This is a genomic window from Streptacidiphilus sp. MAP12-20 (genome assembly GCF_041262525.1).
Lineage (GTDB): Bacteria > Actinomycetota > Actinomycetes > Streptomycetales > Streptomycetaceae > Streptacidiphilus.
In genome coordinates this window covers 1-56,839 of the sequence record NZ_JBGCCK010000033.1, presented here as the reverse complement: position 1 = coordinate 56,839, position 56,839 = coordinate 1, and the positions used below count along the sequence as shown (strand labels likewise).

At 70.5% G+C, this 56,839-nt stretch carries 52 protein-coding genes and 1 pseudogene (1 of these 53 cut by a window edge); 31 read left to right on the top strand and 22 right to left on the bottom strand.

Going from position 1 to position 56,839, the window contains the following annotated elements:
• Positions 1-254: the end of a SpoIIE family protein phosphatase gene (locus ABIA32_RS31170; protein ID WP_370102797.1), read on the top strand. The gene continues 3,667 nt to the left of window position 1, outside the view; the window shows 254 of its 3,921 coding nt (coding positions 3,668-3,921); its start codon lies beyond the left edge, outside the window; it ends in the stop codon at positions 252-254.
• A gap of 24 nt (positions 255-278) precedes the next feature.
• Here the strand turns inward: ABIA32_RS31170 and ABIA32_RS31165 are convergent, their stop codons facing one another.
• Positions 279-647, bottom strand: coding sequence for a YbjQ family protein (locus ABIA32_RS31165; protein ID WP_370102795.1), 369 nt, complete (start codon positions 645-647; stop codon positions 279-281).
• Between the two features lie 290 nt (positions 648-937).
• A complete protein-coding gene (locus ABIA32_RS31160) occupies positions 938-1,234 on the bottom strand; it encodes a hypothetical protein (protein WP_370102794.1) in 297 nt (98 codons plus the stop codon).
• A gap of 876 nt (positions 1,235-2,110) precedes the next feature.
• On the opposite strand from ABIA32_RS31160, the gene ABIA32_RS31155 reads away from it, so the two are divergent.
• Both ABIA32_RS31155 and ABIA32_RS31150 read left to right on the top strand, forming a co-directional pair.
• A complete protein-coding gene (locus ABIA32_RS31155) occupies positions 2,111-2,647 on the top strand; it encodes an NUDIX hydrolase family protein (protein WP_370102792.1) in 537 nt (178 codons plus the stop codon).
• A 192-nt stretch (positions 2,648-2,839) separates the two neighbouring features.
• A complete protein-coding gene (locus tag ABIA32_RS31150; protein ID WP_370102791.1) occupies positions 2,840-3,376 on the top strand; it encodes a dihydrofolate reductase family protein in 537 nt (178 codons plus the stop codon).
• A gap of 103 nt (positions 3,377-3,479) precedes the next feature.
• Here the strand turns inward: ABIA32_RS31150 and ABIA32_RS31145 are convergent, their stop codons facing one another.
• From ABIA32_RS31145 to ABIA32_RS31115, 7 genes are all read right to left on the bottom strand, one after another.
• Positions 3,480-5,042 (bottom strand): carbohydrate binding domain-containing protein, encoded by a 1,563-nt coding sequence (locus ABIA32_RS31145; protein WP_370102789.1) that lies wholly within the window; start codon positions 5,040-5,042, stop codon positions 3,480-3,482.
• 248 nt (positions 5,043-5,290) lie between these two features.
• Positions 5,291-5,572: a LysR family transcriptional regulator gene (locus ABIA32_RS31140; RefSeq protein ID WP_370102787.1), complete on the bottom strand. Its 282-nt coding sequence runs from the start codon at positions 5,570-5,572 to the stop codon at positions 5,291-5,293.
• A 116-nt stretch (positions 5,573-5,688) separates the two neighbouring features.
• Positions 5,689-5,913 (bottom strand): lytic polysaccharide monooxygenase, encoded by a 225-nt coding sequence (locus tag ABIA32_RS31135; protein WP_370102785.1) that lies wholly within the window; start codon positions 5,911-5,913, stop codon positions 5,689-5,691.
• Positions 5,885-6,256: a lytic polysaccharide monooxygenase gene (locus tag ABIA32_RS31130; protein ID WP_370102783.1), complete on the bottom strand. Its 372-nt coding sequence runs from the start codon at positions 6,254-6,256 to the stop codon at positions 5,885-5,887. The genes ABIA32_RS31135 and ABIA32_RS31130 overlap by 29 nt, the downstream gene beginning before the upstream one ends.
• 243 nt (positions 6,257-6,499) lie before the next feature.
• The gene (locus ABIA32_RS31125; RefSeq protein WP_370102781.1) at positions 6,500-6,649 is read right to left on the bottom strand and encodes a hypothetical protein; all 150 of its coding nucleotides are present in this window, start codon (positions 6,647-6,649) and stop codon (positions 6,500-6,502) included.
• Positions 6,646-7,371, bottom strand: coding sequence for an alpha/beta fold hydrolase (locus ABIA32_RS31120; protein WP_370102779.1), 726 nt, complete (start codon positions 7,369-7,371; stop codon positions 6,646-6,648). Before ABIA32_RS31120 ends, ABIA32_RS31125 begins: the two co-directional genes overlap by 4 nt.
• A 232-nt stretch (positions 7,372-7,603) precedes the next feature.
• The gene (locus tag ABIA32_RS31115) at positions 7,604-7,747 is read right to left on the bottom strand and encodes a hypothetical protein (RefSeq protein WP_370102777.1); all 144 of its coding nucleotides are present in this window, start codon (positions 7,745-7,747) and stop codon (positions 7,604-7,606) included.
• A 201-nt stretch (positions 7,748-7,948) separates the two neighbouring features.
• Here ABIA32_RS31115 and ABIA32_RS31110 point away from each other — a divergent pair, with 201 nt between their 5' ends.
• The 3 genes from ABIA32_RS31110 to ABIA32_RS31100 all read left to right on the top strand — a co-directional run bounded on the left by ABIA32_RS31110 (position 7,949) and on the right by ABIA32_RS31100 (position 10,216).
• The gene (locus ABIA32_RS31110) at positions 7,949-9,196 is read left to right on the top strand and encodes a sensor histidine kinase (RefSeq protein ID WP_370102775.1); all 1,248 of its coding nucleotides are present in this window, start codon (positions 7,949-7,951) and stop codon (positions 9,194-9,196) included.
• Positions 9,184-9,834: a response regulator gene (locus ABIA32_RS31105; RefSeq protein ID WP_370102773.1), complete on the top strand. Its 651-nt coding sequence runs from the start codon at positions 9,184-9,186 to the stop codon at positions 9,832-9,834. Before ABIA32_RS31110 ends, ABIA32_RS31105 begins: the two co-directional genes overlap by 13 nt.
• A gap of 238 nt (positions 9,835-10,072) precedes the next feature.
• Positions 10,073-10,216 carry a hypothetical protein gene (locus ABIA32_RS31100; protein WP_370102771.1) on the top strand — a complete coding sequence of 48 codons (144 nt, stop codon included), beginning with the start codon at positions 10,073-10,075 and terminating at the stop codon, positions 10,214-10,216.
• Positions 10,217-10,258: 42 nt separating this feature from the next.
• Here ABIA32_RS31100 and ABIA32_RS31095 read toward each other — a convergent pair whose 3' ends face one another.
• Positions 10,259-10,927, bottom strand: coding sequence for a response regulator (locus ABIA32_RS31095; RefSeq protein ID WP_370102770.1), 669 nt, complete (start codon positions 10,925-10,927; stop codon positions 10,259-10,261).
• A gap of 180 nt (positions 10,928-11,107) precedes the next feature.
• Here ABIA32_RS31095 and ABIA32_RS31090 point away from each other — a divergent pair, with 180 nt between their 5' ends.
• A complete protein-coding gene (locus ABIA32_RS31090) occupies positions 11,108-12,340 on the top strand; it encodes a sensor histidine kinase (protein ID WP_370102768.1) in 1,233 nt (410 codons plus the stop codon).
• A 23-nt stretch (positions 12,341-12,363) separates the two neighbouring features.
• Positions 12,364-12,918, top strand: a complete 555-nt coding sequence (locus ABIA32_RS31085; protein ID WP_370102766.1) for a cation transporting ATPase C-terminal domain-containing protein — start codon at positions 12,364-12,366, stop codon at positions 12,916-12,918.
• A gap of 54 nt (positions 12,919-12,972) precedes the next feature.
• Here the strand turns inward: ABIA32_RS31085 and ABIA32_RS31080 are convergent, their stop codons facing one another.
• On the bottom strand, positions 12,973-14,247 hold the full coding sequence (locus tag ABIA32_RS31080; RefSeq protein WP_370102765.1) for an alpha-L-fucosidase: 1,275 nt from the start codon (positions 14,245-14,247) through the stop codon (positions 12,973-12,975).
• 145 nt (positions 14,248-14,392) lie between these two features.
• On the opposite strand from ABIA32_RS31080, the gene ABIA32_RS31075 reads away from it, so the two are divergent.
• Positions 14,393-15,205, top strand: a complete 813-nt coding sequence (locus tag ABIA32_RS31075; RefSeq protein WP_370102764.1) for a helix-turn-helix domain-containing protein — start codon at positions 14,393-14,395, stop codon at positions 15,203-15,205.
• A 383-nt stretch (positions 15,206-15,588) separates the two neighbouring features.
• On the top strand, positions 15,589-17,151 hold the full coding sequence (locus ABIA32_RS31070; protein WP_370102763.1) for an alpha-galactosidase: 1,563 nt from the start codon (positions 15,589-15,591) through the stop codon (positions 17,149-17,151).
• Positions 17,152-17,428: 277 nt separating this feature from the next.
• On the opposite strand, the gene ABIA32_RS31065 is transcribed toward ABIA32_RS31070, so the two are convergent.
• The 3 genes from ABIA32_RS31065 to ABIA32_RS31055 all read right to left on the bottom strand — a co-directional run bounded on the left by ABIA32_RS31065 (position 17,429) and on the right by ABIA32_RS31055 (position 25,356).
• Positions 17,429-17,845 carry an ATP-binding protein gene (locus ABIA32_RS31065; protein ID WP_370102761.1) on the bottom strand — a complete coding sequence of 139 codons (417 nt, stop codon included), beginning with the start codon at positions 17,843-17,845 and terminating at the stop codon, positions 17,429-17,431.
• Positions 17,846-18,026: 181 nt separating this feature from the next.
• Positions 18,027-20,132, bottom strand: coding sequence for a SpoIIE family protein phosphatase (locus tag ABIA32_RS31060; RefSeq protein ID WP_370102813.1), 2,106 nt, complete (start codon positions 20,130-20,132; stop codon positions 18,027-18,029).
• A 634-nt stretch (positions 20,133-20,766) separates the two neighbouring features.
• Positions 20,767-25,356: an HAD-IC family P-type ATPase gene (locus ABIA32_RS31055; protein WP_370102760.1), complete on the bottom strand. Its 4,590-nt coding sequence runs from the start codon at positions 25,354-25,356 to the stop codon at positions 20,767-20,769.
• A 93-nt stretch (positions 25,357-25,449) separates the two neighbouring features.
• On the opposite strand from ABIA32_RS31055, the gene ABIA32_RS31050 reads away from it, so the two are divergent.
• Positions 25,450-25,878, top strand: a complete 429-nt coding sequence (locus ABIA32_RS31050) for a hypothetical protein (RefSeq protein WP_370102759.1) — start codon at positions 25,450-25,452, stop codon at positions 25,876-25,878.
• A 597-nt stretch (positions 25,879-26,475) separates the two neighbouring features.
• Positions 26,476-26,700 carry a hypothetical protein gene (locus tag ABIA32_RS31045; protein ID WP_370102757.1) on the top strand — a complete coding sequence of 75 codons (225 nt, stop codon included), beginning with the start codon at positions 26,476-26,478 and terminating at the stop codon, positions 26,698-26,700.
• Between the two features lie 557 nt (positions 26,701-27,257).
• Here ABIA32_RS31045 and ABIA32_RS31040 read toward each other — a convergent pair.
• The 4 genes from ABIA32_RS31040 to ABIA32_RS31025 all read right to left on the bottom strand — a co-directional run bounded on the left by ABIA32_RS31040 (position 27,258) and on the right by ABIA32_RS31025 (position 34,219).
• The gene (locus tag ABIA32_RS31040) at positions 27,258-27,650 is read right to left on the bottom strand and encodes a hypothetical protein (RefSeq protein ID WP_370102756.1); all 393 of its coding nucleotides are present in this window, start codon (positions 27,648-27,650) and stop codon (positions 27,258-27,260) included.
• 495 nt (positions 27,651-28,145) lie between these two features.
• Entirely contained in the window at positions 28,146-30,425 is a 2,280-nt protein-coding gene (locus tag ABIA32_RS31035; RefSeq protein WP_370102754.1) for an alpha-L-fucosidase, read from the bottom strand.
• A gap of 33 nt (positions 30,426-30,458) precedes the next feature.
• Positions 30,459-32,804 (bottom strand): alpha-L-fucosidase, encoded by a 2,346-nt coding sequence (locus tag ABIA32_RS31030; protein ID WP_370102752.1) that lies wholly within the window; start codon positions 32,802-32,804, stop codon positions 30,459-30,461.
• A 203-nt stretch (positions 32,805-33,007) separates the two neighbouring features.
• Positions 33,008-34,219 (bottom strand): ROK family protein, encoded by a 1,212-nt coding sequence (locus ABIA32_RS31025; RefSeq protein ID WP_370102751.1) that lies wholly within the window; start codon positions 34,217-34,219, stop codon positions 33,008-33,010.
• 169 nt (positions 34,220-34,388) lie between these two features.
• On the opposite strand from ABIA32_RS31025, the gene ABIA32_RS31020 reads away from it, so the two are divergent.
• The 4 genes from ABIA32_RS31020 to ABIA32_RS31005 are packed head-to-tail and all read left to right on the top strand — an operon-like array spanning position 34,389 to position 38,903.
• Positions 34,389-35,753 (top strand): ABC transporter substrate-binding protein, encoded by a 1,365-nt coding sequence (locus ABIA32_RS31020; protein WP_370102750.1) that lies wholly within the window; start codon positions 34,389-34,391, stop codon positions 35,751-35,753.
• On the top strand, positions 35,750-36,736 hold the full coding sequence (locus ABIA32_RS31015; protein WP_370102748.1) for a carbohydrate ABC transporter permease: 987 nt from the start codon (positions 35,750-35,752) through the stop codon (positions 36,734-36,736). The genes ABIA32_RS31020 and ABIA32_RS31015 overlap by 4 nt, the downstream gene beginning before the upstream one ends.
• Positions 36,736-37,587, top strand: coding sequence for a carbohydrate ABC transporter permease (locus ABIA32_RS31010; RefSeq protein WP_370102746.1), 852 nt, complete (start codon positions 36,736-36,738; stop codon positions 37,585-37,587). Before ABIA32_RS31015 ends, ABIA32_RS31010 begins: the two co-directional genes overlap by 1 nt.
• Entirely contained in the window at positions 37,584-38,903 is a 1,320-nt protein-coding gene (locus tag ABIA32_RS31005) for an alpha-L-fucosidase (RefSeq protein ID WP_370102744.1), read from the top strand. The genes ABIA32_RS31010 and ABIA32_RS31005 overlap by 4 nt, the downstream gene beginning before the upstream one ends.
• 58 nt (positions 38,904-38,961) lie before the next feature.
• On the opposite strand, the gene ABIA32_RS31000 is transcribed toward ABIA32_RS31005, so the two are convergent.
• Positions 38,962-39,633, bottom strand: coding sequence for a FadR/GntR family transcriptional regulator (locus ABIA32_RS31000; protein WP_370102743.1), 672 nt, complete (start codon positions 39,631-39,633; stop codon positions 38,962-38,964).
• Positions 39,634-40,024: 391 nt separating this feature from the next.
• Between ABIA32_RS31000 and ABIA32_RS30995 the strand changes: the two genes are divergently transcribed.
• The 11 genes and pseudogenes from ABIA32_RS30995 (at position 40,025) to ABIA32_RS30945 (ending at position 48,996) form a co-directional block, all read left to right on the top strand.
• Positions 40,025-40,894: a fumarylacetoacetate hydrolase family protein gene (locus ABIA32_RS30995; protein WP_370102742.1), complete on the top strand. Its 870-nt coding sequence runs from the start codon at positions 40,025-40,027 to the stop codon at positions 40,892-40,894.
• Positions 40,895-40,923: 29 nt separating this feature from the next.
• Positions 40,924-42,264 (top strand): enolase C-terminal domain-like protein, encoded by a 1,341-nt coding sequence (locus tag ABIA32_RS30990; RefSeq protein ID WP_370102739.1) that lies wholly within the window; start codon positions 40,924-40,926, stop codon positions 42,262-42,264.
• Positions 42,261-43,025: an SDR family NAD(P)-dependent oxidoreductase gene (locus ABIA32_RS30985; protein WP_370102737.1), complete on the top strand. Its 765-nt coding sequence runs from the start codon at positions 42,261-42,263 to the stop codon at positions 43,023-43,025. Before ABIA32_RS30990 ends, ABIA32_RS30985 begins: the two co-directional genes overlap by 4 nt.
• 14 nt (positions 43,026-43,039) lie before the next feature.
• Positions 43,040-44,047: an aldo/keto reductase gene (locus ABIA32_RS30980; protein WP_370102811.1), complete on the top strand. Its 1,008-nt coding sequence runs from the start codon at positions 43,040-43,042 to the stop codon at positions 44,045-44,047.
• A complete protein-coding gene (locus tag ABIA32_RS30975) occupies positions 44,047-44,787 on the top strand; it encodes a (Fe-S)-binding protein (RefSeq protein WP_370102735.1) in 741 nt (246 codons plus the stop codon). The genes ABIA32_RS30980 and ABIA32_RS30975 overlap by 1 nt, the downstream gene beginning before the upstream one ends.
• The gene (locus ABIA32_RS30970) at positions 44,784-46,250 is read left to right on the top strand and encodes a lactate utilization protein B (protein ID WP_370102733.1); all 1,467 of its coding nucleotides are present in this window, start codon (positions 44,784-44,786) and stop codon (positions 46,248-46,250) included. The genes ABIA32_RS30975 and ABIA32_RS30970 overlap by 4 nt, the downstream gene beginning before the upstream one ends.
• Positions 46,247-46,894 carry a lactate utilization protein C gene (locus ABIA32_RS30965; protein ID WP_370102731.1) on the top strand — a complete coding sequence of 216 codons (648 nt, stop codon included), beginning with the start codon at positions 46,247-46,249 and terminating at the stop codon, positions 46,892-46,894. The genes ABIA32_RS30970 and ABIA32_RS30965 overlap by 4 nt, the downstream gene beginning before the upstream one ends.
• On the top strand, positions 46,891-47,202 hold the full coding sequence (locus ABIA32_RS30960; RefSeq protein WP_370102729.1) for an L-rhamnose mutarotase: 312 nt from the start codon (positions 46,891-46,893) through the stop codon (positions 47,200-47,202). Before ABIA32_RS30965 ends, ABIA32_RS30960 begins: the two co-directional genes overlap by 4 nt.
• On the top strand, positions 47,199-48,059 hold the full coding sequence (locus ABIA32_RS30955) for an amidohydrolase (protein ID WP_370102727.1): 861 nt from the start codon (positions 47,199-47,201) through the stop codon (positions 48,057-48,059). The genes ABIA32_RS30960 and ABIA32_RS30955 overlap by 4 nt, the downstream gene beginning before the upstream one ends.
• 126 nt (positions 48,060-48,185) lie before the next feature.
• Positions 48,186-48,503: pseudogene (locus tag ABIA32_RS30950) on the top strand (Ig-like domain-containing protein); the annotation flags it as partial.
• 10 nt (positions 48,504-48,513) lie between these two features.
• Entirely contained in the window at positions 48,514-48,996 is a 483-nt protein-coding gene (locus ABIA32_RS30945) for a L,D-transpeptidase (protein ID WP_370102809.1), read from the top strand.
• A gap of 150 nt (positions 48,997-49,146) precedes the next feature.
• On the opposite strand, the gene ABIA32_RS30940 is transcribed toward ABIA32_RS30945, so the two are convergent.
• From ABIA32_RS30940 to ABIA32_RS30930, 3 genes are all read right to left on the bottom strand, one after another.
• Complete coding sequence (locus ABIA32_RS30940) at positions 49,147-50,673, bottom strand: FAD-binding oxidoreductase (RefSeq protein WP_370102725.1); 1,527 nt, start codon at positions 50,671-50,673, stop codon at positions 49,147-49,149.
• A 345-nt stretch (positions 50,674-51,018) separates the two neighbouring features.
• Positions 51,019-52,215: a sensor histidine kinase gene (locus ABIA32_RS30935; RefSeq protein ID WP_370102723.1), complete on the bottom strand. Its 1,197-nt coding sequence runs from the start codon at positions 52,213-52,215 to the stop codon at positions 51,019-51,021.
• Positions 52,212-52,859: a LuxR C-terminal-related transcriptional regulator gene (locus ABIA32_RS30930; RefSeq protein WP_370102721.1), complete on the bottom strand. Its 648-nt coding sequence runs from the start codon at positions 52,857-52,859 to the stop codon at positions 52,212-52,214. Before ABIA32_RS30930 ends, ABIA32_RS30935 begins: the two co-directional genes overlap by 4 nt.
• A gap of 309 nt (positions 52,860-53,168) precedes the next feature.
• Between ABIA32_RS30930 and ABIA32_RS30925 the strand changes: the two genes are divergently transcribed.
• The 4 genes from ABIA32_RS30925 (at position 53,169) to ABIA32_RS30910 (ending at position 56,529) form a co-directional block, all read left to right on the top strand.
• On the top strand, positions 53,169-53,981 hold the full coding sequence (locus tag ABIA32_RS30925) for a CHAP domain-containing protein (RefSeq protein WP_370102719.1): 813 nt from the start codon (positions 53,169-53,171) through the stop codon (positions 53,979-53,981).
• 112 nt (positions 53,982-54,093) lie between these two features.
• Entirely contained in the window at positions 54,094-54,480 is a 387-nt protein-coding gene (locus tag ABIA32_RS30920) for a hypothetical protein (protein ID WP_370102717.1), read from the top strand.
• Between the two features lie 35 nt (positions 54,481-54,515).
• Positions 54,516-55,532: a hypothetical protein gene (locus tag ABIA32_RS30915; protein WP_370102715.1), complete on the top strand. Its 1,017-nt coding sequence runs from the start codon at positions 54,516-54,518 to the stop codon at positions 55,530-55,532.
• 214 nt (positions 55,533-55,746) lie between these two features.
• Complete coding sequence (locus tag ABIA32_RS30910) at positions 55,747-56,529, top strand: alpha/beta fold hydrolase (RefSeq protein ID WP_370102713.1); 783 nt, start codon at positions 55,747-55,749, stop codon at positions 56,527-56,529.
• The last annotated feature ends 310 nt before the right edge of the window (positions 56,530-56,839 follow it).

Genomic DNA, 56,839 nt, shown 5'->3' with positions numbered 1-56,839 from the left:
TGCTGCACTCGGAGAAGCCGACCCGACTCCGGTTGATCCGCGACCGCGTCCTCAGCGTCGCCGTCGAGGACACCGACGGCCACGCCCCCCGCCTGCGCCACGCCAAGGCCGACGACGAGGGCGGCCGCGGCATGCACCTGGTCAACGAGCTCTCCCACCGCTGGGGCAGCCGCGCGACCCCGGACGGCAAGGTGGTCTGGTTCGAGCTGGAACTCCCCGCCGGCGCACCGAGCCCGGGACCCGGCGCGCCATGACGTCCGCGCGCGCCCGAAGGCGCGTCAGCCGTTCGGGCTGATGACGGCGGCGGTCCCGTACGCGCAGATCTCGGTGCCGTTGCCGTCGGCCTCGGTGACGTCGAATCGCATCATGAGGATGGCGTTGCCGCCTCGCGCGCGGGCCTGCTCGATGAGGCGGTCCATGGCCTGATTGCGGCTCTCGACCAGGGTCTTCGTCAGCCCGCGCAGCTCGCCGCCGGCGAGAGACTTGAGGCCCGCGCCGATCTGGCTGCCGATGTTGCGGGACCGGACGGTGAGGCCGAAGACCTCGCCGATGATGCGGTCGACCTTGTAGCCGGGGACGTCGTTGGTGGTGACCACCAGGACATCGGGGGTGTGCTGTCCGCCGCCGTACTCGTCGATGTTCGCCATGCGACGCATTCTTCCTTGAACCTCATTTCTGCGGCAGCAGGCGGGGCCGTAGCCGGTGTTGCCAAGCCCGTGCCGGGCCAGAACGCGCGATGGCGCTGGGTCCGATGGGCGCTGCACTGCTGGCCGCGCTGGGCGGACCTGCTCCCACCAGCCAGTGGTGCAGGGGCCCAGGGATGGTGTTGAACCCACTGTCAGTAATAGGCTGCAAGCATCCGCGTTCGCCCTCGCCGTCTTCGCCCTGGTGGTGCGGCAGCTGTGGCGGGACCTGCGCGACGGCGCTGCGACGACAGTCAGGGCGTAGCCAGCACCACCCAGAGCACCACCAGCCCATTGACGGCAACAACCTCCCATCGCCTCCGCCACAACGCCCAGGCGACCACCAGCGCGGGAACGCCATAGAACCCAACCACGCTCGGGACGTTGACGGAGGCCGGAGTGTTGGTCGGCACGCTGCATTCGATGCAGGCATGAGAGAACACCAGGGCCAGCCCCGTTGCGACGCCCGCAGCCTCCAACAGCAGGGCGCCGAGCGACGTACAAGTCCGGTACACGAGTCCGTGCCTGCTCCTGTACGGCGGTTTTGCCATGGGCCCATGTTGTCGGAGCAGAGTTGCCTCGGTCAGTGTTCGAGTCAGCCACGATCCGATCTCAACTCAGCTGCTCGACGTCGCAGGAGACGGTCTCGCCCCGGCGAGCTCGCCGGGCGAGACATAGTGTGGAGAGGGGGCTCTCGCCGATCCGAGGAGGTCTTGCTCATGGGCGTTCGAACGCACATCATCGCCGAGGTACCCCATGGCCGAATGGCCGAGGCGGAACTCTACTTCCGCCACTTGGCGCCAGGCGAGACGCCCGCTCTCACCCATCGTCTGGGAACGGCCGTCACATTTCTGGAGGTGGTCCTCTCGGAGGACCGCGCGAAGGCAGTTGAGGCGACCCTAGGCAAGATCAACACACATGGGATCACGTTCACGGTATCCACGACTGCGTAGTGCCGAGAGACCGCCGCTTCGCCCGCGCGGGGCCTTCGCCCTGCGGGGCATTCTGCGCGGGTCTACGGTCTCTGTGGGGTGTGTGCCGGCTCGGGGGCGAGCGCGGGGGCGACAGTCCATGCGACGAACCGTGATCGGCGGCCTAGAACTCCGTGGGCGCACCCACGTCCGGGGCGGGAGGGACATCCGGCCCTGCGAAGCCAGCCATCCGAAGTGACGGCCTGGACGCGCGTAGTTGCGAATGGCCCCGAGCACCAGCTGAGCCGGCTGCGGCGGCTGGCCGCCGGGCACTGACGCCGTCCGCCGTGTCTTCGCAATCCGTCCGGCGAGCGTCACCGCACGTCGGGCCGCGGGGCCCGTTGAGGAGACTGTGCGGCCGGGGGGATTACGGGAGTCCAGGAACAGCACAGCCCGCGAGCCCGGCGGTGGCGTGGTGCGTGCGAGCCGGGCTGCCTCGGAAAGTAGGATCGCCCAATGTCTGACGTGACCGAAACCATGCCCGGATGGCTCGCTCCCGACGAGTTGGAGCTGTCGCGCGCTCGGATGCCGATTCTCTATGTCGAAGCTGTCCCGGTGCGGGTCGACGACAGCGGAGAAGTCACCCACGTAGGACTCCTGCTGCGGATAGGGCCGGACGGGACGGTCAGTCGCACCCTCGTCTCCGGCCGGGTCCTGCTCCACGAGCGGGTTCGCGACGCCCTGCTGCGTCATCTGGAGAAGGACCTCGGCCCGGTGGCGCTGCCTCAGGTCCCGGCTTCCCTTCAGCCCTTCACCGTCGCCGAGTACTTCCCGACGCACGGGGTCACGCCCTACCACGACCCTCGCCAGCACGCCGTGTCCCTCGCCTACGTGGTGCCGGTCACCGGTGACTGCCGCCCCCGGCAGGACGCGCTGGACCTGGTCTGGTTCACTCCGCAGGAGGCCTCGTCGCCCCTGGTGCAGCAGGAGATGCCGGGCGGGCACGGTGTCCTTCTGAAGCAGGCCCTCGCCCACGTCGGCTGCCTGTCCTAGGCGGCCGACTTTCCGTCAGGCCGGGCCGCCGCCGGTTCGGCGACCGGAACAGTTTTGCGGGTTGGGAAGCGATCTCCCGCCCTGCACCGTGGGCAGCGCCTGCCATCGGATCTCGAGCGGAACATACCGATGAGTTTCGGAGGATCGAGCCGTCACAGTAGACGACATCCCGCTCGACCGAAGGAGATCCGCATGCGCAAGGTGGTCTTGACCGAACTATTGTCCCTCGACGGCGTAGCCGAGGACCCGAGCACGTTCTTCTTCGACTGGGATGAAGTGGTGGACGCCCACGGTGCCGCGATCATCGCCACGCAGGACGCGGTCATTCTCGGCCGCCACAGCTATGACCAGTGGTCTGAGTTCTGGCCGGGCAGCGAGATCGAGCCGTTCGCCACGTTCATCAACGAGGTCCCGAAGTACGTCGCGACTTCCACACCACTGGAACGGCACTGGCACAATGCGACGGCGATCGAAGGCGGGCTGGCCCAGTTCGTGCAGGACCTCAAGAAGTCGGACGGCGGTGACATCGGCGTCCACGCCAGCATCTCGGTCGCCCAGGCACTGCTCGCAGCGGACGCCATCGACGAAGTACGGCTCACCGTCGCACCGGCGATCGCCGGCGGTGGACGACGGCTCTTGGACGGACTGCCGCCGATTCGCCTCGAATTGCTCCGAAGTGTGACGTCGCCCAGTGGCTACCTGCTGGCCGACTACCGCATCTCCCGGTGACTCGGCTCGCCCGGAGCGTGCCGGGCCGCGGCGAGGCTGAGCCTGGGGTGGGGCCGTCCGATGACGAGCGGCGGCCCCACCCAGCCTGGGTGAGTCGAGGGTGTCAACCGGTGTACGCGGACATCGCCTGACCGAAGGCGCCGGAGCTCTGCAGGATCGAGGAGCAGGTGGCGTCCGTGTAAGTCACGGCACCGGCGGAGCACTGCTTGTCGCGGGTGGCGGACCAGAAGGAGAGCCAGGCCAGGTGCTTGGTCTTCGCGAAGTTCACCAGGGTCGTGGCGTTGGCGACGGTGAAGGTCTCACTTGTGTCGTCGTTGAGACCGATCATCGGGGTGACCGCGACCATGCCCCAGGCCTGGGAGTCCGAGAGCGTCGTCCACACGGACTTGATCTGGCTCTCGGTGGTGGTGGCCGCGTCGATGGCGTTCTGGCCCATGTCGCTGGAGAAGGAGGCGCCGTAGTCCATGGCCATGATGTTGACGGCCGCGAGGCTCGCACCGTTGCTCTTGGCGCTCGTCAGGACGGCCACGCCTTCGGTGGTGAGGCCGGTCGGCAGGACCGGGAGGGTGTAGGAGACCTTGAGGCCAGGGTTGTTCTTCTCCAGGATCGCGATGGCCTGGTTGCGGCGGCCGATGGAGGCCGTGTCGCTGATGGCAGCGCCCTCGACGTCGAAGTCGATGTACTTCAGGCCGTACTGGGTGATCACCTGCTGGTAGGCCGCTGCGAGTGCGCTCGCGCTGGTGCAGTTGAGGGCAAGTTCGGTGCCGCTGGCGCCGCCGAAGGAGACGCGGACGTCGCCGCCCTTGGCGCGCAGGTTGGCGATGTTCGTGGCGGTCGCCGAGTCGGTGATCGCGGTGACGCCGCCCCACATCGGGGTGCAGGAGCCGCCGTCGGTGATGAACGCGAGGTTGAAGTACTTGGTGCCCTCCGTGGTTGCCCCGGAGGCCAGGTCGAAGGTCGGCCATACGGACAGGTCGGTGTACGGCGAGAAGGCGCCGTAGGTGCCGGATCCGGACGAGCTGCTGCTGGTCGGGGTGGGCGAGGCGGAGGCCGAGGCGGAGGCTGTCGGGCTGGGAGTCGAGCTCGAACTCGGGCTCGAGCTCGGGCTGGCGCTGCCGGTCGAGCCGGATCCGCCGGTGAGGGACAGGTCGTCGGCGTGGTAGCTGCCCTCGGCGTACCAGCCGTGGACGTAGACCTGCACCGAGGTGGTCGACGCGCCGGTGGTGAAGGTGTCGGTCAACTGCGTCCAGCTCGGCGCGGACGCCGTCCAGCTACTGGTGTCGGTCGTGCCGGAGCCGGTCACTCCCAAGTAGACGTAGTTGCCCTCGACGTAGCCGGAGAGGTTGTAGGTCGTGTTGGGCTGCACGGCCACCGTCTGCGTGCATTGGGCGTCGTCGGACGCGGAGGCGGCACCCTGCAGCGAGTAACCACCGCTGTGGACAGGCGTGCTGACGACGGTCCCGAGGCTGTCGCAGCTCCAGCCGCTCAGGTTCCCGGTTTCGAAGCCTGGGTTGGAGAGCAGGTTTGTCGTCGCGGCCGAGGCGCCGCCGGCGGTGGCCATCAGCGAGACAGAGCCTGCCGCGAGCAAGGCCGCGGCGGCGGCGAGCGCGCTGCCGCGTCGGCTTCGCGTAGGCCGACAGTCCTGGACAGTGGCGCGTTCGAGCATGACGGAACTCCTCTGTGGGGAAGGAGAGTGCGGTGCCCGGCCGGGGTTGATCGCTAAATTGGCCTGGACCAATGCCTGCTGTCAACCCCATGGCCTGCGCCGTTGTCCACAGCGAGTCGACAGGATGCGCCTGCCGCGCGTCTGTTGTTCGTCCGCGGTGGTGCCCGGAGCTGCCACGACGCCCGGCGACGCGGCGTAGGCCAAGGCGCGAACAGGCGGCGAACGCGAGGCGAAGCCCAAGAGATCTTCTATTGCCCACGACCCGAGGCGACCACCGCGAGCACCTCGCTGCGGGCCGCCGCCATCCTCGCCACCACGGCCTCGGCGTGCGGCAGCAGGACAGCGCCGGCCTCGGTGAGCGAGGCGCCGCGGGGCCCGCGGTCCACCAGGCGTGTACCGAAGTGCCGCTCCAGGTTGGTCAGATGGTAGGTGACGGTCGGCTGCGAGTAGTGCAGGCGGCGCGCCGCGCGGGCGAGGGAGCCCTCGGCGGCGACGGCTCGCAGAATTTCAAGATGGCGCAGGGCAACCATGTGCCTCCCTCGTTCGGCTGTGGGTCCGGTGTCGCAGGTGTTCCCCACCGTAGAGCGGAGGACCGCTGCCGATGATCGGCCGAGAGGACAATTCCTCTCGGCCGATCGGCCGATCGTTACTTGGCGAACGTGACGTCGGAGACGGAGTGGAAGGTCTCTCCAGAACCACCCGCGCCGTTGGCGGCCCGCTCGCGCTGCCAGATGGTGAAGATGATGTGGTTGCCCTGCTTCTCGGGCAGCTTCACCGTGAACTCGTAGCTGCCCGAGACGACGCCGGCCATGTTGGTGGGCCGTTCGTCGGAGAGGCCAGGGTCACTGACGTAGGCGAAGGGGGACCGCATCGAGGTCGTCCCAGGCGAGCGGCTTCGAGAGGTCGACGCCGTCCTTGGTGACGTCGTACTCGAGGTGGCCGCCCGCGTGATGGGCGGTGTCGAAGCCGGAGTAGTCGCCGCCCAGGCGGTTCGCCGAGGCGAGCTTGCCGTCCGGGATCAGGGAGCGGTGCTGACCGGGCGTACCGGTAGCGGCGGGAACGGTGCTGTCGGGGACCAGGACGCACTGGGGTTGGCCGAAGGCGTTGGCGACCTGGGCCATGGCCGAGTCGCCTCCGCCGAGCTTCTCCACGCCTGCGACGAACGCCGCGCGGCAGGCCGGGTCGCTGATGCCGGAGCCGACCTCGCCCGTCATTTCGCCGTAGCCGCCCACTTAGATGCAGATGGCCTTCGGCCGGTCCTTGGGTGGTTCCGGCCAACGCCGGTGGTGCGGACGGCATGGTGATCTTCCCTGTCCAGTCAGCGTGTTGCTGCCTGCGGAGGAGACGAGCAGATCAACTCTGGATGATTGGTCTTTCGACGATGGCTTCCATACGGCCGAGGAACGAACCTCCTGCGGGCCGCTGGAGCCGCCGGCCCGCAACAAGATCCAAAGTGTTCAACCGAAGGTCCAGGCGCACGCCGGCTGCCCGGAGATCACGGTGGCCAGCAGCGGGACGGCCCCGTCCGCGCTGATCCCCAGACCGGCCTGGATCTGCTTGAGGTCCACCCGCCGGTCCTTCGGGTGCCCGTAGGCGACCTGGATCACAGCGACTCCAAGAATTCGCGGACGACGTCGATGAACCCGGCTGGGTCGGTTGCATGAACGGTGTGGCCGGTCGTGAGCTCAGCCAAGCGTGTTCCGGGGCGGCGTTGCGCCATCGCCTTGGCCTCTCCGGATCCGAGGATGTCGCTTTTGGTGCCCTGGATGAGCAGGGCCGGACAATCGGTGGCCAGCCAGTCGCTCCAGTAGTCGCCGACCTGTTGGCGCCCGGAGCGGACCATGTCCTCCGGGCTGAACGCCAGGCCCCACCCGTCAGGGAACTCACGCACGGCACCCATGAGGTAGCGAGCCGAGTCACCGAGCCCTTCGATCAGACCGGATCGAGTCGCCGCCCGACGCGGCCAGGCAAGCGAGAACGAGAGGTCATGATCCAGTTCGACCCCGATGTCCTCAATGATCAAGGCCTCAACGCGGTGCGGCTCGCGAGCGGCGAGCTGGTAGGCATTGACACCGCCCAGTGAATGGCCGAGCACGACGGCCCGGCCGACGCCGAGGTGATCCAGCAACCTCACTGCATCGTCGACGTAGCCTCCGCGGGAGTAGTCGGCCGTACGGTCCGAGAAACCGTGCCCTCGCTGATCCAGTGCGATCACCCGCCAGTCGGGCGTCAACTCCTCGGCCAGGCGGGTAAACGTGCGGCCCTCGTCGAAGTGGCCGTGCAGGGCGAGGAGGACACGCCCCGACCCGCCAAAGTCGAGGAACGACAAGCTCCTCCCGTCCACGTCCAGGCAGGCTCTCGACGGTTCGGCGGGGACCTCGCCCGATATCCGTAGTGTCATGGGGAACAGCATGCCTGTGGTCACTGACAGCGAAGGTCACGCTGGGAGCAGGAGCGACGCGAGGTCGAGGAGGCCATGGAACGCGTCTGCGACTCCGACCGACCCGGCCGGTCACGGAAGCCCGGGGGAAGCAGCGCCCACTCCATCGGGTTCGCGCCGGTCAGGCCAGGTTGATCTCCAGCAGGTCCGCGACCATGGGCAGAGCGCCCAGACGCTTGGTCACCACCTGGGTCACCACCGCGCGCACGCGCAGCGGGACACGTTCACGCCGGACAGCGACACGGCGGCCAGGAGGCGGAGTCATCGACACACCCGGACAACACCCCCACCCCGCCCACCGTCACGGCACGCAGAGTGCATTCAACCGATACCGCTACGTGCGGAGGATGGGCCTAGCGCCTCTCTTGTCCGACACCAGAATCAGCAAACGGTGGCACTGGTGCCACCATGGATCCGGGTGCCACGCTCATGGCAGACCCCCGTCGAGGTGTCCTAGTGTCGGATCATGATGATTCCACCCGTGCTGAGGCGCTCGGCGCTTCGGGCGCGGCGGGACATCGGCTTCCTGGCCGCCGGTGTCATGCCGCACCTGGCCCTGGTGCCCGTGTGGTCCTGGGGCGCGACGGCCGCCGCCGAGACGGGGAACTGGGCTTTGGTGCTCACCGCGTCGGTCGCCCTGATCCTGCTCGGTGTCCCGGTGCTGACGGCCGTTCAGCGGTACCGCCACCGGGCACTCCTCGGAGTGGACATCCCTCGGCCGACGCCCACGCCGGAGCGGTGGTCGTGGTCGGCAGTCGCCCGACGGCTTTCCTCGACGCGTATCTGGCGCCAGCTCGGATACCACCTTTTCCTGGGCCCGCTGGTGGCCGCGTTGGAGCTGTCGGTGCTCGCGATGGCGGCCGCGGGCCTGGTGGGCGCCATCACCTACGGCTGGGTGTGGGTGCTGCCGGTGGGGGTCCGCCAGGACTGGTTCGGTTACGCGACGCAAGCGCCGTGCTACACGGTGGCCGGCATCGCCCTGCTGTGTGCCGTGCCGTGGATGGCGGGGGCGGTGGCCCGGACGGAGTCGCGATTCGCGTTGGCGCTGCTCGGGTGGCCCAGCCGGGCCCAGCGGCTCCAGGAGCGGGTCGAGTACCTGGCCGGGAGCCGCACCGACCTGATTGAGGCAGTCGACGCCGAGCGCCGCCGGATCGAGCGTGACCTGCACGACGGCACCCAGCAGCGGCTGGTCTCCCTCGCGGTCAACCTGGGCCTGGCCATGGCCACGCGCCCCGACCTGCCGGGTGAGGCCCGCGAGGTGATCGCGGAGGCGCACCTAGAGGCGAAGGAGGCGATCGCCGAACTCAACGATCTGGTACGCGGGTTGCACCCAGCCGTCCTCGAAGACCGAGGGCTGGACGCGGCGTTGTCCGGGTTGGCCGCCCGGGTGCCATTGCCGGTGCGCCTGCGGGTCGATCTTGAGGAGCGGGTGGTGCCCGCTGTGGAGTCGGTTGCGTACTTCGTGATCTCCGAGGCGCTGGCCAACGTGACCAAGCACGCTCGCGCGACACGTGCCGAGGTGACCGTCAGGCGGGTCGGGAAGGTGTTGCGGGTGAATGTCATCGACGACGGACTGGGTGGTGCCGACGCCTCCGCCGGTACGGGGCTGAGCGGGCTGGCCAAGCGGGTCGGCTCCGTCGACGGGACCTTCCGCGTCAGCAGCCCCGTCGGGGGACCGACGACCATCGCGGCGGAGTTGCCGTGCGAGCGGTGATCGCCGAGGACTCGGTGCTGTTGCGGATCGGTCTGGTCAAGGTGCTGGAGATGGGTGGTTTCCAGGTCGCCGCGGAAGTCGGTGACGGGGAAGCGCTGCTGGCGGCAGTGGAGGAGCACCGGCCCGAACTCGCCCTGGTCGACGTCCGGATGCCGCCCGGCTTCACCGACGAAGGGGTGCGCGCCGCGATGGTGATCCGTCGGCGGTGGCCGCGGACGGCGGTGGTGCTGCTCTCGCAGTACGTGGAGGAGCAGTACGCGGCCGACCTGCTGGCGACCAACACCAGCGGCGTGGGCTACCTGCTCAAGCAACGCGTCGCCGATGTAGGGGAGTTCGTGGAGGCGGTGCAGCGGGTCGCGGACGGGGGCACGGCGCTGGATCCGCAGGTCGTCGCCCAGCTGCTGCTGCGACGGGACAGCGACCCGCTGGACCGGCTGACCCCTCGTGAACGGGACGTACTGGGCCTCATGGCCGAGGGGCGCTCCAACGCCGGCATCGCCGAGGCGCTGACGGTCAGCGAGAGCGCGGTGGCGAAGCACATCAACAACATCTTCGCCAAGCTCGACCTGCCGGTGATCGACACGGACCACCGCCGCGTCCTCGCCGTTCTGCGCTTCCTCGGAGCGTCCCAGGCCTGACCGGCCTCTGGCGTCGGCACGGGCGGACAGCCCGGCGCTTCTTTGGCATGCGCGATTCATGTCGGGGCTGTCCGGGGCGGCCGATTCGATGAACTCCACCCAATCGAACAGCGGTTGCCAACGATCAAGGAGAGAACCCCAAGTGAGCGAAGCGAAGGGCGGCGCGCTGCTGAGTGCCCGAGGGCTCATCAAGCAGGTCGGTCCATAAGAGAGGCCCTAACTGCCGTGAGCCCAGAAGGTGGCCGACGCCTACGCCCGCGCCAGCATCCCCGGGACACCGACTGTCGAGGCCAACAACACCCGTATCGACGTCATCGGCCCCGATGGCGAGGCGATCTCGGTCGCGGACTTCACCGCCGGGCTCGACGCCGCACTTCAGTAGGCCGCACTCGGCATGCCTGAGAAAGGAGGTTCGCTCGCGGGGTCAGTTCTGGCTCGTGGCCTGGCCGCTCTCCCAGACCCAGGCGGCGATTTCGACGCGGTTCCTTGCTTCGAGCTTGTCCTGGATGCTGCTGAGGTGGGTCTTGACGGTCGACAGCGACAGGTGCAGTTCCTTGCCGACCTCGGCGTTGCTCGCGCCGTGGGCCACCAGGCGTGCCACGTCCAGTTCCCGGTCGCTCAGGGCGCGACGGGGGGTGCGTGCCTTGTGGCGTCGGGCGGTCTGGGCCAGGAGCCTGACGGTCACGGAGGGGGAGATCAGGACGTCGCCGGCGGCTGCGGCGCGGACGGCTTCGATGAGCAGGGCGGGGCCGGAGTCCTTGAGGAGGAAGCCGCTGGCGCCGTGGTGGAGCGCGGCGTCGACGTAGTCGTCCTGGTCGAAGGTGGTCACCACGACGACCCGCGTACCGGCCTCCCCCGGGGGCGTGGCCGGTGGTTCTTCGTCGAGGTGGCGCAGGACTTCCAGGCCGTCCATCCGGGGCATCCGCACGTCCAGGAGCAGGACATCGGGACGCAGTCGGCGGACCTGTTCCAGGGCCGCGACTCCGTCGGCGACGTCGGCGAGGACCTCGATGTCGGGCTGTGCGTCCAGGATGGCCCGGAAGCCGCTGCGGACCATCTCCTGGTCGTCCGCGATGACCACGCTGATCGCCACGCCTGTCTCCTTGCTCTCGTCTCGTCCAGTCAAGCCTGTGCCGATCGGTGCGGTCGGGCGCGACACGCCTGACCACCGCGGCCACCTCGTCGCCGCCACGGTGTCGGCCTGCGACAGTGCTGGTCACAGGTGTGGTGCTGAGGTCCGGGCGACGACGAACCTCGGAGTTGGAGGGCGTGGATGAGACCGCCGAGCGGGCACAGCACCGGAGCCGCCGGTCCGGGTGGCCCGGAGGAGGGGTCGAGCGGGCCACGGCTGTGGGCGATCACGGACTGGCCGACCCGGACGGCCGCCGGTCACCTCGCCCTCGCCCTGGCCCTCGCCGCTGCGGTGACCTTCGAGACCATCCACTTCGCGAACCAGTCGAATCTCGCGAATCTGGTGATCCTCACGTCGGGTCTGTTCGCCAGCGCGTGCGCCGTGCCGGTGCGGCGGCCGTCGCTGCTGCGACGCGGGTGCGCCGCCGCGATCGTCTCGCTGGCTTGCACCGCCCTGATGCTGGGGCTGCACCCGGATATCCACCTCTGGGGCGTCGGGGAAGCCCTGGCGTTGCTGGTCCTGCTCACCGGCGTGCTCCGGCGAGCGCCCCGGACATGGGCGCTGGGTCTGGGCACGGCGCTCGCGGTCGCCGCGGTGGCCACCCCGGTCCGTGACGCACACCCGGGGCCGGTCACCGCGACCGTCAGCGCGCTGACCGTCGCGGTCGCGGCGCTGTCGCTGTATCTGCGGGCACAGGACACAGCCCGCCATCACGCCGTGGAGGACGCCCGGACGGCGGAGCGCCTGGAGCTCGCCCGCGAGCTGCACGACTTCGTCGCCCACCACGTCACCGGGATCCTGGTCCAGGCACAGACCGCCCGCGCCTTGCCGGGCGACCCCGCCGCCAACGAGGTGCGGCTGGAACGGATCGAGCAGGCAGCGGCGGAGGCGCTTGCCGCAATGCGCCGCGTCGTGGCGGTGCTGCGCGAACAGCCGACCGGCACCAGCCCGCTGGCGGGCCTCGCGGACATCGAGACGCTGGTGCAGGAGTTCCAGCGCACCGGGCCGCCGGTGACCGTGGACATCGACCCGGCTCTGCAGGCCCTGGTGGCGCCCGACCTGGCGGCGGGCGCCCACCGGGTCGTCCGCGAGGCCCTGACGAACATCCGCAAGCACGCCCCGGCGGCCACCGAGGTCAGCGTGCGGGTCCGCCGGACAGGGGAGGGTCTGCGGGTCGAAGTCCGCAATCAGGGGGGCATCAGCACGCCTGCGCACCCGCGCCTGCCCCGCAGCGGCGGCGGGTTCGGACTGTTGGGGCTGACCGAACGGACGGCCGCGCTGGGTGGCACCTTCGAAGCCGGTCCTGTCGCTCAGGCCGGCTGGCAGGTCACCGCGGTCTTCCCGGAGCAGACCGACGGTCCGCCCCGCGGCTGAGGCACGGGGACAAGCTGTGGCCGATGTGGGTACCCGGCAACTGCGGTGATCAGGGCGTGCGCGAGGCGGCGGAGCCGGCATGTGGCAGTCATGTCTCGCAGCTCGCGACGCCGTGGGACCGGATGGACCCCGAGTACCTGCGCAAGCCCCGCAACTGGGACGCCAAGGGCATCGGCCGGTTCATGGTGACGATCGGCCCGATCAGCTCGATCTTCGACATCACCACCTTCCTGGTGATGTGGAACGTCTTCGGCGCGAACAGCGACGCACACCAGGCGCTGTTCCAGTCCGGCTGGTTCATTGAGGGGCTGCTCTCGCAGACGCTGATCGTCCACATGATCCGCACCCGGAAGATCCCCTTCATCCAGTCCCGCGCCTCCTGGCCGGTGATGGTGATGACGATCCTCGCGGTCGCGACCGGCCTCTTCCTGCCCTTCTCGCCGCTGGCGGCCGGGCTCGGCTTCACCGCGCTCCCGATGAGCTACTTCCCGTGGCTCTTCGGCACCCTGCTGGCTTACTGCGGCCTGACCCAGCTGGTGAAGACGCTCTACATCAAGAAGTTCCAGACCTGGCTGTAGCTCCACCGCCCGGCCGCGCGCCCGCCCTTCGCCGGCGCGCGGTCACCCGGCGGGTCAGTCGCGTCCCGAGCCCCGGTAGAGGTCGAGTTCGCCGTCCAGTTCCAGGGCCAGCACCGTGGCGTGCGGGTCGAGGTCGGCCTCGGCGGGAGCCTCGATCCAGAGCATGCCGGGGACCCTGCCGAGCCCGGGGTCGCGGCGGTGGCCGAGCTCGGCACCGGTCCCGAGCACCCTGATCCGCTTCACCGGTGAGCGCAGGCCGCGCAGCGGGATCGACTCGCGCGGGGCGTCGAAGCAGAACAGGTACACGGTGCGGCGGTCGTCGGAGAGAGTGCTGGGGCCGTAGTGGTGTCCCAGCGGCAGCCCCGCGCCGGTGCCGTGAACGGCCGCATCATGCCTGGCGATCCAGTCGCCCAATCCGGTCAGGCGTTCTGCCTGCTCGTCGGCGATGGTGCCGTCTTCCTTGGGGCCCACGTCCAGCAGCAGGTTGCCGCCCATCGCGATGGTCTCCGCGAAGTAGCGCACCAGTTGCCGCACCGACTTGTGGTTGCTGTCGGCGTGCTGGTAGCCCCAGGAGTCGTTGACGGTCAGGCACAGCTCCCACGGACCGTCCGGGGCCTGGACCGGGAGACCCTGCTCGGGGGTGGCGTAGTCGCCGTAGCTCATCATCCGTGCGTTCAGGACGGTCCGCGGGTTCGCGGCCAGGATCTGCTCGGACAGTTCGCGCATGCGCCACTGCTCCTCGCTGCGTTCCCACTCCCCGTCGAACCACAGCAGGTCCGGACGGTAGTCGTCGACCAGTTCGCGGACCTGTCCGTCGCGATAGGCGAGGTAGCGCTCCCAGGCCGCCGGGTCCGGGACGCCGCCGGGCGGGGCGACGAGCGGATTGGTCGCCACGTCCTCGTTGGGCGCCTCCGGGTGGACGACGCTGGCGTAGTCGGGGTGGCTCCAGTCCGAGTGCGAGTAGTACAGGCCCACTTTGAGGCCGCGCTCGCGCAGCGCGTCCGCGTATCCGGCGAGCAGGTCGCGCGCGGCCGGCGTGCGGTCGACGACGGAGCGGCCGTTCTCCTGCCGGGTCGGCCACAGGGCCACCCCGTCGTGGTGACGGGCGGTCAGCACGGCATACCGGGCACCGGCCCTGGCGAACAGCTCCGCCCAGGTGCGCGGGTCGTAGCCGGAGGCGGTGAAGCCGTCGAGCTGCCTCAGGTACCGCGCGTGGGAGACCTGGCCGGTGTAGAAGGACCAGGACTCGGCAACGCCGTCGACGGCGTAGATCCCCCAGTGGACGAAGATGCCGAGCTTGGCATCGCGGAACCAGGGCTGCATGGGCATGGGTGATCGCATCCTTCGGGCGGGCGCGGAGAGGGCGAGGGGAGCGGCGATGAAGCACGCTCTACTGGTCGCTGCTCATCCAGGCTAGGGCCAGTGACCCTGGCCGCGCGTTGGTCGGAATCACCACTACTGGTAATTTTCCACCATGACCTCCATGGGCGGGCATTTCCTGGACGTGCCCCTGCAGCAGCCGCCCCGCGTGTCCGCGCTCGGCGTCGGCGTGCACGGTACGGCGAGCCTGCGGGACGTGTTCCGGCTTCCCGACCTGTGGCAGTTCCACCTCTACCGCTATACCGCGCAGTTGACGGTCGACGGGCACACGTACACCGTCCGGCCCGGCCACGTCAGCCTGATCCCACCCGCGACAGTGGTGGAGTTCCGCTACCAGGGGCGCTCCGAACACCTCTACGCGCACTTCACCCTCGAAGGTCTCGATGGCCTCGACGCCCGGGACGGCCACGCGCAGCGCTTGCCGGTCGCACAGGATGCCGGTGGCGAGGCAGGGCCGCTGACCGACCTCCTCCTGCGCGCCATCGCGGCGTTTCCCGGCGCGCCGGCGCAGGCGGCGGCCGAGGTCTGGGCAGCGCTGTGGCGCGTCGCCGGGCTCCCCGGACGCGCGGAGTTCGGCCCGGAGCACCCCGCGTTCGCGGCAGCCGTCGCCCACATCGAGGCCAGCCTTGCCGGGCCGTTGAGCGTTCCGCGGATCGCCGAGGCGGCCGGGGTGTCGCACAACCACCTCACCCGCCTCTTCCGCGCCCGCACCGGCGACACCGTCGTCGCCTACATCCGGCGGCGCCGCCTGCAACGCGCCCGGCATCTGCTGTGCGAGTCGACCCTGTCGATCCCCGCCGTCGCGGCCTCGGTCGGCATCGCCGACCTTCAGGCCTTCAACAAGGCCTGCCGCCGCGAACTAGGCTGCTCACCCCGAGCCGTCCGCGCCGGGACCGTCGCGGGTTGAGCGGCCGCTGGCTGCAGGGAGTCGGCCCGCCTCAGGGCGGGTCGATGGGATATCCATCGCGTCCGCGAGCCTTCCGAGAAGGGCGCACTCATTCTCAACCAGAAGCACTCAATATGGCACGCGCGTTCCCGCGTCCTGAGTGGTCTAACCGCGCGTCCTGTACTACAGGGCGCGCCGGGCCGGGTGTTGAGCGCGCTCAGAACCCAGTTGTGTCCTCGTTGTTGACAGCGGACATGCATCGCAGTGTGATGTGCGTCGTCCTGTTTGGATGTGTTGAGTATTGGTTGGCCCGGTCGCCCTGCTGCCGTGCGTGTCGACGAGGCGGCTGCTCGGAGTCGAGCGGGAATCGGTCCGCGTGACGCTCAAGAACTGAAGGAGCATTCATGGTCCACAGACGTTTGCGCACACTGATCACCGCTTCCGTCCTGGTGGCCGGCGCGCTGTCCGGCCTCACGGCTACGGCCCCGTCGGCTGCGGCGCTGGGCAACGGGCTCGCGCTGACCCCGCCGATGGGCTTCAACGACTGGAACGCCTACGGCTGCAACGTGTCCGAGTCGCTGATCAAGCAGACCGCTGACAAGATCACTTCCTCGGGAATGGCGGCGGACGGGTACCAGTACGTGAACATCGACGACTGCTGGCTGCAGAAGAGCCGCGACGCGAACGGCAACCTGCAACCCGACCTGACCAAGTTCCCCGACGGGATCTCCGGCACGGCCGCGTACGTGCACACCAAGGGGCTGAAGCTCGGCATCTACGAGGACGCCGGCACGGCCACCTGCGCCGGATACCCGGGCAGCCTGGGGCACGAGCAACAGGACGCGAACAGCTTTGCCGCCTGGGGGGTGGACTACCTCAAGTACGACAACTGCAACAACACCGGCGTCGCCGCCCAGACCCGCTACACCGCGATGCGCGACGCCCTGGCCAAGACCGGGCGACCGATCCTGTTCAGCCTGTGCAACTGGGGCCAGGAGTCCGTGTGGAACTGGGGCGCCTCGGTCGGCAACCTGTGGCGCACCACCGGTGACATCAGCGCGAACTTCTCCAGCATGCTCTCCAACTTCCACACCAACGTCGGCCTCGCCTCGCACGCGGCGCCCGGCGGATGGAACGATCCGGACATGCTGGAGATCGGCAACGGCATGTCCGCCACCGAAGACCGCTCCGAGTTCAGCCTCTGGTCCGAGATGGCCGCCCCGCTGATCTCCGGCACCAACCTGGTCGGCGCCAGCTCCACCACCCTGTCCATCCTCACCAACAAGGCCGTCATCGCCGTCGATCAGGACTCCCTGGGCAAGCAGGGCGTCGAGGTCTCCAGCGCAGGCGGCCTGGACGTACTCGCCAAGCCCCTCGCAGGAGGAGACGTCGCCGTCGCGCTGTTCAACGAGAACAGCTCCACGGCCACGATCAGTACGACAGTGGCGGCGATCGGCAAGACCGGCGCGTCGAGCTACACCCTGACCGACCTCTGGTCTGGGGCAAAAACCAGCACCAGCAGCGCGATCAGCGCCAGCGTTCCCGCTCACGGCACCGTGCTGTACCGGGTGAGCGGCGGCACCAGCAGCGGTCAGCGAATCGAGGCGGAGGCCGCCGGCAACACCATCGCCGGGGCTGCCGTGATCGCCGCCTGCTCGGCCTGCTCGGGCGGCCAGAAGGTCGGATACATCGGCAACGGCGCGGCCAACTATGTGACCATCAACAACATCACCGAGACCACCGCCGGAACCCGGACCCTCACGATCAACTACCTGCTCTCAGGAAGCCGCTCCTTCTACATCAGCGTCAACGGTGGCACCGACATCCAACTTCCCCTCACCGGATCCAGTTGGACCACTCCGGTGACCACCACCGTGACCGTCAACCTGGCGGCGGGCACGAACACCATCAAGTTCCACAACGACACCGCCTACGCGCCAGACCTCGACGTAGTCACCGTCAACTGACCCACGGATCCGGTCGGCGCGGCCCCGGAACGCACATCACGTCCGCGGCCGCGCCCACCCGGCCAGCCGTCCGCACGCGCCGTGTGCGGCCCGAGTCGCGCCAATACGGACGCGTGCCGTTCCGCGAAGCCCGGGGCCAGATACACGACCAGGTGCTGCTTGCGGGGAGCGGTAGCTGCCGAAGCCGACGATCGCGCCGCCCCAGATGGTCGGCGCCTCGCCCGTGATCTCCCGCATCAGGGTGCAGACCGTCTGTACGCGGCTTCCGTCGGGTGGTTCAGCTCAGCGCCTCGGACGGGCGGAGGCTGAACCAGGTCCACTTTCCGTCCGGCCGGACCAGATGGCCCCACGCCTCGCTCAGGGACTCGATCAGGTGCAGGCCACGGCCCGACTCCGCGTCCGCGCCAGGTGTCTGCGCGGGCGATGTCGGGACGGCGGGGCCGCTGTCGTGGACGGCGCAGACGAGGCGGCCGGAGGGCGGGTGGTGTTGGATCACCACGCGGACCTGTTCGGCGTCGGTGTGCTCGACCGCGTTGGCCACCGCCTCCGACAGCAGCAGTCGACCGTCCTCGGCGGCGGCGTGGTCCGCGTACAAGGCGGTGAACGCGCGCCGCGCACGGGTGACGGAGCAGGTCAGCGCAGGCATGGTCAGCGAGGCGGACAGCGTCAGCTGTGCGGCCAGATGGGCGGGCATGTGCGGTTTCTCCTTCGGACGCGGCCCCCACCGCCCACCACCGTAGGGTCGGTGGCTGGCTGTCCGGGATCGGCCGGGCGACCAGAGGTCCTCGGCCGAAAGGACGACCCGGCATGGGCATCGTGCTGATCAACCGCTGCCGGTACCCGGAGAGCGAGGAGGGGTCCCGTTCAGCGCCGGGTCACTGATCGGAGTCCTTGGTGCGGAGCAGCAGAAGCGCAGTGTCGTCGCTGCGCGGGCGGTCGGGATGGTGGCGGATCAGGGCGTCGCTGAGGAGGTCGAGGGAGAGGGCGCCGGCCGGGGAGAGTTCTCGGGCGAGCTCGGCCAACGCGGCGTCGAGATCGACGCCGGGCGCTTCGATCAGCCCGTCGGTGTAGAGGGCCAGCAGCGATCCCGGCGGCAGGGCGATCTCTGTGACCGGGTACGTCGCGGCCGTGTCTATGCCGAGCAGCGGCCCTCCGGGCAGGTCCAGCACCCGGACCCGACCCTCCGGATCGCGCAGCAGCGGCAGCGGATGTCCCGCGCGGGCGGCCCAGGCGCGGTGGCGGGCCGTGTCGAGATGGAGGTAGAGGCAGCTCGCGAGCAGCTGGCTGTTGAGGTCGAGCAGCAGGCGGTTGGTGCTCGCGAGCACCTGGTCCGGGGATTGGCCGAGGGCCGTGTAGGCGCGCACGGCTGTGCGGACCTGGCCCATGAGACCGGCGGCCGTGACGTTGTGGCCCTGGACGTCGCCGATGACGGCGGCGGCGTCGCGGCCGTCCCTGGACCCGGTGGTGGTGATCAGGTCGTAGAAGTCGCCGCCTATGTCCATGCCCCGTGTGGCGGGCAGGTAGCGTGCCGCCACCTCCAGGCGCGGCAGTCGGGGGAGGGTTTCCGGCAGCAGGGCCGCCTGGAGCCCGTGGGCGAGCTGGTTCTTGGTGTCGTAAAGCTGGGCCCGTTCCAGCGCCTGGGCGATCAGGCCGCCGAGGCTGGTCAGGATGCCCCGCTCGTCGTCGGAGAAGCGATGTGGCTTCGCGTAGGCGAAGACGCAGGTGCCGACGGAGCGGCCGGAGGCGATCAGTGGAAGGTACGCCCAGGCGGCCATGCCGTCCGGGGTGGGCACCCGGGCCGGGTACTGCTCCTCCAGTTCGCGACGGCTCTCGTAGAAACCGGCCGTGCCGGTGGCGAGGGCGTGCGCTCCCGGGGTCGGCGCCGACAACGGCATACCCTCGAAGCGATCGACGACAGCGGGGTCCGGGTAGCCACGATGTCCCAGCACGTGCAGCTGGCCGGCTTCGGCGGCGAGCATGGCCAGGGCCTGGCCGCCGATGGTCGGCACGATCTGGCCGGCGACCAGGTCGATGACGTCCTGGACGCTGACGGTCTCGGTCATGGCGCTGGCCAGGGTGAGGACGTTGGCGATGGTCACCAGGCTCGAGGGTGCCTTGGGTTCGAGCGACGACTCGAGCTGCGGCGTGTCCGGCTCGGGGTGGCTGGGCCCGAGGCCAGGCGTGATGTGCACGGTGATGCCGTCGGGAGAGGGATACAGTCGCAGGGTCAGCCACTGGTGTCCGGGGTGCTCGACGGTGAGCGTGCTCGGCTGCTGGCTGATCAGTGCGGCGCGGTAACGATCCTCGAGGACCGGGTCGTTGAGCCAGGGCAGGGCGCTCCACAGCGGTGTCCCGAGCAGCCGTCTGGCCGGAACTCCCAGCAGGTGCGCGGTGGCGGGGTTGGCGTAGGTGACGCGGCCGAGCAGGTCCAGCGCGCACAGGCCGTGGGGGAGCCGGGCCACCATCCGGGTCGCCTCGATCGAGCCGGGGGTCCCTGGGCTCCCCGGGGTGACGGCGAGGTCGCCGGCCTCCGCGTGGAGCGGCTCGCCCGCCATGGTGGCGTGCTCGAGTCGCAGTGCGAGGCGATTGCAGGCGGCGGTGAGCGACCGACGTTCCCAGTCCGCGAGGACGGTCGGGTGCGAGCCGGGCCAGGTCACGAAGACGGCGCCATAGGTGGTTCGCTCGGTCGCCACCGGGAGGGCCGCCAGCGCGAAGGGGTAGGGGAGCACGACGGAGATCCGGGGGTAGCGGCTGCTCATGTCCTCGTCGCTGCCCACCCAGACCAGGCCGCGCTCGCGCAGCGCGTCCGCGACCGGGATCGGCGCGGCCGTGGCCACCCGCTCCCATGGCGCGGCGAAGACCCGCGGGAGCCCTGCCATCACGGCCATCACCAGGACCGGCTCGTCGGGGTCGAGCAGATAGACGGCGCCCGCATGCGCGTCGACCTCCTCCATCATCGCGGCGAGGGCGAGCGAGAGCATCGGCTGTCGCGACACGCGGCTGTGTGCCCGCCTCTCGGCACGGTGCGCGGCTGCGTCCGACACAGAGCATCACCTCCCTCGGGCGACGGGGGCATCCGTGTTGCCAAGCCTGCCTCGGTGACGGCCCCGCCGCACGACAGGATCGGAGGCCCGACGGAGGGGCATCCCGCCGCCTGCGTCGCCGGGTCGGGCGGCCAGGACGGCAACTTCACTGATTTACGGGGCAGTTGACCAGCGGGTGGGTGGTCTTCGGCTCGCGTTGCCAGGCCATTCGTGGCATCATTGGATAGCGCTTTCCAGGGGTTCTCCCCCGGACACCCTGGAAAGCCCTGGCTCGGCGACCCCATCCCCAGGGTGTGCCGCGGCGCCCCGCCCGGCGTGGATGCGGGGCGCCGACCCAGGAGCCAAAGCGCCTGGCCGAAGACCATGTCCCCGGCATCCGCTAAGGCGGTGCCGACGGCCCGGGTCACCTCGGTTTCGCGGTGACCGCTACGAACTTCCGGACCGAGGTCTTCACTACCGTTTGCCCGGCACGGTTATCGGTGACGTCACCGATCAGGCGGGTGCCGGTTCCGGTTCCGGCTGCGGTGGAGCCGCGGACGAGCAGGTCCGGTGCTGGCCGCGCCGGTTGCCCTCAGTGGACCAGGCGGATCGTCGGGCGCAGGCGGGGAGCGAGCTCGGTGACGAGGCGTTCGATCGGCGGCAGGATCGAGGGGGCCAGTGCCGCCACGGCGATGGAGGCGGCGACGCCCGTCCAGGCGACCGGGCCGAGCGGGGTGCAGCCGAAGAAGTGGCTGAGAACAGGGGTCTGCACGAGGGCGACGAGCACGGCGGCGGAGCCGATGACGGTGGCCAGCACCAGGGGGCTGCGGCCGCGTCCGGCGATGGTCTGGGTGAGCTGCGCGCCGACCACACCGCACAGGGCCATGGTGCTGGTACGGCGCCTGGTCCCCGGCGTCAGCGCGCCGATCAGCCAGGCCGTGCCCGCCCCGAGCCCGGTGACCACGCCGCGCCGACGGATCTGACGTGCCAGTGGTTCCCCCAGCGCCGCCGTGCTCAGCGGGCCGCTGTCGTCGAGCGCGCCGGACCCCTCGTTCCCTGCGCTGTCGCGCGGAGTCACCGCGACAGCCATCGCAGGGAACATGTCGGTGAGGAGGTTGACCAGCAGGAGCTGACGGGTGGACAGGGGCGAGGTCCCGGACACCAGGGCGCCCAGTACGCTGAAGCCGATCTCGCCGGCGTTGCCGCCGATCAGGATGCTCACCGCGTCCGCGACGCTGCGCCACAGGGCCCGGCCCTCGAGGACGGCGTCGCGCAGGACCGTCAGGTCGTCGGTGGTCAGGACCAGGTCCGCGGCGTTTCTGGCCGCGGCGGACCCTCGGGCGGCGATGCCGACGCCGATGTCCGCGGCGCGGATCGCGGCGGCGTCGTTGGAGCCGTCCCCGACCATGGCGACGACCCGGCCTGCCCGTTGCAGGGCCTCGACGACCTGGAGCTTCTGCTCGGGGGCGACGCGGGCCACAACGGCGGCGTCGGCCAGCAGGCGGACACGGCCGGCCCGGTCCTCGGCGGCGAGCTGGTCGCCGGTGACCACGACGGCGTCCTCGGGCCAGCCCAGGGCGGTGGCGATCGTGTGCGCGGTCTGCGGGTGGTCGCCGGTGAGCATCACGGGCCGGATGCCGAGCTGGAGCAGGTCGGCGACCAGCGGGGCGGAGCTGCGGCGCGGCGTGTCGGACAGGGCCACGAACCCGGCCAGTTCGAGGGCCTCCAAGGGCTTGTCGATGGCTTCTGGCGGTTCGTCGGCGGGCAGTTGGCGCACGGCGACGGCGAGGACGCGCAGGCCCTGTTCGGCCAGCGCGTGCGCGGCAGCGACGGCCTTGGCGCCGGCGCCTGGGCAGTTGGGAAGCACGACCTCAGGGGCGCCCTTGACCACCAGCAGGCGCCGCCCCCCGGCGCCGATACCCGTCGCGCCGGCGTAGCCGCGGCTGGCCGCGAAGGGGAGGGTCTCGTGGGGCGTCCACTGCGGGTCCTCGGGCGCTGCCGCGATCACCGCCTCGTCGGTGGCGTGGGCGTGGACGCCGTTCTCGTCGGCGTCGTGGGGGCAGGCGCGGGCGGCGGCGCGCAGGACCGGCGCGGCCTTCGGCGAACCGGCTGGGTACCTGGCGCCGTCGGGCGCGACGACGCGCACGACCTGCAGGTGGTTCTCGGTCAGGGTGCCGGTCTTGTCGAAGCAGACGGTGTCCATCCGGCCCAGCGCTTCCAGGGCACGCGGGGAACGGACCAGAATGCCGTGCCGGCTGAGCCGCCGTGCCGCGGCCAGTTGCGCGACCGTGGCGACCAGGGGCAGGCCCTCGGGCACCGCGGCGACCGCGACCGCGAGGCCGCCCTGGACTGCTTCGCGCACCGGTCGGCCGCGCAGCAGCGACAGGCCGGTGACCGCGGCTCCTCCGGCGAGGGTGAGCGGTAGCACGCGGTTGGTCAGTTCGCGCAGCCTGGCTTGGACCCCGGAGGCGGGGGCGGTCCGGGAGGCGAGGTGTGCGGCTCGTCCGGCCTCGGTGTCCTCGCCTGTTCCCACCACGACGGCGCGGGCCCGACCGGCGACCACCGTGGTGCCCTCGAAGACCATGCAGTGGCGGTCCGCCACGGACGCCCGCGGGGTGGCGTCGACCTGCTTGGCCGAGGGCAGCGACTCGCCGGTGAGGGAAGACTCGTCCACCTCCAGACCGTCGACCTCCAGCAGCCGGGCGTCGGCCGGGACCACGTCCCCGGTGTGCAGCTCGATGACCTCGCCGGGCAGGAGACCCGAGGCGGCCACCGTGTCGGTGGCGTCGGCGACGCCCCCTTCGGCGACCCGGCGCGCCAGCTGACCCTGACTCACCACCAGACGACTCAGCGCGCGTTCGGCGCGCATCCGCTGGACTGCGCCCACCGTCGCGTTGACCCCGAGCGCTCCGGTGACCAGCAGCGCGTCGACGGTGGAGCCGAGCAGCGCGGAGGCGGTCGCGCCGACCACCAGCACGGGCGTCAGCGGGTCGTCGAGTTCCGCGCGAATGGCCGCCAGCAGCCGGAAGGTGTGGCGCGTGGGGGCGAACACCGACAGCCCGGCCGCCCTGCCCAACGCCCGGGCCGCGCTCTGCCGCGCGGCCTCCACCGCCGTGGGCGTGGTGCGGCGTGCGGTGGCGAGCCGGGACAGGACGTCCCGGGGCTGCAGCGCGTGCCAGGCCACCCGCGGTCCGGGGTGCGGTGTCTCGCGGGAGACCACCGCGTAGGCGGCGTACCAGCCCAGGAGAAGGGACGAGGCGGCGGCCGCGTTGACCGGGCTGAGCCGCAGGCCGACCGGGAGCGAGGCGCGTCCGGGCCGGGATCCGCGGGTGGCCACCAGCAGACCCGACAGCGCCGCGCCGGCCTCTGCCAGGATCTTGGAGTGCCGGCCGACCCTGCGCGCAGCGGGAACGGCCGTCAGCAGCCGCCACACCCCGTCCAGTCCACCGAGGGCGAGCAGGTCGGCTCCCCACACGACCGCGTTCCGGTCGTGCGTCAGCGAGACGGCGACGTCGCTGCGGAGCAGCCCTGCGAGCACCTCGCGGCGGTGGGTGCGCGCCGGCCGGGTACGGGCGGACGCGTCGCCCGGGATCCGCGCCACCGTGAGCACGACCCGGCCCTGCTCCTGCAGGTCCCGCACCACCTGCGCCAACGGCGTCGCGGCGTCAGCGCGTTCATCGGCCAGAGCGGCGAAATCGCCCAGCGAGCCGTCGTCGAGGACCACCACGTGCAGGCCGGCCCGGCGTGCGGCGTCCAGCGCGGACTCGGCCAGCGGGTCGATCTCCCAGCCGACCAGCACGGTGCCGACGTCGACGCCGTGCAGTGACGCGATCATCAGGCCCGTGTGGGAGCCCGCCGAGTCCGGCACGGGACGCAGGTCGAGGGAGGGCAGGTCGACCCGCTCCGGTCCCTCGGCGAACGGGTTCAGCGCCGCCGTAGCCGCGCCCCAGAGTCCGTCGTGGTCCAAGTCCGTTGCGCTGGGGTGCACCTGGAGCACCGTCCGGCGGGAGCCGCGCAGTGCGTCCGGGTGCAGCACGACCGTGTCGACCACCTCCAACTGGCGCAGCCGTTCGGTGTCGCGCACGAGCACCCCCTGGTGGGCGAGCGCGGTGCCGAGGAAGGCGGCGAAGGCCGCGGGGCCGTAGCGGGCGGCCTTCGGGGAGCCGGCCAGCACCGCTTCGGCGGCCTCCTTGAGGTCGCGGGTGAAGAGCAAGGTCGCCCCGGCCCCGAGCAGGCTGGTGGTGACCGCCTGGTTGGCGTACTGGGTACCCGGCCGCGGGTGGATCGGCGGGCGGGCGACCCGGGTCCCGGCCAGGCTCAGCCGGTCCGGCGCGCAGACGGCGTCGTGCGCGTGATCGAAGGCGGCGGCGCGGGCGAAGGCCTCGGCGAGCTGGGTAGCGCGGAGCGCCGCGTCGAGCGCCAGTGAGCCGGGGGACTGCCCGATCCCGTGCGCGATCGCCCCAGCCGCGGCCGTCACCACCTCCGCCCCGGTGGCGCCGAGGTGCTCGCGCAGCAGCGCCTGCACCCGGGAGTCCTCGCGCGCCAGGGTGACCACGGCGGTGCCCAGACGCGAGGAACTCCGCAACTGGACGGTGCGCGCCGTGATCGCCGCCGCGATTCCCACCGTGTCCAACGCGAGCGCGACCGCCTGGGCCCGCACGCCGCCCGGGTGGCCGGGATGGACCCGCTCCAGGACCTGCTCCCGCGGACGCACCAGCCCTTCGCGCGCCGCCAGGTCGGTCACGTGCTCGACCACCTCGTCGCCGGCCGCGTCCTCGGCGAGCTCGACGACCAGCCGTTCCAGGCCGCCGTCCCAGCAGGCGGCCAGCACCTCGGGGTGTTCGGCCAGCTCGACGGCGACTCGCTTGGCCGCCGCCTCCAGGCGGCGGCCGTCCAGCAGGCCCCGGCCGGGATCCGGCGTCAGCGGGAGGTGCAGGCGGGCGCCTGAGTGCCAGTACCCGACGTGCGGGGTGAGCGCGTTGCGGGCGACCGTGCCGATCCGCGCCGCGGACGCGGACAGAGCGGTCGCCGCGTCGGCAGTGGCGTGCAGACCGGCGTCGGCGAGCTCGGTCACCAGGCGCGCGGCGCTCCCGGTGACCGGAGCCACTCGGCGCGCGACCTCGACGGGCGCGGCGAGGGCCAGGCCCACCCTGGCGGCCGGCAGCTGTGTCAGCAGGCGCAACAACGGGGCCTGCCATGGCGACCGGGCAGGGGGTGGTGCGCGATCCGCACCGGGCGGGCGGCTTGGGAGGGGGTGGTCGCGGTGGTCGGGCAGGTGTCCACTCAGGCCTCACGCCCGCCTGAGGACGGGGTCGGCGCCGGGGCGGAGCGCGGGCGGGTCGTCGGTCGGCGTCGGGCGCTCGTGGCGCCGGCGGTGGCCTTGGAGCCCTTCGCTGCCGACGGCTTCGCCGGGGTCGCTCGGGCCGTGGCCGCCTTCGGCGTGGTTGCCCTGGCCGCGTTTGCTTTCGACGTGCCCGCCGCGCTTGTCGGCTTCCTTGCCGTTGCCGTCGAGGGTGGAACCGGTTCCGAGCGGCCGGAGGAGGCCCTGGGAGCGCCCGCCTTGGCGGAGGCCTCACCCTGGCCCGGGCGCAGAGGCTGTGTCAGCCACACCACCGCTGCTCCGGCGGCGGCCACCGGCCACTCCACCACGCCCACCGCACCGAGCAGACCCACGCCCGCGTACGCCAGCACGCGTCGTGTGTGAGGCGACGCCACGCCGACGGTGTCCAGAACACCGTCGAAGGCCCCCTTGACGGCCGAGGCCCCGGGTGCATGCCGGACCGCCGAGGTCACGGCCTCGACCGGATGCAACAGCAGGGAGGAACCCGCCGGCTGCGAAGCCACGGGGGATGCGCTGGTCCTGCCGCTCATGCCTTCTCCGATCGCTGCTCCAGGCCGGGGACGGCCCCACGGAATCCGCGGATGACCGGCTGTCCACCCTGTGTTACGTACATCTCGTTGACAAACTAACCGAATCTGGACGAATCTCGACACATAACCGCGTCCCAGTGGGTGACAGGGCTGCACGTACACATCCGTCCGGCCCAGCCCGCTGACCCGCGCACCCGACGACACCGGCGCGTCCATCCGAATGGAGGTGGGGGAGATGAGTCCCTGGCGAAGTCCGCGCCCGTTCCCAGGGCACCCGTCGCCCACCACCGCCTGATCCCCGCCTCCGCGCCCGCCCTCCGCCTCCCACCCGGCACTCCCGCCTGCCATCGGCAGGCGCCACGGCCGAGGTGCGCGCAGGCACAGACGCGCGCCCGCCGGTGATCGGCCCGACCGGAAGCGAGATCCGGCCGTGCACATCGAGCTCACCTGGCCGCGTCACGACGCGGCCCACCGCACGCTGACCATCCCCCTGCCACGCGTCCCCGCGCTGAATCCCCTGCGACCGGGAGTCGTCGCCCACGCGGAAGCCGTGGTGGCCGGCGTCGCCGCTGCTTCCGGCGCCGGTGCGCTGGTCCAACTGGCCCTTCCCTTCGCCGCCCGCCTGGTTCGGCAGAGTCTCGACCGACCCGAGTGAACGTGGCGCCCGTGATCAGGCCGCGCACGAGAATCCCCCACGGAAGGCCAGGTGGGGTATCGCACTGCGTGATCAGCCTCGGCGTTGGGGTACCGTCGAGCAGAGCCGCAGCCTCCAGGCTCCCCGCCGCCGCCCCACACCACCGCTGCGACGCCGCGGGTCACGAAGGATGCGTTCCGGAGTCGCGCGTGGCGTGTAACGGCAGTCTGCATCGGTGGGCACGTGCCAGCGGGGCAGGATGGTCTGCCATCGCCGTGACGGGCCGAGGCTGCACCGCAGCCTCTGGAGCGTGATGTATACGAATTAATGCGAGTCGGGGAAGGCCCATGGACCAACCGGGCTCATCCCGCCATTCGTTCGGGGGAGGGTTGGATGTGGCACCGCCCAGCGGTCGCCGGCGAGGCGTGATCTGACAGTATGACAGCGCACTCACGTGAGAATCGGATTCAGCGGCAGAGCCTCACGCGCGCGCAGCGGGGGCTGCGCCGCACCGCGGTACTGCTCTGGGTGTGCACGGCGTCCTGTGCAGGCGGCTTGGGGACTGCCGTCGCCGCGGACTATGTGCTCGCCCCCCACGGCGTCCGCATCGCGGACGACACGCCGTGCCCGTGCACCTGCGAGAACTCGCCCACCCCGCCCGGGGGTCCAGCGCCGGGTCCCACCTGCACACCCACCAGTATTGAGACGTCCCCCTCTGAGAGCGGTTCGGGCAGTCCGACCTCGGGAACCACTGAGAGCGGTTCGCCGACGGCCAGTGCCTCCGGCTCGATGTCCCCGGTTCCGATCGGCGCACCGCCCGGCTCCCCCTCAACCAGTGGGACGCCTACCCCGATCGCCGGTGGTTCATCGTCGCCGATCACCTCCGGTTCCCCGACAGGCCCGACTGCCTCGTCCTCGTCGACCGGAACGCCGTCCGGTACCCCGTCCGGCAGGCCGAGCGGCTCGGCCACCGCCTCGTCGACCACTTCGGTCGGGACGACTCACAGGCACCACCGCCCGCCAGGGAGCGGGGAGCTCGCAGAGACGGGAAGCCAGTCCCCGAAGGAGTTCGGTCTCGTGGGAGGGGCTCTGATGGCTCTGGGTGGCCTCGTCCTGCTCGCGCGAGGCGTTGCGCGGAATTTGGCCCGTGGCAAGCGACGGCACTGACGGCTCGTGGGAGAGCCCCTTGCCGGGGCGTGGTGCGGGAGGGGGCGTCAGGGTGCCTGCCTGGCGTCGCACCACGCCGGAGACGCCAGCCCGTAAAGATCCGCTGGACGCCTCGGTCGGTGCGCATCGGAAGCGACCTCAGCGCCTCCTCCCGTCCGACAGGCCAGCCAGATCTTGTTGAACCCGCCCCCGCATGGCCAGCGGGGGCGGTGCTGGGACAGGAAGGCCCTCGGCCGATGCCGTGGACCTGCTGCCCCGGCTGCGCCTCGGGTGCCTGCCGGGCAGTTCCGGCGGCGAACTCAGGGCCAGACGGTGAGGGCGTCGATCTGGAGGTAGCTGCCTCCGGTCTTGGTAAGGGTGAGGGTGTGAGTGCCGGGGGCGAGGTCGCGGATGCCCCAGTAGTGCTGCTGGGGGGTGTAGGCGCCGCTGTAAGTGGCCTGGATCGTGGAGACCTGGGTGCCGTCCAAGGTGACGGAGGCGGTGCCGTCGATGGGTTCCATGGGGCCGAGCACGTCGATGCCGGTGCCGGTGAACGTCAGGGTCACGGTGTCGCCGTTGACGCTGGTGGTGTGGACGTCGTCGTTGTAGTCGCCGGCGCCGCGGCCGGTCTTGTGGGTCCAGCTGCCCGTGTAGGTGAGGGCGGAGTTGTCGTCGTTGAGCGTCACGGGGTTCGCGATCGGGCGGACGGCGTCGATCTGGAAATAGGTGCTGTCGTCCTTGACGAGCTTGACGGTGTGGGTGCCCGGGGCGAGGTGGCGGGCGCTGTAGATGACCGCCTGCGGGGTGTAGCTGACGGCGTTCTCGCTGAAGGTCCCAATCAGGGTGTTGTCGATGTAGGCGTCGAAGTGGCCGCTGACGCTGCTCTTGGGACCGAGCACGTCGACTCCGGTACCAGTGAAGGCGTAGCTGACGGAGTCTCCGTTGGTGCTGGCCCAGTGCACGTCGTCGCCGTAGTCGCCGGCGCCGCGGCCGGTGGCGTGGGTCCAGGCGCCGGTGTAGGTCAGCGCGCTGCTGCTGTCGTTGACCACGCTGGTCCCGGTGGGGACGGTTTCGGTGGTGCCGTGGACGGCCTGGCGCAGGTCGTTGAGCTTGGCGAGGTCGGCGTCGGCGACGGTGCCGTCCTCGTACATCATCAGGTCGATGCTGACCGGGACCCGGCGGGCGATCGCGCTGGTGACGTTGCTGATCAGACTGTGGCTCGTGATGGCGCTACTGGCGGTGATCTTCTGGTCCTGAACGTGGACGCCCCAGTCCTGGTCCATGATGAACATGCCCTGCTGGAGCAGGCCTTGGTTGGGGCCGGTGGTGAAGATCCCGTTGCCGCCGGCCGGGGCGCTGCCGGTGGTCGTCTGGCCCTGGCTGCCCTCGCCGAACCAGACGTCCTGGAAGTCGGTCAGCCGTGTTCCGCCGATCGGCGAGCCGCTCCAGGAGATCAGGCGGTTGGGGTTGCCGGAGCGTGCGGCCTGTTCCAGAGATTCGAAGGGGGCGGGGTAGTAGATGACGCCGTCGTCGAAGAAGTAGCCGTCCAGGTTCGTGCCATAGCGGTTGCCGATCTCGGTGACGACCTGCTTCCAGTTGTTCAGGAAGGTCGTGCGGTCACCGGTGCCGGTGGCGGAGAAGCTGGTGGGGAAGTTCTGGTAGGGCCACCAGGCCTTGTCCTCGTCGCCGGTGTGGTAATAGAGCATGAAGCGGATGCCCTGGGCGTGGAGTGCGGAGGAGATCTCGCCGATCAGGTCCCGGCTTGAGGTGAGGCCAGGGTTGGCCGGTCCTCCGGCGGCGGTGACGATGGTGTTGGGCGAGGTGAGCGGGGCGTCCATGTGGTAGCCCCACCAGCTGGTGGACCAGACGACGTACGACGCGCCGCTCTGCTTGACCATGTTGACGAAGGCCGGAACGTTGAAGTCGGCCGCCTGCTGGTCGAGGCTCTTGGCGACGCCGACGTTGTTCGGGTAGCCCCAGGAGCCGTACTGGAACATCAGGCCGTAGCCGGCCTTGCTGAACCAGGTGGTGTCGGCGCGGGCGGTGGTGACCCGCTGGTTGTAGGCCGTCACGTCCGAGGAGCGCAGTAGCTCCAGGGACTTGATCGCGATGTCTCCGGACAGGGTGCCGGTCCGGGTCAGCACGATCCGGTCGGTGCCTGCCGGCAGGTGGATGGTGCCGGCCGCGTAACGGTTGAAACTCGTCGCATTGGTGGTGAAAGTGGTCGGCGCCGCGCCGTTCACCGAGATCGCCAGCTGCTGGCCCGTGGCGCTCGACTTGAGCAGGGCGGTGGCCTGGTAGTCGGCCCCGGCGGGAACGCTCACGGTCCAGGTGAGGTAGTCCGAGCTGGTGAGGAAGTTCTGGATGTAGAAGTTCTTGCGGCCCTCGGTGGGGTCGGCGACGGTGATGTCGCTCGGATGCTCCGCCAGGGTTCCCAGGAGCACCTGGACGTTGTCGGTCGTCGAGGTCTGGTCGAGCGGTATCGGGTTCACGCCGGCCTGCGGGACGACGGTGGTCGCTGACGCCGGGACGGTGGGCAGCGTCAGCAGCCCGATCAGTACCAGCAGGGCCGCGAGCAAGCCGGACAGACTCCTGCGCACAAAGGCCTCCATATCATGGTGAGTTGGGTGCGGTCAGGGCCAGATCTGGAAGGCGTCGACCTGGACGTAGCTGCCGCCGGACTTGACCAGCTTGAGCGTGTGCTGACCCGGCGTGAGGCCGCGGACCTGGTAGAGGAACTGCTGCGGGGTGTAGGAGCCGCTGAATGCGGCCGAGGTGGTCCCCACCTGGACGCCGTCGAGCAGGATGTTCGACGTGCCGTCGGCGGATTCCATCGGGGCGATGACGTCGATGCCGGTCCCGGTGAAGGTGATGGTGGCGCTGTCGCCGTTGGTCTTGGTCCAGTGGACGTCGTCGCCGTAGTCGCCGGCGCCACGGCCGGTCGAGTGGGTCCAGTTGCCGGAGTAGGCGATGGAGGGGTCGGTGTCATTGACCGTCACCGGGTTCGGGACGGTGCGCAGCGCGTCGAGCTGCAGGTAGCCGCCGTCGACCTTGGTGACGGTGATCGTGTGCGTGCCGGGGGTGAGGTGGCGCGCGCCGTAGAGGACGGCCTGCGGCGTGTACGTCGCGGCGTACTGGCTGAACTGGCCGATCGTCACGCCGTCGACGGCGACGCTGAAGTGCTGGCTGATGCTGCTCTTGGGGCCGATGACGTCGATTCCGGTGCCGGTGAAGCTGTAGGAGAAGGAGTCGCCGTTGGTCGTGGTCCAGTGGACGTCGTCGCCGTAGTCGCCGGCGCCGCGCCCGGTGGCGTGGGTCCAGCTGCCGGTGTAGGTGATCCCTGTGGCGGTGTCGTTGACCGTCGTCGTGCCGGTGGGCACGGACGGCGCGGTGCCGCGCACGGCCTGGCGGACGTCGCCGAGGATGCGCAGGTCGTTGGGGTTGACGGTGCCGTCCTCGTACATCATCAGGTCGAAGCTGATCGGCACCTTGCGGCTCGCGGCGCTGGTGGCCCAGCCGATGGCGGCGGCGCTCGTGATGCTCGACGCGGTGGTGATGGCGGCGTTCTGGGTGTGCACGCCCCAGTCCTGGTCCATGGTGAACATGCCGTGCTGGAGCAGGCCCTTGTACGGGCCCGAGGTGAAGACGCCGTTGCCGCCGACCCCCGCGCTGCCGGTCTGCACGCCGCCGGTGCTCCCCTCACCGAACCAGACGTCCTGGAAGTCAGTGACGGTCGGCAGGATCCAGTTGTTCCAGGAGACCAGCCGCTTCGCGTTCCCGGCGCGCGCTGCCGTCTGCAGCGCTTCGTAGGCGGCGGGGTAGTAGAGCACCATCCCGTCGTCGAAGAAGAAGCCGTCGAGATTGCTCCCGTAGCGGTTGCCGATCTCGGTGACGACCTTCGTCCAGTTGGCGAAGAAGGCGCTGCGGTCGCCGATGCCGTTCGTGGCGAAGGTGGAGGGCCACTTCTGGTACGGCCACCAGGCGGAGTCCTCGTCACCGGTGTGGTAGTAGAGCAGGAAGCGGATTCCGGCCGCCTGGCAGGCGGTGGCGACGTCGCCGATCAGGTCGCGGGTCGAGCTGAGCCCGGGGCTGCTGGGCCCGCCCGCGGCGGTGACGATCGCGTCGGGGGAGGAGAGCGCGGCGTCCAGGTGGTAGCCCCACCAGCTGATCGACCAGACGACGTAACCGGCGCCGGTCTCCTTCACCATGTCCACGAAGGCGCTGACATTGAAGTCGGCGGCTTGCTGGTCGAGCGACTTGGCTGTGCCGACGTTGTGCGGGTAGCCCCAGGAGCCGTACTGGAACATGAGGCCGTAGCCGGCCTGGCTGAACCACGTCGTGTCCGCGCGGGCGGCCGCGATCCGGCTGTTGCGGGCCGCCACCTCGGAGGCCCGGATGAGTTCGAGCGACTTCACGTTGACGTCGTGGGTGAGCGAGTTGCGGGTGAGCCGGATCGTGCTGGTGCCGGTTGGCAGCGCGAGGTTGCCGACCAGGACGCGGTTCCAGCCCGCCGGTGCGGTGAAGGTGAAGGTCGAGGACGTGCCGTCCACCGAGAGGGTGAAGGTCTCGCCCGCGTCGGTGTCGAGGAGCAGTGACGCCTGGTAGGAGTCACCGGCCGCGACGTGGACGTCCCAGGTGAGGTAGTCGGAGGAGGTCAGGAAGGTGTCGACGTAGAAGTTCTTCCGCGAATCGCCGCCCTGGACCGACATGTCGGACATCCGGCCCGCGGCCGTGGCGAGCAGCACGGTGACGTTGTCCGTGGTGGCCGTCTGGTCGATCACCACCGGGTCCGCCCCGGCCTGCGGTACGCCGGAGGCCGCGAAGGCCGGGGCGGCGGACGCGAGGCCGAGGCCGCCGCTGAGCGCCACCGCGCCGAGCGCCGCGCCGCCGAGCATGCGCAGCGCGCCCCGGCGGGAGAGCTGAGGTGAGACCGGGGAGTCAGGAGTGCGCGGAGTTGCGGGCATGCGGGAACGCGGCACGAGAGCCTCCTTGCTCTGGGTGGGTGTCGGCACGCTCCGCGGACCCCTCAGGGCAGGGTCGTCGTGGGGGAGGGCCGGTGGACGCGTTCACGTCCGTCCGGCGGATCTCGGATCTCGGGTTCTGATGCGGGGGCCGACTGATGCGGCAACCTACGCCGTTCACAGAACCGAAACAAGAGTTATGACTGGGAGTGCGACAAAATTTAAATAGCTGGGAAGTCGTGCTCCCCGTCGGTGTGGGCGAGCAGGACCGCCAGCGCCGCGCCCTCGGCCGGGGCCCAGGCGCCCAGCGCGGAGACCTCCAGCTGCTCGCGGTCGCTGCCGGGCAGCAGGAGCGACTCGCGGAACGCCTCACGGGCCGGCGCGAGCAGCCAGGGGGCCAGCCGAGCGTAGTGGCCGCCCAGGACCACGGAGTGCGGGTCCAGGATGGCGCAGACCAGGGCCGCGCCGCGACCCACCCAGCGTCCGGCCTCGGCCAGCGCCTCGGTCACGCCCGCGTCCCCCGACTGCGCCAGCCCCGCCACCTGGTCGACCCGTGCGGAGAGGCTGCCCGGCGTGTGGTTGCTTCCGGGGGTTCGCCCGGCCGCCGCGAGTGCTTCGTCGAGGATGGCGGACATGCCCGCCCGGGTGTCGAAGCAGCCGCGGCGACCGCACGCGCAGGGCAGGCCGTTCGCCTCCACGATCAGGTGGCCGAGCTCACCGGCCATCCCGCGCTCGCCGCGCCATGGCCTGCCACCTGCGATGATGCCGCCGCTGATGCCGTAGGTGCCGGTCAGGTAGACCAGGCTCGACTCGGTCACACCGGCGCGTCGACGGTGGCGTCGCTCGGCCAGGGCGGCGAAGTTGGCGGTGCTGTCGATCAGCACGGGGGTCCGGCCGCCGAGCGCCTCGGCGACGCCGGAGCTGAGCGAGAGGTCGCGCCAGCCGAGGCTCGGTGCGTACTTGATGGTGCCGCTGGCGGCGTCGACCAGGCCCGCGACGCTCACGCCGACGCCCAGCAGCAGGCGTTCCTCCTGCTCGACGACGTTCGTCGCCTCGTGCAGCACCATGGCGGCGCGGCGCAGCAGGGCGCGCGGATTGACCGGCTCGGCCTCGGCGGGTCGTTCGACGCGCAGCAGTTCGCGGCCGCGCAGCGTGTAGACGCCGACCAGGATCCGGTCGAAGGCGATCTCGACGCCGATCACGGCGAAGCGGTCGTCCTCCAGGTCGAGCAGGGTGACCGGGCGGCCGCGCAGGCCCTTGGGGGGCGTGGCGATCTCGGTGACCAGGCCGCGGCGCATGAGGTCGTTGACGACGGCTGACGTGGTGGCGCGGCCCAGGCCGGCGCCCGTGCCCAGGTCAGGGCGGCTCAGCGGGCCGTGGTCGATCAAGTGGCGCAGCACGTTGAGCGCGGTCTTGTCGGGGCCTGCTGCCACGTGAGGTCTCCTTCGCTCCGCGCTGGGCTACGCGCCGACTGTTGATCATGTTGCTTCGAGGCGACGAATCTAACAAGCCCGTAACAGGGGATTGTTTTTATCGTCGCACTAGACATTAATGGGGCCCACCCCGATCCACCCCCCTGATCCACCCTCTGGGAGGGAACACATGCGCAACGATGCGCAGGTCCGCCGCGGTCTCGCGGCGGCCGCCACCGCTCTGGTCCTGAGCCTGTCCGTGGCCGCGTGCGGCAACAGCGGCGGCGTGGGCGGCTCGTCCAACGCCGGGCAGGCGACAGTCGGCGCCGGCCAGAAGGTCACCCTCAACTACTGGACCTGGTTCCCCGCCCAGCCGACGCTGCAGAAGTCGATCGCCGCGTTCGAGGCCGCCAACCCGAACATCACCATCAAGCTGCGTGAGTTCTCCAACACCGACTACCAGAAGGAACTGCCGCTCGCGCTCAACAGCGGCCAGTCCCTGGACGTGGTCGGCGTGCAGGTCTCGGCGATGACCAACACCGTGCGCACCCAGCTGCGCCCGGTCGGCGACTGGGCGGGCAACCTCCCCGCCGACTGGAAGAGCAAGATCAACCCGGCGATGCTGGCGCAGACCCAGGACATCGCCAAGGACAAGACGCTCTACTCGATCCCGATGGGCTCGATCGGCAGCGCGGTCGTCTACTCCAACGCCGACGTGCTGGCGAAGCTCGGCATCTCCTTCCCCAAGACCCAGGCCGACCTGGCCGCCGACGTGGCGAAGGTCAAGGCAGCCGGCGGCGGGGTGGCGCCGGTGGTCTTCAGCGGTGAGGCCTGGTGGCAGGACGAGATGTTCTTCACCGTCGCCGACCAGATCGACCCCAAGCTCTCCGACGAGCTCTACACCGGCAAGGTCGCCTGGAACAGCCCGCAGCTCGTCAAGGCGCTGACCGCCTACCAGAACCTGTTCAAGAACGGCACGCTGGACAAGGGCACGCTCAGCCTGAAGGAGACCGACGCCGACAACACCTTCAACTCCGGCAAGGCGGCCTTCCTGGTCGAGGGCTCCTGGAACAGCTCGGTGCTCTCCTCCGCCTACCGCAAGGCCAACGGCATCACCGTCGGCAACGTCGGCGCCGGCGCCTTCCCGGTGGTCGTCGACGGCGGCCAGCCCGCTGCCCGCACCTTCGCCGAGGGCGGCCTGGCCATCCCGAAGAGCTCCAAGTACGCCGCCCAGGCCGCCAAGTTCATCCAGTTCATGACGACCGACCCGGCCGGCGTGAGCACCTGGGCCTCCGACCTGGTGCTGGTGCCCTCCTTGAACGGCTACGCCGTCGACCCCTCCGTGCTCACCACCCCCGAGGCCCAGTCCGGCTACGCGGCCGTCCAGGCCCTGATCAGTGCGGGCGGCTCCGGTCGCGGCCAGTACTCCACCACCTTCACCACCAACGTGCTGGACAACACGCTCCTCGACGTCGCCCGCGGCAACACCGCCCCGCAGGCCGCCGCGGACAGCCTGCAGTCTGCCTGGGCCAGCGGGCGGTACCCGGTCCAGTGACATCGCACCTCGACACCCCGCCGCCTGGTGCGCCCCCCGCAGGGGCGCGCCCGGCGGCGCCGGACCCCGACCCGGCCGCGGCCCGCCGCGCGGCCGCCGCACGCTCGCGTGCGCGGCGACGCGCGCTCCTGCCCGCCGCGCTCTTCCTCGCTCCGCTGCTCGCGCTCTACGGGGTGTACTACCTCTACGCCTTCGTGTTCCTGGGGCAGACCAGCACCCAGAACGTGGACCTGTCCTTCACCGGCGCCACTGACGTCGGCTTTCGCAACTTCCAACTCGTGCTCACCGACCCGGTGTTCTGGCGCGACATCGGCAACAACCTGCTCTTCGCAGCCGTCTCCATCGCCGTCTCGCTGACCCTCGGCTTCTTCCTGGCCGTGAGCCTGGCCAGCGGGGTGCGGGCGCGCAAGTTCTTCTTCGTCGTCTTCCTGCTTCCCTCACTGATCCCGATGTCGCTGTTCGCCACCGTCTTCGGACAGCTCATCCAGACCAACGGCGGCGCGATCAACCAGACGCTGCGTGCCGTCGGGCTCGGTGCGCTGGCCCAGGACTGGACCGGCAACACCGGCTCCGCCTACGTCGCGGTGTTCATCCTGCTCACCTACCTGATCGGCCTGCCGGTCATGTACTACACCTCGGACCTGACCACCGCGAACACCGCAGTCCTGGAAGCCGCCATGATCGACGGCGCGGGCACCTGGCAGATGTACCGGATGATCCTGTTCCCGATGCTCCGCAGCACCCACAAGACCGTGATCCTCTCGGTGCTGCTCGGCAGCTTCCGCTGGTTCGAAGTGATCTTCTTCTCCACCGGCAGCCAGCCGGCCGGCCGCACCGGAATCCCGGGCACGTACATCTACGACCAGATGTTCCCCTCGACCGGCGGCGGGCAGATCGGCTACGCGTCTGCCGCGTCGCTGGTCGTCCTGGTGGTGGCCATCGCCGTGTCCGCCGTGAACGTCCTCGTCCAGCGGAGGCGCTGATGTCCGCAACCACCGGCTCCGAGCAGCTCAGCCCGCTGCACAAGCTCAGGCAGAAGCCCCGCGACAGCGTCATCGTCTACGCGACCCTCGCCATCGGGGCCGTCCTGTGGCTCTTCCCGCTCGTCAGCACCTTGCGGCAGTCCGTCCAGTACGGCGGCCTGCGCAACTACCTCACCGTGCTCACCACCGACTACAACGGTGTCAGCCTGATCCGCGCCTTCGGCAACAGCCTGCTGATCGCCGCGCTCACGGTCACCCTCACCTGCACCATCGCGGCACTCGCGGCCTACGCCTTCTCCAAGCTCGACTTTCCCGGCCGCGAGACGATCTACCACACCGGCCTGCTGCTCCTGGCGGTACCGGCGGTGGCGATCATGGTGCCGGTGTACTGGATCACCGGGAACCTGGGCCTGTTCAACTCACCCGTCGGCGTGGCCCTGCCCGAGGTCGTGCTCACCCTGCCGTTCGCGGTGCTGCTGCTTCGCAACTACGCCGACGGCATCCCGAACGAGCTCATCGAGGCCGCCCGCGTCGACGGCGCCGGACACGGCCGGATCTTCCGGCACGTCTTCCTGCCGCTGTGCCGGCCGGCCCTGGTCAACCTCGGCGCGCTGTGCGTCGTCTGGTCGGTGCAGGACTTCCTCTTCCCGTCCATGCTGCTCAACGACGCGAGCCAGACGACCGCTGCCCAGGCCGTGCAGACGATCAAGGGCGCCTTCGCGCCGACGCCCTTGCAGACCTCGCAGTACTTCGCTGCACTGATGCTGCTGGCGGTGCCCGCAATCGTCATCGTCGTCGTCGGGCTGAAGTTCATCACGCAGGGCATCACCGCCGGGGGAGTCAAGGAATGACCACGCAAGCCGAATCCGATCGCACCGCCACCGCCACCACGGATGCCTCGTGGTTCCGCGGCCTGGGCCTGGGAGTGTTCATCCACTGGGGCCACGCCAGCACCCGCGGCTGGGAGCTGTCCTGGCAGATGACAGGCGGCGTGCTCCGGCAGGAGCCCGCACTCGAGCCGGTCGGCTGCAACGAGTACTTCGAGAACGCCGCGACGTTCGACCCGCAGCACTTCGACCCGACCGCCTGGGCCGAGTTGGCCTGGCGCGCGGGCGCGCGCTATCTGGTGTTCACCACCAAGCACCACGACGGCTTCGCCATGTTCGACACCGGCCTGTCCGACTACTCGGTCACCAAGCACGCCCCGTTCGGACGGGACGTCACCCGCGAGGTCGTGGACGCCTTCCGTGCCCGCGGCTTCCGGATCGGCCTCTACCTCTCGATCGTCGACTGGCACCATCCGGACTACCCCCGCTACACCGACGAGACCATCACCAAGCCCTACGTCGTCGGCAGCTATCCGCGGGCCACCCCGGCCAAGTGGGACCGCTACCGCGCCTTCATGCTCGGACAGCTCGGTGAACTGCTCACCGCCTACGGCGACATCGACATCGTCTGGCTGGACGGGGAGTTCGAGCACACCGAGGAGGAGTGGCGCTTCGACGAGATCCGCGCCTTCATCCGCGAGCGGCAGCCGCGCGCCCTCGTCAACGACCGCTGCCTCGGCCACGGCGACTTCGTCACCCCGGAGCAGCAGCTGCCCATGGTCCCCCCGCAGCAGCCCTGGGAGACCTGCCTCACGATGAACAGCAGCTGGGGCCACCGTCCGCAGGACGACACCTGGAAGTCCCCCGCGCTGCTGCTGCACACCCTGATCGAGGCCGTCTCGATGGGCGGCAACCTGCTGCTCAACGTCGGCCCGACCGGCAACGGAGAGTTCCCGCCCCAGGCGGTCGAGCGCCTGGAGGCGCTGGCCGGCTGGCTGGAGCACAACGCCGAGAGCGTCCAGGGCGTCGAACCGGGCCTGACGCTGTGGCAGTTCCACGGCCCCTCCACCCGCAGAACCCGGCCCGGTGGCGGCACCCGCCTCTACCTGCACCTGGTGACCCGCCCCTACGAGCGGGTGACGGTACGCGGGCTCTCGGTGGCCCGGGTCGAGCGGGTCAGCCTGCTCGCCGACGGGACCGACCTGCCCTGGAGCGTGCAGCCCCGTCTCAAGGACATCCACGCCGGGAGCGACGACCCGACCGGCGAACTCCACATCGACACCCGTGGCACGGTCCTGGATCCGATGTGCACCGTGATCGCCGTCGACCTCGCCGAGTAGAGACGATTCGGAGGGGTGGGTCGATGCCGACCCACCCCTTCGTTGCGCAGCCGAACCGCTACACGCTTCCGTCGAGCCACTGTTCGACCGCAGCGATGTGCATCGCAGCGGCGGAGGCGGCCAGGGCGGCGTCCCGGGCAAGGAGAGCAGTCAGGATCATTTCGTGCTCTCGGTGCACCTGTCGGATGGCAGGTCCGACCTGAGTGCCGCGAAGGATGCGTACCCGTTGGGTCTGCGTGGAGAGGATTTCGAGCAGCATGGAGAGCACCGGGTTGTCGACGATGTCGATCAGCCGGCGGTGGAAGTCCATGTCGTGTCGGATGAACTCTTCGGCGTCGGTCGTATGCCGGCTGCGGTCAAGGATCTCCCGCAGGCCATCGAGATCCGCGGCCTCGGCCTGTCCTGCGGCGAGCGCGACGGCCTGAGGTTCGAGCAGACGGCGCACCTGAAGCAGTTGCCGGGCGGTCGCGCCCTCGGACACGTCGGAGGCAAACGACAGCGTCTCCAGCAGCAGATGCGGCTCAAGACTCGAGACGTAGGTGCCGTCACCTTGTCGCGCGATCAGAATCCTCATCGCCGTCAGCGCCCGGATCGCCTCGCGCAGGGAGCTGCGGGACAGCCCGAGCTGCTGCGCCAGAACATCCTCTTTGGGCAGCCGCATCCCGGGCTGAAGCTCGCCGGAGACGATCATTTCTTTGATCTTGTCGATTGCATCGTCGGTGACAGCCATCGGGTGGTTCGCCTTCTCCGCGTTCGTAGCGAACCGCTGGTTGAGAGTGCGGTCCGAGTCAGGGCATGTCCCGGACCGCGGCTAGGGGTCGGCGCTGCTCAGACGCTCTCGGGCGACTGGCCGACAACGTGGACCCTACTGCCTGCCCCTTCCTTCGACAAGAAGAGTCATCGGATGAATGAGGGGGTGGGATCTTCTGGGGGCCACACTCCAATGCCCCGAGGGGTCTTTGAGCTGCCAAATTGGCGGTTTTTCGAGACCTGGAGGCGAAGAGAGATCCGATGACTACTTGCCATGGGCGAGTCTGGCTCATATGGTCGGGGCACCGCCCGAAGACATCTGATGAATGAGGATGGCTTCCCTGTCGACCCGTCAGAGGGGACTGCACCACATGAGACTTCTGCGACTCGGCGCCGCGGGAGCAGAGCGCCCGGCCCTGCTGGACATCACCGCAACGGGCCGCGAACGAGTCCTCGACCTGTCCACTGTCACCAAGGACATCGACGGGCCCTTCCTGGCGTCCGGCGGCATCGACCGGGTCCGTGCCGCGCTCGCGGCCGGCAGCCTGCCCGAGCTGGAGGTGACCGCCGCCGAGCAGCGCATCGGCGCTCCGGTCGCCCGACCGGGCAAGGTGGTCTGCATCGGCCTCAACTACCGTGACCACGCCGAGGAGACTGGAGCGGCCATCCCGCCCCGGCCGGTGGTCTTCATGAAGGACCCGGGCACGGTCGTCGGCCCGTACGACGAGGTGCTGATCCCGCGTGGCTCGCACAAGACGGACTGGGAGGTCGAGCTCGCCGTCGTGATCGGCCGCCGCGCCCGCTACCTGGACTCCCGCGAGGAGGCGCTGGCCTGCGTGGCCGGGTACGCGATCAGCAACGACGTCTCCGAGCGCGAGTTCCAGCTGGAGTTCTCCGGACAGTGGGATCTCGGCAAGTCCTGCGAGACCTTCAACCCGCTGGGCCCGTGGCTGGTCACCTCGGACGAGGTGGGCGACCCGCAGCGCCTGGGCCTGCGGCTGGCGGTGGACGGTGTGCCGCGGCAGGACGGCCTCACCAAGAACATGATCTTCGATGTCGCCGAGATCGTCCGCTACCTGAGCCAGTACCTGGTCCTGGAGCCCGGCGACGTCATCAACACGGGCACCCCGGCCGGAGTCGCCCTCGGGCTGCCCGACCAGCCCTACCTCCGCCCCGGCCAGACCGTGGAGCTGGAGATCGACCGGCTCGGCCGCCAGCGGCAGACCTTCCGCCAAGCCTGAGCCCCTCCCTGAACCTGAAGAGAGCAAGCATGCCTGGATCCTCGGCGCGGATCACCGCCGTCGACACCTACGACGTTCGTTTCCCGACCTCGCGGTCGCTGGACGGCTCGGACGCCATGAACCCCGACCCCGACTACTCCGCCGCCTACCTCGTGCTGCGCACCGACGCGGGGGACGGGCTGGAGGGGCACGGCTTCACCTTCACCATCGGGCGCGGCAACGACGTCCAGGTCGCCGCGATCCAGGCGCTGCGCCACCACGTCGTCGGGCGCTCCGTCGAGGAGCTGTGTGCGGACCCGGGTTCGCTCAGCCGTGACCTGATCGGTGACAGCCAGTTGCGTTGGCTCGGCCCGGAGAAGGGCGTGATGCACATGGCCGTCGGTGCGGTGGTCAATGCGGTGTGGGATCTGGCGGCGAAGCGGGCCGGGCTGCCGCTGTGGCGGTTCCTGGCGGAGGCCGAGCCGCAGTGGCTGGTCTCCCAGGTCGACTTCCGCTACCTGTCCGACGCGCTCACCCCGGCCGAGGCGCTGGAGCTGCTGACGGATGCCCGCGCGGGGCGCGCCGCGCGCACGGCCGTTCTGCTGGAGCGCGGCTACCCCGCCTACACCACCTCGCCGGGTTGGCTGGGCTACTCCGACGAGAAGCTGACCCGGCTGGCGAAGGAGGCGCTGGCGGACGGTTTCACGCAGATCAAGCTGAAGGTCGGCGCCGATCTGGCCGACGACGTCCGCCGCTGCCGCGCGGCGCGCGCCGCGATCGGCCCGGACGTGCGGCTGGCGATCGACGCCAACCAGCGCTGGGACGTGGCCGAGGCGATCGCCTGGACCAACGCCCTGGCGGAGTTCGACCCGTACTGGATCGAGGAACCCACCAGCCCCGACGACGTCCTGGGCCACGCCGCGATCCGGGCCGGCGTCGCCCCCGTGAAGGTCGCCACCGGCGAGCACGTGCAGAACCGCATCGTCTTCAAGCAACTGCTGCAGGCCGGCGCGATCGACATCCTGCAGCTCGACTCCGCACGCGTCGGCGGCGTCAACGAGAACCTGGCGATCCTGCTGCTCGCCGCGAAGTTCCGCGTCCCTGTCTGCCCGCACGCCGGCGGGGTCGGACTGTGCGAACTGGTGCAGCACCTGTCGATGTTCGACTACGTCGCCCTCTCCGGCACCACCGAGGACCGCGTCGTCGAATACGTCGACCACCTCCACGACCACTTCCTCGCCCCCACCGTCATCCGCGACGGCCACTACACGGCCCCACTCACCCCCGGCTTCTCCGCCCAGATGCACCAGGCATCCATCGACACCTACACCTACCCCGACGGCACCTTCTGGGCCGAGGACTTCGCAGCAGCTGAGGCGGTTTCGGCATGACACACCTTCAGGATCTCAGCGAGCTTCGGGCCATCGTGACGGGCGGCGCCTCCGGCATCGGCCTCGCCACAGCCCGCCTGCTCGCCGCGCGCGGCGCCGAGGTGGCCGTGCTCGATCTCGACCCCAGCGATGTCGAGAAGCCCTTGCACGGTTTCACCGCCGACGTGGCTGACGACGCCTCGGTCCGTGCGGCCGTCGCGGCGGCGGTCGAGACGCTGGGCGGCCTGGACATCCTGGTCAACAACGCCGGGATCGGCGCGGCGGGCACCGTCGAGGACAACCCCGACGAGCAGTGGCACCGCGTCCTGGACGTCAACGTCCTCGGCATCGTCCGCACCACCCGCGCCGCTCTGCCGCACCTGCGCGGCTCCGGGCACGCGGCGATCGTCAACACCTGCTCCATCGCCGCCACCGCCGGGCTGCCGCAGCGGGCGCTCTACTCCGCCAGCAAGGGCGCCGTGCTCTCGCTGACGCTGGCCATGGCCGCCGACCACGTCCGCGAAGGCATCCGCGTCAACTGCGTCAACCCCGGGACCGTGGACACCCCCTGGGTCGGCCGCCTGCTCGACTCCGCCGCCGACCCCGCCGCCGAGCGCGCCGCGCTGAACGCCCGTCAGCCGCACGGACGCCTCGTCGCCGCCGACGAGGTCGCCGCCGCCATCGCCTACCTGGCGAGCCCGCTGGCCGGCTCGACCACCGGCACCTCGCTCGCCGTCGACGGCGGCATGGCTGGCCTGCGGCTGCGACCGGTGGAAGGCTGACCCAGGTGAATCCCCTGCAACGACGCACTCTGGGCCGCTCGACGGTACCGGTCACCACGCTCTCGCTCGGCGCGGCGGCTCTCGGAAACCTCTTCACCGAGGTCTCCGACGAGGCGGCCGCCGCGACGGTCGACGCAGCGTGGGAGGCGGGCATCCGCTACTTCGACACCGCACCCCACTACGGCCTCGGCCTGTCCGAGCGACGCCTGGGCGCTGCATTGCGGGATCGCCCGCGCAGCCAGTACACGATCTCCACCAAGGTCGGTCGCCTGCTCCGACCGAACGAGGCGCCGACGGGCGACGACCTCGCCAACGGCTTCGCCGTCCCCGCGACCCACGAGCGGGTCTGGGACTTCAGCGCCTACGGTGTGCGGTCCTCGATCGAGGACAGCCTCACCCGCCTCGGCCTGGACCGGATCGACATCGCCTACCTGCACGACCCGGACGACCACGAGAAGCAGGCGTTCGGCTCCGCCTACCCGGAGCTGGAGCGCCTGCGCGGCGAGGGGATCATCGGCGCGATCGGCGCCGGCATGAACCAGACCCGGCTGCTGAACCGCTTCGTACGGGAGACGGACGTCGACGTCGTGCTGCTGGCGGGCCGCTACTCGCTGCTCGACCAGACCGGCCTGACCCACCTGCTCCCGGACGCCGCCCGGCGCGGTGTATCGGTCGTGGTGGGCGGCGTCTTCAACTCCGGCCTGCTGGCCGACCCGAAGCCCGGTGCCACCTTCGACTACGCCCCGGCCGCCCAGGACTTGCTGGTGCACGCCCTGCGGATCAAGGCGGAGTGCGAGGACTTCGGCGTTCCGCTGCGAGCGGCCGCTCTCCAGTTCCCCTTCGGGCACCCCGCCGTCGCGTCCGTGCTGGTCGGCGCGCGCAGCGCGGCCGAGGCATCCGATGCGGCAGCCATGACGGGGTACGACATCCCGGCGGACCTGTGGCACCGGCTGCGATCGACCGGCCTGCTGCCCTGGGACGCACCGCTGCCCACCGCGGACCAGCCCAAGGAGGCGAGCTGATGCGGGTCGCGCTCTTCATCACCTGTTTCAACGACACGATGTACCCGGAAACCGGCAAGGCCGTCGTCACGGTGCTGGAGCGGCTCGGTCACACGGTCGAGTTCCCGCTCGCGCAGACCTGCTGCGGGCAGATGCACTTCAACACCGGCTACCGCCCGGAGGCCATGCCGCTGGTACGCGGCTTCGCCGCCGCCTTCGCGAACTACGACGCCGTGGTGACGCCGTCGGCGTCCTGCGCCGGGATGGTCAGGGAGAACCACCCGGTGCTCGCCGCGCAGTACGGAGACGCGGCGCTGCGCGCGGAGGTGGCCGGGGTCGTGCCGCGCGTGTACGAGTTCACCGAGTTCCTGGTCGACGTGCTCGGTGTGGCGGACGTCGGCGCGTACTTCCCGCACCGGGTCACCTACCACCCGACCTGCCACTCGCTGCGCGGGCTGCGGCTGGCCGACAAACCGCTTCAACTGCTGCGGGCGGTGCGCGGCATCGACCTGGTCGAGCTCCCGGGCGCCGACTCCTGCTGCGGCTTCGGCGGCACCTTCGCCCTGAAGAACGCCGAGACGTCTACCGCGATGCTCGGCGACAAGATGCGCAACGTCGTCGGCACCGGTGCGGATGTGCTCTGCGCGGCCGACAACTCCTGCCTCATGCACATCGGCGGCGGGCTCTCCCGGCTCAAGACCGGCATCGGAACGCTGCACCTCGCCGAAATCCTGGCTCAGACCGAAGGAGCTTCCGCGTGAGCCCCGACAACGTCGTCTGGCTGGGCAGCCCCGGCTTCCCCGAGGCGGCCCGCACCGCGCTCGCCGACCCGCAACTGCGCCGCAACCTGCGCAAGGCCACCACCACCATCCGCGACAAGCGCCTCGCCGTCACCGCCGAACTGGACGACTGGGAGCAACTGCGCGAAGCCGGCGCAGAGATCAAACGCCGCACGCTGCGGCACCTCGACACGCATCTGCTGCGGTTGGAGGAGTCGATCACCAAGGCCGGCGGCGTCGTGCACTGGGCCGCCGACGCGGCCGAGGCCAACCGGATCGTCACCGCACTCGTGGCGGCCACGGGGGAGACGGAGGTTGTCAAGGTCAAGTCGATGGCCACGCAGGAGATCGGCCTCAACGAGGCGCTGGCCGAGGCCGGTATCCACGCCTACGAGACCGACCTGGCCGAACTCATCGTCCAGCTCGGCGACGACCGCCCCTCGCACATCCTGGTCCCCGCGATCCACCGCAACCGCGCCGAGATCCGCGAGATCTTCCTCAGGGAGATGGCCGCCTGGGGACGCCCGGCCCCCGCCGACCTCACCGACGAGCCGCGCGCGCTGGCCGAGGCCGCCCGGCTGCACCTGCGGGAGAAGTTCCTGCGCGCCAAGGTCGCCGTCTCCGGCGCCAATTTCGCCATCGCCGAGACGGGCACGGTCGGGGTCGTCGAATCCGAGGGCAACGGCCGGATGTGCCTGACTTTGCCGCAGACCCTGATCACCGTCATGGGTATCGAAAAGGTCCTGCCGCAGTGGCAGGACCTGGAGGTCTTCCTGCAGCTGCTGCCGCGTTCCTCGACCGGCGAGCGGATGAACCCCTACACCTCCACCTGGACCGGCCCCACTCCCGGCGACGGCCCGCAGACCTTCCACCTGGTCCTGTTCGACAACGGCCGCACCGACACCCTCGCCGACACCGTCGGCCGCCAAGCGCTCGGCTGCATCCGCTGCTCCGCCTGCCTGAATGTCTGCCCGGTCTACGAGCGCACCGGCGGCCACGCCTACGGCTCCGTCTATCCGGGTCCGATCGGCGCGATCCTCACCCCGCAGCTGGTGGGCGTCGACCATGCCGAGACCCTGCCCTTCGCGTCCACCCTGTGCGGCGCCTGCTACGACGCCTGCCCGGTGAAGATCAACATTCCCGAGGTGCTGACCCACCTGCGCGCCAAGGTCATCGAGGCGAAACGCGCGAAACGCCGCACGCCGACGGCGGAGGCCCTGGCCATGAGGGCCGCCACCGCCATCCTGGCCAACCCCGGCCGCCTCGCCGCCGCCCAGCGCGCCGCCTCACTGGGTGGCCGGATGATCGCCCGCAAGGGCGTTATCGGCCCACTGCCCGGCCCGCTCCACGGCTGGACCGACGCCCGCGACACCCCCGCCCCGCCCGCCGAATCCTTCCGCGGCTGGTGGAAGCGGACCAAGGAACAGGGAGGTAACCACCGATGAACGCCCGTGACACCGTGCTGGAGCGGATCCGCACCGCGCTGGCCGACGTCCCCGACGCCGAGACCCCCGAACACATCGAGGTGGACCGCGCCTACCGTCGCAGTCACGCAGAGGGTGACCTCGTCGAGCTCTTCGCCGAGCGCGTCGCCGACTACCGTGCCCACGTCGTCCAGGCCACACCGGCCGACGCCGCCCGGACGGTCGGCGAGTTGCTGAGCGCACGTGGCGTGACCAGCCTCGTCGTCCCAGCCGGCTTCCCGGAGGACCTGCTGCCGCAAGGTGGCTCCTGGCATCGTCTCAGCGACGACGGGCCACTCACCGTCGCCGAACTGGAGGCCGCAGACGCGGTGCTCACCACGGCCGCGGTGGGTATCGCGGTGACCGGCACGATCGTGCTCGACACCGGCCCCGGCCAAGGCCGCCGCATGCTCACCCTGCTGCCGGACTACCACCTCTGCGTTGTCCGCGCCGAGCAGATCGTCGGCGACGTTCCCGACGCGATCGCCATGCTCGACCCTGCCCGGCCGCTGACCTTCGTATCCGGGCCCTCGGCCACCAGCGACATCGAACTCGACCGCGTCGAGGGCGTGCACGGCCCGCGCACCCTCGACGTGCTGATCATCACTCAGGAGCAGTCCGCATGAGAGTCGCCCTGCACACCCGCGTCCGCGCCGACCGCATCGCCGCGTACGAGCAGGCCCACCGCGAGGTCCCAGAGGAGTTGACCGCAGCCATTCGCGCCGCCGGGGCGACCGAGTGGACGATCTGGCGAAGTGGCACCGACCTCTTCCACCTCCTGGAGGTCGAGGACTACCCACTGCTCATCGCCGAGCTCGGCAAACTGCCCGTCAACACCGCCTGGCAGGCCCGGATGGGCGAACTGCTGGAAGTCGCCCACGACTACTCCGCCGGGGGAGCCGACGCCCCGCTGCCCGTGGTCTGGCAGCTGTGACCACACCCCCGCGCGTCATCGACGCCCACCACCACGTCTGGGACCTCACCGTCCGCGACCAGGACTGGATCACCGGCCCCGAACTCGCCCCGTTGCGCCGCAGCTTCACGCTCGACGACCTACGCCCCCATGTGCGGGCGGCCGGCGTGGACGCCACGATCCTCGTCCAGACGATCTGCGTCCCCGAGGAGACCCCCGAGTTCCTCGCCCTCGCCGCCGCCGACCCGCTGGTCGCCGGTGTCGTCGGCTGGACCGACCTGACCGCGCCAGACATCGCCGACGCGCTCGCCGCGCTGCGCGAAGGCCCCGGCGGCGCGCACCTCGTCGGCATCCGCCACCAGGTACAGAGCGAGCCCGACCCGCAGTGGCTGCTCCGCGCCGACGTCCGACGCGGCCTGCTTGCGGTCGCAGCCGCGGGGCTGTCCTACGACCTGGTGATCAGGCCCGAGCAGTTGCCCGCCGCGACCGCGGCGGCAGCCTCACTCACCCCCGTCACCTTTGTGCTCGACCACCTCGGCAAGCCGCCGATTGCCAAGGGGGAGACGGCGCCCTGGGCCCGTCACCTACGCGCGTTCTCGGCTCTACCGAACACCGTCGCCAAACTCTCCGGCCTGCCCACCGAGGCCGACTGGCACACCTGGACCACCGCCGACCTGCGCCCGTACGTCGGCACCGCGCTTGACGCCTTCGGGCCGCAGCGGCTCCTCTTCGGCTCCGACTGGCCCGTGTGCACCCTCGCCGCCGACTACGCCCGCGTCGTCAGTACCGCGAGGGAGCTGACGGAGGCGCTCTCGCCGGCCGAGACCGCCGCCGTATTCGGCGGAAACGCCGCACGCGTCTACCGGCTCGGCAGCTGAGGCGCGAGGAGAACCACCGCATCGGCCGATCGGCTGAGGAGGACTGGACGATCGGCTGAGGCGGACGGCGGCGGCTGGTTCCTAGGGTGGCGGGCGAGCCGTGCCGAACCGTACGAAAGGCCTCGCATGCGCGCCCATCGCCTCCTTGTCCTACGCCGCCCGCGCGGGTTCCTTCTCGCCGCCCCGCTCGCGGCGGTGCTCGCCGCCGTGCCTGGTTGTGCCGGCACGGGAAACAGCGCCCCCGGCGGCGCGGGCGTCAGCGTCCGGCCGTCGGCCGCCGCCCACGTCGGCGTCATCGTCGAGCCCGCCGACGGGACGGGGAACGCCGCGCTCGGACGCCCGGTCACGGTCACCGCAACCGGCGGTACCCTGACCGCGGTCCACGTCAAGGACAGCGCCGGGCACGAGCTCGCCGGGACGCTGACCGGCGGGGGCCACGGCTGGAAGTCCACCCCTGACCGCCACCGCCGGCCAAAGCCGCATCGCCAAGGTCGACCTGAATATCCATCAACTCACTCTGATCCAGGAGGGCAAGCCGGTATGCACCATCCCGATCTCCGCCGGAAAGCCGGGCGCGGAGTTCACCACCCGCTCCGGAACGATGGTGCTGATGGCCAAGGAGGGCACCGTCCGGATGACGTCCCAGTCCGTCGGCCTCGGCGACGCCTACGACAAGGTCGTCGACTACGCGATGAAGCTCACCCAGTCCGGCACCTACGCCCACGCCGCCCCCTGGAACGCCGCCAACCTCGGCCGCGCCAACACCAGCTCCGGCTGCATCGGCATGAGCACGGACGACGCCCGCTGGCTCTACGACCAGCTCCAGCCCGGCGACGTCTTCGAAGTCACCGGCTCGGACAAGAAGATGGAACCAGGCAACGGCTGGGGCGACTGGAACCTCGACTGGTACCACTGGAAATCCCGCAGCGCCCTGTAGCTCCTCGCGAAGGCACAGCAGCCGACCGACCGTTACGGCCCCTTCGACCCGCCACGGGCAGCCGCTGATGCGGGTCGACCCGCAGTCACCCCGGTGGGCTTCATCGCACTCCTGTGAGCGTCGTCAGGGCCCCGAGACTCCGGCCTGCGCTCAGATGGCCTGCGGGAAATCGAGGACCCGGCCGGGGTCGTAGCCGGCTTTGATCTGTTGCAGGCGTGGGAGATTGCTTGAGTAGTAGGCCTCGCGCCAGGTGGTGAGCCGGGGGTCGACGTAGTTCTGGTAGGCCTGGCCGCTCGCCCAGGGGCGGAGCGCGGTCCAGAGGCCGCCGAGCCAGGCTTGGTGCTGTCGGACCTCGTCGGGAGTGGCGTCCTCGGGCCAGTAGGCGAGGTACTGCGCGAGGAAGAGGGCGTCCCGGTGCACGAACGCGGTGGCCTGCGGGGCGATGCGGTTGACGGCGCCGCCGCCCGTGCCGTCGAACTGTACGACGCCGTGGCCGCCCGGCGGTGCGGTGGTGGCGTAGTGGGCGACGGCGTCCAATACGGCCCCGATGCCGGCCTCCGGCAGCGGGGCGGTCCAGAAGTCCGAGCGCGAGGCGTAGTCCTCCCGGGTGACCTGTCCGTTCGGGTCGCGGCCGGGGAGCGTGCCGGGCAAGTGGCACTGCGGTGCGGTCAGGCCCAGGCAGCCGGAGAGCTTCTGCATGGTGTCGCTGTAGCTGCGGACCACGAGATATCTGTCGCTGGGCTGGACTCCGGCGAGGCCGATCAGTCCGTCGAGGTGCGTGTTCAGCTCGTCGGCGCCGTCCAGACAGAGGACGCCGACGTAGGGTGCCGGCGGGTCGGTGTAGACGTCGAACTCCAGTTGGCTCCACAGGTGGTCGGGAAGGGCCGGGGCCCAGCGCTGCCAGGCGCGGATGAGCGCGCCCGCGTCGGACCAGGCCCAGTGGAGCTCGGCGTGGGCGCAGTCGGGCGTGGGATGGGTGGTCAGCCGCAACTCCGTGACGATGCCGAAGTTGCCGCCTCCGCCTCCGCGCAGCGCCCAGAACAGATCAGAGTCCTGGGTGGGGCCGACCTCGCGTATTCGTCCGTCGACGGTCACGATCCGGGCGCCGGTGAGGTTGTCGCTCGTGGTGCCGTAGGCCCGACTGGTGACGCCGAGACCGCCGCCGAGGGTAAGACCTGTGACGGAGACGGACGGGCAGAGCCCGGAGGGGACCGCCGCGCCGACCGAGGCCAGCGTCGCGTTGACGTCGGCGAGCCGGGCGCCTGCTCCGACGGTGGCGGTGCCACTCGTCGAGGCGCCGACCGCGGACAGGGCGCTGAGATCGAGAACCAGGCCGGGGCCGGTGGACCATCCGGCGTAGCTGTGCCCGCCTCCCCGGGGCACGAGGGGGACGTGCTGGGCCTGGGCGAAGGCCAGGCAGGTCACGATGTCCTGATCGTGCGCCGGGTAGGCGACGGCGGCGGGGGAGACCGTGTCGTAGCGGGGTTGAAAGAGTTGGTGGGCCACCGCGTAGTCGGCGTCGCCGGGAAGTACCAGGCGTCCGTCGATGCTCGCGGCGAGCGCGGCGAAATCCGCGGTTCGGGCGGACGCAGGAGAGGCGAAGCTGTGAGCCGTCAGGGTGACGCCGAGGGCGATTGCGCCGCGCAGAAACTGGCGTCGGCTCAGTGGTGCGGGCATGCGCGGTCACCTTTCACGCGTGGGGCCAGGCCGTCGGAGAGCGCACGCCGTTGGTGAACCCTTGTGGCCGTTCATCGCCGCTCGGGCGCGCTGCGGGCAGCACTGCTCGGCTTGCTCTGACGCAGTGCTTCCTCGCAGGCCAGCCTAGGTGCACGCGTGACGCCTCGCGCGGCACGCCGAGCGGAGCGTGGAGCGGAGGCCGTTGAGATGCCGGTGATACCCCGGAGCGCTGCGCCATGTCTGCGGCGGGGGCGCTCGCCACCACGACCAGCACTCGCCCGCAGTGCGGCCGAGCCGGGCCGCCGCGTCAGACGGTGACGTGGCAGGGGTTCTGAAGGGGCGTCATCAGAAGCGGGGTGTGGTGAGGCGTATGAGGGTGCCCTGGCCCGGAGCGCTCTCGATGGTGGCTGTGCCGCCGATTTCGGCCAGCCGGTCGGTGATGGAGGAACGCAGGCCGAGGCCGGCCGTCGCCTGGGCGGGGTCGAAGCCGCAGCCGTGGTCGGCCACGCTGATCTCGATGGTGTCAGGGTGCATGCGCGCACGTACCGTCGCGTGGCTCACGCCGGCGTGCTTGGAGACATTGGTCAGAGCTTCGCCGATCGCGTCCAGCAGGACGGCCACGACGCCTGGATCGGGCGCTCGGTCCGTGGCGTCCCGCAGCGCGGCGGCGGCCAGGTCGACCCGAAGTCCGATCAAGGCCTTTCTCTGCACCAGCTCTTGCAGGCCGCCCAGGAGATCGGTGGGCCCGTCCTCGGTGCCGTCGTTCTCGACGAAGCCGCGCAGCCATGCTGCCTCGGCGGCGACATGGGAGGCGAGTTGAGGATCGGTGATCCAGGGGCCGCGGGCAAGCGTCTCCAGCGTCTGCAAGGCCCGGTCGTGCAGCGCCCGGGAATGGCGGGCGCGCAGTTCCTGTTCCGTGGCGCGCTGGGCGTGGGCGACAGCCTGGATCCTGCTGTGGTCCGCGGTCCGGCCGTTGGCCCGGAACTGCCGGGCGACGGCCCACGCGACAGTGGTGTTGGCGAAGTAGGTGAGTGCGTTGGGGAGGGTGTTCCACAGGGGGTCGTGATGGATCGTCACCGCCGACACCGCGTACGTCAGCGCGAGCGCGGCAGTCATGGACTCGACGGTCAGCAGTCGCCGATAGGTCAGCCCGGTGCCGACCGAAGTGATGATCGTGAATGGGTACATGAAGTGGGCCCAGGTGAATCCGTCGCGGGGCGCGGTCAGCGCCGCCCCGACCACCAGGGCCGCCGCGCAGAACCCCGTGTCCAGGCCCACCCAGTCGGCCCGCAACGCCCCGGCTCGCGCGCATACGAGGATCAGGAGGGCGCTTTCGGCGGTGAGCGCGGCGACGAGCCCCGCGGTTCCGGCGATCGTCGGATAGCGGCTTCCGGCCAGGGCGAGGACGACCGCGATCTGGGCCAGGCCGCCGATGCGGAAGAGGGCCACGGCGCGGACCATGACCTGCTCGACGCGGCTTGTCGCAGTGGGGTCGGCCGTCGCGCCCTGGCTGGACCGAGGCGCCGGCGTCGAGGGCGTCACGAGGATCGGCTGGTGCCGAGGCGTTCCAGCGCCGCGCGGGTCAGTTCTGCCTTGTTGCCGACCTGAAGTTTGACCCGGATACGTTCGACGTAGGTCTCCACCGTCTTGCGGGTCACGCCCATGCGGGTGGCGACCTGGGCGTGGGTGAGCCCGTCGGCGATGAGCGACAGGGCCTGCTCCTCGCGAGGTGACAGCGCGGGGGCGGCCGCCGCGCCCGGTGGGCGGCCTGCGTCGCGGCCGAGATCGGCGTGCAGAATGTCGGCCAGTTGTGGGGAGAGCGCGAATCCGCCGGCGGCCACGGTCTCGACGGCGCCGATCAGCAGTGCCGGGTCGGCATGCTTGGTGATGTATCCGCCGGCTCCTGCCCGGATCGCGCCGATCACGTCGGCAGGGCGCCCGGACGCGGAGATCACCAGCGTTCGCTGGGTTGTCGCGAGCGTGGCCACCGCTTCCAGGCAGGCCTGATCCCCATTGTGGTAGAGGTCGCACACGACCACGTCCGGGGCAGCCTCGTCGACCACCGCTGCGAGTTCCGAGGCAGAGCCGACCGCGGCGGACACCTGGACGCGCCCGGAGTCGGTGAGGATCTGCGTGATCCCCAACCGCGCCAACGGGTGGTCGTCGATGATCGCTGCCCGGATCAAGTCCGCCTCTCCGTCGCGTGCCGCAGGAACGCCGGCGTCATCTTCCCGTACCGGCAGCGGGTGCGGAAGGTTCACGACAACTCCGATCTTTCGGTGGGCGTCCGGGCGTCCGGGCGTGCCCGACCAGGCGGAACCGGACCAGTGTCCGTCACGGGCCGGTGTCCGCGCGTCGGGTGAACGCCCCACGGCATCCGCCTCGGCCTCCGATGGGGTCTTTCCCCGTCATGACGGGACGTCGTGTCCAGGGCCATCGTTCTCGGCGTCGGCCCGACCGGTGCCGAAGCGATCGAGAAACGAACGGAGCCCACCATGGACCGTCGATCCCTCAAGACCCGCGCCGGGGCCGTCGCCGGCACCCTGCTCGCTGCCACCGTCCTCGGCCTGGCCGGGGCGGGTCACGCTGCCGCCTACACCCCCGACACCGACGGGGACGCCTACAACTCCAACTTCGGCTACTGGCACATCCAGAACACCGACTCCGCCGGCCTGTACGAGCACAGCAGCCCGAACATCGACTCCCCGATCACCGGCGCGCTGCCCAACGGCACGGCCATCGAGGCGATATGCCAGGTCAACGGCACCACCGACCACTACGACGGACTCAGTTACACCGTGTGGGACAAGCTCGACAACGGGAGCTGGATCTACGACGGCAAGTTCGTCTCCTCGCCCGGCGACGGCTACCACATCGTGCTGCACGACTGCAGCGCAGGCCAGTCCGGGCTCAACCCCGGAAGCTACCCGTGGAGCGTCGGCCCCAACACCTACATCTCCGACGGGCACGGCTACTACCAGGGCGAGTGCGTCTCCTTCGCGGCCTGGGCGATCCGCTCCGACGGTCGGTCACACAGCAAGTCCCCCGACTTCCTCGGCAACGCCAACCAGTGGACCGGCGCCTACACCGACCCCACGCCGCAGGTCGGCGACGTCGCGCAGTGGGACCCGAACGTCCACGGAGCCGGGGGCGCGGGACACGTCGCCTACGTCGCCGCCGTGAACGGCGACGGCACCCTCACCATCGACGAGTACAACTGGCTGGACAGCTACGACGGTTACGTCGGCCACCGGCTCAGCGTCCGGACCATCCAGGCCTCCGACCCCAGCCGCTTCCTGCACTTCTGATCCCCGGCGGAATACCGCCGCACCCGCGCGATCCCCGGTTGCAACCATCCCCGGCCGCAACCATCCCCGGCCGCATCATCCCTGGCCGATCATCCCTGTCAAAGGACCTGCCATGACGCTCAAGAGCATCGCCGTCGCATGTCTCGCCATCACCGCTGCCACCGGAGTCATCCTCGGTGCGACCGGCGCCGCCCAGGCGGCGGAGACCTTCGTCCACGGTACCGTCGACGCCACCCGCGGGCTCAACGTCCGTTCCGGGTCGCCCACCGGCGCCGTCATCGACACCATGCCGTACAACAGCAACGCCGACCTGTACTGCTGGGTCTCCGGCCCGGCCGTCACCGGCCCGTTCGGCACCACCACCGTCTGGGACGCCGTCAACGACTACACCACCCCGGGCGGCCAGAGCATCGCCTACGTCGGCGGCACGCGGGTGTTCTCCTCCGACGCGTGGCTCAACACGGGGGGCGACACCTCGAAAATGCTCCCGCACTGCTGAGTCGACGACAACCGAGCCACGGAAGGACCGCGCACATGAGACACCTCACCGCCCGCCTCTCCCGGTTGGTCGCCACCCTCACCGCCGCCGTACTGCTCATCCTCGGCGGCCTCGCACTCGGCGCGACCAACGCATCCGCCCTCGGGCCCGGCATGGCCTGCGTGTTCAACGCGCCGCACGGCGCGGGCGACCGCGGGCACGTGGGCTGGGCCTACGAGATCGGCAACTCGGGCAGCTTCGTCTACGGTGCCGTCGAGAACCCCAATGCCGACGAGGCGATCACGAAGGACGGCAACGGCAACTTCGTCGACTACTGGACCAACGCCCCGACGACCCTGGGCGGGTGGTCGAAGCAGGGCAACTGGAGTCAGATGATGCACGACTTCGCCTACCAGCCCGAATGGAACAACTCCTCGGCCGGTTGGGCGAACGGCGGCAACGACACCTACCGCCACGCGGTCAACCAGTACGCGCGCTACAAATGCGTCAACGTCGCCAACAGCGCGGTGACAGCCGCGAACAACGCGGTCAACCAGGTGCTTCACGTCGGCGACCCCAACGATGTCGGCGTGTTCTACCGGCTCACCGGCCTGCCCGGCTGGAACTGCATGGACATCGCCAACTACATCCTGGGCCAGTACAACGCCCAGGGCCTACCGTCCCCGCAGACCAACTGGAACCCGAACGACTGGTACGCCAACATCAACGCGCCGGACATGGCGGTGGGCGGTGCGGGGTACCAGGTGACCGGCACCGACAGCAGTGGCCTCGCCGAGCTGACCCGACCGTACGTCGGCGGCGTCAACAGCAGCAGCTTCATCCGCTACGTCCCGAGCGGGACGACGCTGCTCATCGTCTGCCAGACGAAGAACGGCGGCCAGGCCGACGGCCGTACGCAGTACGGGCGGCCGTTCACCACCTGGGACATGTTGCAGGACGGCAGCTATGTCTACGACTGGTACCTGAACACCCCGACCGTTCAGACGGACGGCTACTCCCATGCCTCCGGCATCCCCGCCTGTGTTGCTGACGGAACATCAACGACCTGGTGATGCGGGTGGAACTCAGTGAATGCGGTGGCGGCGTCCAATGACGTCGCCACCGCTTCCGCATGAGGGGACTCCTGGGGACCGCGTGAGTTGGTCGGGCCGGGCGCGTCGACCCGCGTTGCGCCGCCTTGTCACCGTGTCGGCGGCCCGGCAGTGTGGGGAGCATCCCGGAGACCGGGGCTTCCCGGTTGTGACGACCGCTCGGATCGGAGTCGATGTGGCCTCCCTCCCACTCCCGCACACCCTGCTCGGCGACGGTCCGCACCGCGTGCTCGTGGTGCACGGCTGGTTCGGCGACCGGAGCGCCTACGACCGGCTGCTGCCCGATCTGGACCTGGACGCCTTCAGCTACGCGTTCGTCGACCTGCGCGGCTACGGCGAGGCCAGGGACCGGACCGGTTCCTTCACCACGCGTGAGGGCGGCGCGGACCTGGTCGCCCTCGCCGATGCGCTGAGCTGGGAGCGGTTCTCGCTGGTCGGTCACTCCATGGGCGCCTGCGTGGTGCAGCGCGTGCTCGCTGCCGTGCCGGAGCGGGTTCGGCGGCTGGTCGGGCTCAATCCGGTGCCGGCCGGCGGGTTCCCGATGGCGCCCGAGCAGTGGGAACTGTTCTCCGGCGCGGCGGATCTGCCGGGCAACCGGCGCGCCATCATCGACCTGACCACGGGTGGCATCCGCCCGGCTGCCTGGCTGGACCGAATGGTCGCGCAGTCCCTGGCGCGCAGCGACGCCAAGGCCTTCCGGGCCTGGCTGGACTCCTGGGCCGGTGAGGATTTCCACGCGGAGGTCGAGGGCAGCCTGCTGCCGGTGCGCGTCGTCGTGGGCGCACTCGACCCGGCGCTCAACGCCGAGGTCATGCGGCAGACCTGGCTGCGCTGGTATCCCCGCGCCGAACTGGTCGAGCTGCCCGCCGCGGGCCACTACCCGATGGAGGAGACCCCGCTCCAGCTCATCCGGGCCATGGAGGACTTCCTGCGCGCGAGCGCCGAGCAGCCCGCGTGAGCGAGGCCGCCGAAGGGGTGCTGCCGGACGTCTTCGACCCCCGGCGGTACGCCGAGGGCATCCCGCACGACTCCTTCCGCCTGCTGCGCGAGCGACACCCCGTCGCCTGGCAGCACGAACCCGCGGTTCAGGGGGCTCACCCCGGCGGGGCCGCCGCAGCGGCTGGTCTCCAACTTCATCAACGGCGTGAAGTCCCTCCCGCTCCGACTCCAGCCCGACTGACAGTGAGGATGTAGATGGCACCGCTCGGGGGTCTGACCCTCCGACTGACTGACGCTCCGGCTGTCCTTGGGTTGAATCGTCGGCCGTC

Bases quoted from the DNA above. Each gene is read 5' to 3' on its own strand.
- ABIA32_RS31160 (WP_370102794.1), bottom strand. From the start codon at position 1,234: ATGGCAAAACCGCCGTACAGGAGCAGGCACGGACTCGTGTACCGGACT.
- ABIA32_RS31110 (WP_370102775.1), top strand. From the start codon at position 7,949: ATGATGATTCCACCCGTGCTGAGGCGCTCGGCGCTTCGGGCGCGGCGG.
- ABIA32_RS31060 (WP_370102813.1), bottom strand. From the start codon at position 20,132: ATGCTCTCGCTCGCCCTCGCCGCGATGATGGAGGAGGTCGACGCGCAT.
- ABIA32_RS31090 (WP_370102768.1), top strand. From the start codon at position 11,108: ATGAGACCGCCGAGCGGGCACAGCACCGGAGCCGCCGGTCCGGGTGGC.
- ABIA32_RS31080 (WP_370102765.1), bottom strand. From the start codon at position 14,247: ATGCCCATGCAGCCCTGGTTCCGCGATGCCAAGCTCGGCATCTTCGTC.
- ABIA32_RS30960 (WP_370102729.1), top strand. From the start codon at position 46,891: ATGAGAGTCGCCCTGCACACCCGCGTCCGCGCCGACCGCATCGCCGCG.
- ABIA32_RS31155 (WP_370102792.1), top strand. From the start codon at position 2,111: ATGTCTGACGTGACCGAAACCATGCCCGGATGGCTCGCTCCCGACGAG.
- ABIA32_RS31165 (WP_370102795.1), bottom strand. From the start codon at position 647: ATGGCGAACATCGACGAGTACGGCGGCGGACAGCACACCCCCGATGTC.
- ABIA32_RS31010 (WP_370102746.1), top strand. From the start codon at position 36,736: ATGTCCGCAACCACCGGCTCCGAGCAGCTCAGCCCGCTGCACAAGCTC.
- ABIA32_RS31145 (WP_370102789.1), bottom strand. From the start codon at position 5,042: ATGCTCGAACGCGCCACTGTCCAGGACTGTCGGCCTACGCGAAGCCGA.
- ABIA32_RS30920 (WP_370102717.1), top strand. From the start codon at position 54,094: ATGACGCTCAAGAGCATCGCCGTCGCATGTCTCGCCATCACCGCTGCC.
- ABIA32_RS31000 (WP_370102743.1), bottom strand. From the start codon at position 39,633: ATGGCTGTCACCGACGATGCAATCGACAAGATCAAAGAAATGATCGTC.
- ABIA32_RS31135 (WP_370102785.1), bottom strand. From the start codon at position 5,913: ATGCGGTCCCCCTTCGCCTACGTCAGTGACCCTGGCCTCTCCGACGAA.
- ABIA32_RS31065 (WP_370102761.1), bottom strand. From the start codon at position 17,845: ATGCCCGCCCATCTGGCCGCACAGCTGACGCTGTCCGCCTCGCTGACC.
- ABIA32_RS31075 (WP_370102764.1), top strand. From the start codon at position 14,393: ATGACCTCCATGGGCGGGCATTTCCTGGACGTGCCCCTGCAGCAGCCG.
- ABIA32_RS30940 (WP_370102725.1), bottom strand. From the start codon at position 50,673: ATGCCCGCACCACTGAGCCGACGCCAGTTTCTGCGCGGCGCAATCGCC.
- ABIA32_RS31085 (WP_370102766.1), top strand. From the start codon at position 12,364: ATGTGGGTACCCGGCAACTGCGGTGATCAGGGCGTGCGCGAGGCGGCG.
- ABIA32_RS30925 (WP_370102719.1), top strand. From the start codon at position 53,169: ATGGACCGTCGATCCCTCAAGACCCGCGCCGGGGCCGTCGCCGGCACC.
- ABIA32_RS30985 (WP_370102737.1), top strand. From the start codon at position 42,261: ATGACACACCTTCAGGATCTCAGCGAGCTTCGGGCCATCGTGACGGGC.
- ABIA32_RS31150 (WP_370102791.1), top strand. From the start codon at position 2,840: ATGCGCAAGGTGGTCTTGACCGAACTATTGTCCCTCGACGGCGTAGCC.
- ABIA32_RS31020 (WP_370102750.1), top strand. From the start codon at position 34,389: ATGCGCAACGATGCGCAGGTCCGCCGCGGTCTCGCGGCGGCCGCCACC.
- ABIA32_RS30995 (WP_370102742.1), top strand. From the start codon at position 40,025: ATGAGACTTCTGCGACTCGGCGCCGCGGGAGCAGAGCGCCCGGCCCTG.
- ABIA32_RS31115 (WP_370102777.1), bottom strand. From the start codon at position 7,747: ATGACTCCGCCTCCTGGCCGCCGTGTCGCTGTCCGGCGTGAACGTGTC.
- ABIA32_RS31130 (WP_370102783.1), bottom strand. From the start codon at position 6,256: ATGACGGGCGAGGTCGGCTCCGGCATCAGCGACCCGGCCTGCCGCGCG.
- ABIA32_RS30990 (WP_370102739.1), top strand. From the start codon at position 40,924: ATGCCTGGATCCTCGGCGCGGATCACCGCCGTCGACACCTACGACGTT.
- ABIA32_RS31140 (WP_370102787.1), bottom strand. From the start codon at position 5,572: ATGGTTGCCCTGCGCCATCTTGAAATTCTGCGAGCCGTCGCCGCCGAG.
- ABIA32_RS30975 (WP_370102735.1), top strand. From the start codon at position 44,047: ATGCGGGTCGCGCTCTTCATCACCTGTTTCAACGACACGATGTACCCG.
- ABIA32_RS31005 (WP_370102744.1), top strand. From the start codon at position 37,584: ATGACCACGCAAGCCGAATCCGATCGCACCGCCACCGCCACCACGGAT.
- ABIA32_RS30915 (WP_370102715.1), top strand. From the start codon at position 54,516: ATGAGACACCTCACCGCCCGCCTCTCCCGGTTGGTCGCCACCCTCACC.
- ABIA32_RS30965 (WP_370102731.1), top strand. From the start codon at position 46,247: ATGAACGCCCGTGACACCGTGCTGGAGCGGATCCGCACCGCGCTGGCC.
- ABIA32_RS31070 (WP_370102763.1), top strand. From the start codon at position 15,589: ATGGTCCACAGACGTTTGCGCACACTGATCACCGCTTCCGTCCTGGTG.